Source organism: Micromonospora sp. DT228 (genome assembly GCF_049841595.1).
GTDB lineage: Bacteria > Actinomycetota > Actinomycetes > Mycobacteriales > Micromonosporaceae > Micromonospora.
Genome location: NZ_JBNCKO010000019.1, coordinates 55,728 through 110,160, shown reverse-complemented (window position 1 = coordinate 110,160; position 54,433 = coordinate 55,728). Strand labels below are relative to the sequence as shown.

The following is a 54,433-nucleotide window of genomic DNA, read 5'->3' as shown; positions in this document are numbered from 1 at the left end:
CTCGTCGCCGTGTGTCGCCACGCCGATGAGCAGCAGTGCGGGGACGAGGACGAGCAGGTACCAGCCGGCGAACAGCAGGGCCCTGCGCCGATCCAGCCACCGTGTCAACCGGGCGTGGTCAGGCTCGTCGGGAAAGCGCCGCAACGGGATCGCGCCGGCTGGCCGTGTCAGCTGTCGGCAGAGGTTGTGGAAACGGTCACCGGCCAGCGCGGCCAGGTCCCGTAGGAGTAGATCCTGTCCGTAGTCCACCTCACTCAACTGACACAGCTCCACGGCGGCCTGGCCTCCCAGACCACTCTCCTCAGTGGGCGGAACTCCCACGCTCACCCCGACCGCGGGCACCAGTAGCAGCCGAGGGGCCGCAGTGATACCCCGACGGGCCGTTGCGGGGGCATCGGCGAGCACGACGGCCGCGACCTCGTCCCACCGCAGGTAGCGGTTGACCTTCGGTGTCCGCACCGACCAGCCGCTCGCGTCGACGTCGACGCGGAACGGCAGCACCGCGTGCCGCACCAGCGGGCCACCGATCGCCAGGCCGAACAGCACAACCGCCGCGCAGAAGAGCAGACCGACCCAGCCGAGACCTCCCGTCACCGCCCCGTGAGCGACCGAGGCGGCTCCGCCGAGCAGCAGCATCCCGAACAGGAACGCGACCACGCGGTCGATGAACGGGCGCCGCAGCTTCACCTGATCATCTTCCGACACGGGGTCAACGCCCCTACCGGCCAGCACGCGGCCTCAGACTCGACCGGACCGGCGAGGCCGCCGGGCCAGGGACAACCACCCGAGGAACCGGGCGTGCATCGCCGGCAGGTTCGGACGCAGACCCAGACCGTGTACGTCGTCGATCGCCTCGTGCATCGACGCCGCCAGGTAGAACGCCAGGGCGATCGAATGACCGTAGAACTCGGCCGCGAGGTCGAGCTGCGCCGGGCCACACGGCCAGGGCGCGGCGCAGTTGCGGCACAGCCACGCCGGGCGCATCGGCAGGTGTGGGCGAGGACGGGCGGTCATCCGACCCGCACCGGACCTCTGCGGACGGGCCGGCGCCTGGTGGGCGTGGTCGGCGCGGCGGGCTGGGCCTGGAACCGTACGCCCCCGCGCCGCACGTACAACTCTCTCCGCGCCACCGCGTCGCCGGCGGCGTTCAGCTCGTAGGCCTCGATCCACACCCAGCCGTCGTACGTGTGCCGCTCGGGCAACTCACGGATGACACGCACGAAGATCGGACGCAGGAACTGCACGCTCGCGGCCGTGGTGAGGAGGACCACGTCGCCGGCCTTCATCGTCGCGATCACCACAACCCCCAGGGGTACGCGAAAACGCGGCTCACACCCGAACGCCGGACGTGGAGACCCATCGACTCGGGCGGTCGGGGGCCGTAGGGGGCGGTTGTCGCAGCCAGGTTCGCGGGCTTTGGCATCTCGGGCTTGGGCACCTCGGGCTTGGGCACCTCGGGCAGGTTGTCGGGCACGGTCTCCCCCTGGTGTCTATTGGGAAGGGGCCGCTCCCGTGAGTGCTCGCCCGCCGGCAGCGGCCCCGCTACGAACGCGACCACCGGGCCTCGTGATCCCCCCGGCCGCGCCGCCTGGTGACACTCTGCTGTGGAGACGACTACGCTCGATAGGTACGCCCGGCGTCCGGGCTGACCTGGCCTAACAGAGTTCCGACGTGTGGCACCCCGGGTAGTCGATCTTCGAGTTGAGGAGCGTTGCGTGGCTGACGTACCAGGTCCGTTGTCGGCGTTCATCGTGGGGGAGATCCGCCGCGCCCGAGGATTCTCCGGCATGACGCAAGAGTCGTTCGGCCGCGCGGCGGGCTTCAGTGCCTCACACGTCAGCGCCGTGGAGGGCGGCACGCGTGCGCTGACGATCGACTTCATCAAGGGCGCTGATCGGGCGCTTAACAACGGTGGGCTCTTCGAGCGCCTGGCGACGACGTTCGGCGCACCGTCGTGGTTCCTACCCTGGCTGGACGCCGAACGCGAAGCGGCCCAGCTTCGCTACTTCGAGCCCAACCTGATCCCTGGCCTACTACAGGTCGAGCACTACGCCCGTACCGTCCTGCGGACAGTCGAAAGCCTCACCGATGACGAGGTTGAGCAACGCGTGGAGAGTCGCATGAGCCGGCAGGCGATCCTGACCGGTGAGCGCCGGCCACAGTTCGTCGCCGTGCTGGACGAAGCCACGATCCGGCGCACGGGCGATGGTCTCGGCGGGATCATGGCCCAACAGGTAGCCCACCTGGTCGCGATGGCCGAGCTTCCGCACGTTCACGTCCACGTCATTCCGATCGCCAGCGGCCTGCACATCGGGCTGTCCGGACCATTCGCGCTGGCTCGATCGAGTGGGGGCGTGTGGGTTGGACACCTCGAAAACCAGCTTGGCGGAGACGTCATCGACAAGGACGATCAGGTAGCTACGCTTCAGGCAAGGTGGGAGAGCGTCCGGAACGAGGCGCTACCGCGCCGGCAGTCCATCGACCTGCTGAAGGAAGTTGAGAGCCATCATGGACCTCAGTAACGCCCGGTGGCGCAAGTCCACCCGCAGCGGCGCGAGCGGCGGCAACTGCGTCGAGGTAGCGAGCAACCTGCCCGGTGTGGTGGCCGTCCGCGACTCGAAGGACGCCGCCGGGCCAGCGTTGACCTTCGCCCCGGCAGCCTGGGCCACGTTCGTCGACCAGGTCGCCGAGCGGCGGTAGGGCGCGTCCGACCAACGCAGACGTTCTCGTCGCAACTCGGTGCAAGACTGCCGGGGTGACCGAACGCCTCGCGCCTGTCCTCCGGACCACTGACGCCAACGCTGCGGCGGCCTGGTACTCCCGCCTTGGTTTCGTGCGGCAGTGGGAGCATCGGTTCGCCCCTGACCTGCCGCTGTATGTGAGCATCGCCCGCGGCGATGTGGAGATCCATCTGTCGGAGCACACCGGGGACGCGCGGCCGGACACCCTGCTGTATCTGTACGTCGACGACATCGATGCCGCGGCTGCTGCCTGCGGTGTGGGCGCGGTCGGACAGCAGGACTGGGGACGTGAGTTCGAGGTGGTCGACCCGGACGGCAACCGGCTCCGCGTCGGGGCAACCCACCGGTGAGCCGATACTGCCTTACGTGCGGTTGCCGTTCGGATTGCTGAGGTCAGAGGGGATGCGTTCGTCTAGGTCGGGCTCGACGTGCAGTAGTTGTCCAGCCCATGCCGTTACCGGTTGGCTGTTGTCAGGAGCGACTGCTGGCCTCGGCCATGGCGGCTCGCATGTCGGCTGTGTGTTCGTCGGCGAGGTCGGATCGGCCGTGATATTGCGCCGGCGTGTTGTGGAACAACGCGACACGCCACGTTCCGTTCTGCTGCACCGCGACCAGCGACTGCACTGCGTTCACCGCCGGGTTCACATCTGTCTGGCCCGGTGGGACCATTCCGACCCGCGCTTTCAGCAGCGCGACCGCCGGACCGAGTGGACGCACCTCCTGCACTCTCCACACGTAGGAGGCGGTCGGGTGGTCCGTGAAGATCGGCGCCAGGTGTCCCTCCAACTCCGACGCGTCGACTTGGCTGCCGTCGAAGCCGACAAGCGAGGCGTCGTCAGCGAACAAGGCGGCGTACCGGCGCGCGTCGCGGTCGTTCCAGGCGGTCAGCAACTCCTCGTAGAGCCGCTCTATGGCGGCGGTCTCCTCAGCCATGGCTCTCATCCTGCCACGCAGGGTAACGACGGACCGGTCAGTGCCATACCGTTGATGCCGGTCGCCGTAAACGCCGACCGACGACGTCAACCACGCGCCCGGGATGGAGTGCCGGTGAGTCAGCCGTACCACGCAGTCGCCGCATGGCGTGCCGCCGGCGAGGCAGGTGACGCCGCGGCGGCGGTCGCCGCTTTCAGCCCGGAGGTCACACTGGTTTCGCCGATCACCGAGCAGTTCGCCTTCCACGGTCGCCAACAGGTACGCGATCTGCTTGAGGTGGCCCTGGCCGCGATCGACGGCATCACCTACACCGACCAGGTCGCCGAGGGCCGTACCGTGGCGCTTTTCTACGAGGCCCACATCGGCGACCGGCGTCTGTACGAAGCGCAACGCCTGCGCCTGGCCGCGGACGGCCTGATCACCGAGATCACGCTCTTCATCCGCCCCCTGCCGGCGCTGACCCGGCTGATGACCAGGCTCGGACCCGAACTGGCCCGGCGCAACAAACAACCAGGCCTTGCCCGGCTCATCCCGTTGGCCGCCGGCATGTTGCACTCGATGGCCGACAGCGGGGAACTTCACATCATGCCGCGTGCCGCGCCTCGATAGCGGAGCTACCGCAGAAGCTCCCCCGCCAGGAGCGCGGCCCGGTAAGCCTCACCCGGCGAACGTGAAGATTCTGCCGTTCGACGGCGCCTGCCGCGGTTGTCCGTGGAACCGGTGAACGCCGACCGAGAACAGCACGTCGGACGGCGCGTCGAAGGCCTCCTCGGCGAAGCCTGCGGCGGCGAACCAGCCGCGTACCGCCGGGGTGAGATCCGGATCGCGGCGGGTCCTGGTCCAGACCACTGTGGCGTCGGGTGCGCACAGCCGAGGCATCGCGTCGATTGTTGCCCGCACGTCCTGCTCGCTGATGTTGCCCAACACCCCGGCGAGAACGACCAGATCGGCAGGGACGACCATCCGGTACGCGGCGAAGTCGCCCGCATCGGCGTGGGTGACGGTGAACCCGGTGAGCTTGGCGGCGGCGATGCCCGCCCGGGCGGCGGCCACGTTTCGAGGGTCGTACTCGATCAGTTCCGCTCGTACCCGATCAGCGTCCGGGCGCGGCGCAAGGGCGCCGATGAGGTCCCGCCCCTGTCCCGCGCACACGCTGACCACCCACAGCAAAGGGTCCGACCGTCGGTCCAGCCAGTCGTTGATGTGCTGCTGGACGAGCCGAAGCCTGCGCGACAGCGGCGACGTGTCGTCGTCGTACGGCAGATGCCAGTCGTGCCAGTCGGTAGCCGCGGTCACCCAAGCCATGCTGTCACCTGGTGGGCGGCCACCGGCGCGGCGGCGCGCGGGAGATGACGCGGGGGCGCATTTCCATGCTGGGCAAGGTTCTCTGTCGCGTCCCCCGATGCGTGAAGGAGCCAGTTGACTGACTGGGTGACGATCGGGACGGTTACCAGTGTGGATGCTGCCGTGACACGGAGGATCGAAGGTTGACTGACGTAGATGGGTTCTCGTTGCGTGGCGGCATCCGCGTGCTTCCCACGGTCGGGGGTGGTGTTCGGGCGGACTCGGGCTGGCCGATGGCGAGGCTGCGGGCGGACTCGCACTCCATCACGCTGCGGGAGATCTGGGCCGGCACTCTGGTGATCACCGCCGACAATCTGATGGCGATCCGACGGTGGCGCAGCGCCGGGTTGGAGTTCGAGGTTGCCGATCATGATGAGGTGTGGATGTTCCGGGCGCTCAATGTCGATCGACTGATCAATCGCCTCGCGGCACTCGGATGGACCACCGAACGGTGACTGCCTCTCCTGCCGAGATGGGATCACAACGGGAGGTCTCGGCAGCCCGTGCGTTGACGAGGCACCCGGCCACGGCACAGATCAGCGCATGACCACCGACGACCCTCCGGCGTCTGCCGCGAGTGAGCCGCAACCGCCTCGCGAGATGCCGCTCCGCACGATGTGGCTCTTCGGCGCATTTGGGGCGGTGGCCGCCATCGCCGCCCTGGTGATCGCTCCGACGAACCCCGTCGGCTGGATCATGCTTGCCGCGCTCGGCGGGCTCGCCTGGCTGACACGTGTCGAACTGCGACGGCGCGACGCGACACAACCCTCAGACGACCAGCCGTAGCGGCGGCCCGCCTCGGCGTGCCCGACGCAGCGGTCAAACGGGGCCGACGATCCGGCTCGCCTGAGGTCGCGCCGGCGACAGCCCGCAGTCATCTCACAGCGCACCGACCAGGTCGCCCGCCGAGCGGCCGCAGCCAGCCACCAGCTAGGCGCCGCGAGCCTCGCCGGTGTCAGGCAGATCGAGGTACGCCAGCAGCCGCAAGAGCCCACTCAGGTGGCCGATGTCGTGCCACAGCGATACGACGTCCTCCGGATCTCGCTGGAGGAGACCGGACAACTCCGCGAGATCGTCGCTGCTCTGCCCACAGTCGATCGCCAATTCCGGCTGCGCGGCCATCGTGTATGCCGCGCGAAGATCGACGTTCCAGTAGTAGCCGACGTCGAGCTGTGCCAGCTGGATCTCAGGGCCGTACCGGCTCTCCGCCGCGTCCAACAGCATCGCGCACGCTCGGCGCAAGTCCGCGATCCTCAGCACCTCGTCCGCCTCAGTCACGCCTCATGATCCCCCGGTCGGTGTGACCTGACCAGTCGATTCATGATCGACAGGACAATCCTGGAGTCTCGGCGTAGGGCGCACCTGCACGGACGGCCCGGCCGGGGAGCCCGCCCTCGCGCGGCTGGAGCTAGCCGAGGGGCAGCACGGTGACGTGACGGGGCACCCTCGCGGCGACAGGTGTCTTGGAACCCGACGGGCCGTCCCCAGTGCCGCACTGACCCTGACTGACGTCCCGCTTCGTGTCTGTGTCGAGCGGACCCGCATCATCGCGCGGACCAGCGGCGGATCTGTTGCGCCGGCTTGTTTGGACGGCGATCCGGTCAGCGCCGTCTTGTCGCACCTGCGGAACCAGCTAACCCACCTGTTGTCCCGATTGCCGTCATAGACGACGAGCGCCGCCTCTTCCTCGTCACGATCGACCCCGAGCTGCAGGACGTCCGAGGACTCCTTGCCGTCAAGCCTGCGGTAGTCGAGGTCCAGGAACGGCCAGCCTTCCGTCGTGACCCGGAAACTCCATCTGCCCGATCCGGAGGTCGGCGCGACGCCGTCGAACTCCGTCCGGATGCGGTACCCCTCGACGTAGTTCGGATCACCCATCAACTCGTCCAGGTGAGTCTTCGAGAGCCCGGTTATCTCGAAGGTGTCATCGGCCTTGAGGGTGAGGATCTCCCGCTCGGAGCCGCACCACACGCCAGGCATGTCGTGTTTCTCGGGCAGCGGTGCGGATGGCGAGGCGCAGGCCGCGGTGACCACGGCCACGACCGCCAGCGTTGTCGACCAACGCCGAGCAGGAACCAGGTTCGGCGGCCCACCAAGTCCGGCGGAACCGAGTCCCATGAGTCCTCCTTGCCCAGCGCAACCGAACCACCGTAGCGGGCGTGGTCGCCGCAGGTACCGCCGGCAGGTCGGGGGGCATGCGCCCCGCCGGAACCCGGCGCAACCACTGCCGGCGCGGTCACCCGTGATTATGGAGCGGCTGCCTGCCACGCCGCCGTCACGCACAGCTCGTCGACAGTCCACCGGCCGGCGCGTTCGCCGTCGCGTAGGAGCCGCCGTACCCGGGGCAGATCCACTGTCGGTGGAACATCGAGGACGACAAGCCCGAACATGCCAGCCCCGCTCACCTGCAGCGGGGCGAAGTCAGCCAGGACACCCTCCTCGAAATGTTCGCGATCATTGTCGTCAGGGGCCCAGATGCGGATCGCGCAGTAACCCGATGCCGTGACCTTCTCCTTGACCCACCACTGGCCCTCGTGATCGCGCTCAACCCGGAAGACGTCGTGCATCGCGGCGTCAAACGCTGCCCACGGCGCACTCGGCAGCCGTACCCGATCCGGCGCCACCGGTATCGCGCCCATCCCCATGCTCGTCGCATTGCTGCCGGGCGGCATGAGAAACCACACCTGAACCCACTCGTCCGGCAGTTCGGGCATCACGTTCCTCCTCTCTGGACGATCAGCGTTCTGCCGACGGACACCCTGAGCACGCGGGGGCCAACCGTCGCGAGGACCAGGACGCCGGCCGAGCTTATTAATCATGGACGCTGCGCGCCTGCGACGATCGCAGCGTGAACAGTCATGACGGTGAGCCCTGTCCCGAGTGCGGGCACGCGCCGCAGGCGCACCCGAGGCCGGACTATCGCAACCTTTCTATCTGCGCGGCCTGCATCTGGGAGGAGGACGAGGGGCTACGTGATGTCGAGGCCATGTGCAGCAGGGCCTTCCCAGCGGTGCGGGCGGGTGACTAACCGGGCGACGACACGTGCGGGCAACGGCGGGGCCCGCTCGGCCAGCACAACGTGCGGGTAGCCCCGCAGCGTGACGCAGCGTCGGCGTGACCGAGGTTCAGCTCAAGCGACGACAGCGACCAGCCCGGACAAGGTCATTATCGAGCCGCCACCCTCCGGAGTTCACTCAGCCACTCGTTGCCGAGCCTGTGGCCGTTGGGGAACTGGTCATCGAGATTCCAGCGCCACGTAGTGATCATCGCCAGCATGAGAGTCCGGCAATCTCGAAGTAGATGGTGATCGACTCCCGGGTAGTGGTCTTCGACCTCGTTGGGTGCGTGGGCCAGGTCGAACTCGATCGGCCCTCGGCAGCACGTCTCGAAGTCGATGAAGAGCGGGCCGCCCTGGGTCGAGAGCAGATTGCCCGGATGAGGTTCGCCGTGCAGGTCCTGACATGCCGTTGAGCGGACGGCTCGGCGGAGAAGCACTAGCTCGGTTCGGCTGCGCCGTACCTCACCGGACCGAGCTCGGCGGGCAGGTTGCGCGCGGCCAATGACACGGCCTCCTCCGCTGTAGCGGTCTCGCCGAGTTCCTGTCCCATGTAGCCCATCGTGACGATGTAGTCCCTGCCTCGCCTGGCGTGCAAGCACACCAGGACGCCGCGGGAGAGGCTGGGCCGGGTGCTGGTGGAGAACCGCAAAGACCAATGGCTGGTGAAGGGGTAGAGCTGCCGTAGCGTGGGCTCGGCGTACGCGGCCTCGATGAGCGCGTGGTACTCGGGCCAGTTCACCTCCGCTGCCTCCGTACGCAGGTGCCGCCACTCCGATTCGACCAGCCCTGCCGGATCGCGGTCGGGCACCTCGAACCGTCCAGTCAGTTTCACGAACGACGCAGCCTGGGGGATCTCGGTCAGGGGCGCTCCGTCATGCCACGCCTGCGCGGCTCGCGCCACCTGAGCGAGATCCACCGTGTCTCCTTCGATCAAGGCCAGACCTTGGTCGCGCTCGCAGCCGCGAATAAACCACCGTCGCTCTACGTGGCTGGCGGACACCTCCAACGCCTCACGATGCGGGACGGTGGCCGGAACGACAGCGCCATGCAATGAACTGGACGCCGTAACCGGCACGGGGATGGACAGCCCTTGCCGGACGGCGACGGCTCGCAACGCTGCCGCAAGGCTGCCCTCGGCAGCAACCTCCGGATAGAGAACAACAGGATCGGGGTAGGTCGGCACGGCTCACGATTCTGCCTCACCACCCTGCCAGGACAGCCGCGAGACGGCCGGGATCGAGTCGACTCGAAGCACCCGCTCTTGCCGCGATCAGCGCGCTGGTGTCGCAGATCAACTGGCGGACGAGTGTTGCGCATCAGTCGACGGAGGACATCACGTATCGGTCTCTGCTGCCGAATTTCTCTGTTCTGGATCAAGGCACCGCGCTCCGCGCGGTGCGGGGCGGCAAGCCCGGCCGGCGGCAAGCCGCCCCGGTCGCCTACGGCGCCGGGGCGGTGAGCCACCGACAGCCGCCGGGACACCGCCCCACAGTCGGATCTCAGCTCAGCGCGAGTTCGTCTGGGAAGCGCTCGTGAAGCGCTGTGACCACATGCCGCAGGCAGTAATCGAGGCTGTGGCCGTCGACCCTTATCGCCGCACCATCGAGCCGCTGACCCGAGATCACCACGGTCCAGGGCTTGCGCTCCCGCTCGCCGTCAATCTTGACCAGCCCGACCAGACCCATCTCCCCCAGGTGCTCCAGCAGCTCCGGCACGCACTCATCCCACCTCATCCACGAATGGGACCACCAAGACCGCTACGGAAGCCAGCGGGTCAGCCTGGTCGCGTGCCGGGGCTTCCGTCTGCCGCGCCAGTCCAACCCCGGGACTGGCTTGCCACCGGATCACTGGGTCGCGCCACCAGCTCCACCACCAGGACGTGCCGAACATGCACGGCCGCCGGCCCCAGCCGGAACGGTCGGGCGTGGACCCGGAGACGGCCCAATGCGGCACTGCCAGCCCGACCCGAGAAAAGGTCAACTGAGCCAGCGCTCAGGGCGTCTCCAGGGCGTCAGGGCGTCCTCAGGGCGTCAAACGCCGACCAATGTTGACCATGAACGACCATCGACACCTGAACATAGAGCCAGCTCAGAGCCCCGATCAGGTCTCTGAGCTGGTGGGCGACGGACGAGTCGACCTGTACGCCGGATTCTGTGCGCGGCGCGTACCCCAAAGGGTTTGCGCCGGCGGCGGCCATCCATCTCGGCCTGCCGTTGCCGGCAGGCTCCAGCGGCCTACCCGCAGACATCGGGCGGGCAGCCCTCAAGCGTCTGCGCCGGGTCGTCATCTTGCGGTGACGGCCCTTGCTTGGCCTTGCTCCGGGTGGGGTTTACCGAGCCACCCCGGTCACCCGGGGTGCTGGTGGGCTCTTACCCCACCGTTTCACCCTTACCGTCCCCGTTGGGGGTCGGCGGTCTGTTTTCTGTGGCACTGTCCCGCGGGTCGCCCCGGGTTGCCGTTAACAACCACCCTGCCCTGTGGAGTCCGGACGTTCCTCGGCGGCGGGCCGGAGCCCGCCGACGCGACCGCCCGGTCGACTCGTCCGTCGCGCCCTCATCCTAACGGCGTGGTGGGGACGCCCCGTTCCGCCCCGGCTCGGCTCGGCCGATGACGATGGCGGGGCCGACGGGCCGTGGGGATTACCCGAGGGCGCTCAGGCCCCCAGGCGCGCTGTCCACGACACCACGTCGGCGACCGTGGAGTTGCCGCCGCAGAGCACGAGACCCAACCGGGCATCGTCACCCACCCGCTCCCGTACGAGGCGGGCGGCCGGCAGCAGGCATCCGGCGGCCGGCTCGGCCCAGACCTTCGCATGTTCGGCCAACTCCACCGTCCCCCGCACCGCCTCGGCGTCGGAGACCACGAGCACGTCGCTGACCAGGGCATTCACGTGGTCGTAGGTGAGCCGCGAGACGGTCGGCGCGCTGAGCGTGGTGACGATCGACGACAGCGGCACCTCGACCGGCCCACCCTTGGCCAGGGCCTGCGACATCGCCTGCGCGCCCTCGGTCTCCACGCCCCAGACCCGTACCCCCGGCCGGCGTGCCCGCAGCGCCGCGGCCACCCCGGCGATCAACGCCCCGCCGCCGACGCTGACCAGCACGTCGGTCAACTCACCGGCGTCGTCGGCGAACTCCAATCCGACCGTGCCCTGCCCGGCGAGCACCACCGGGTCGTCGAACGGGTGCAGCAGGGTCAGGCCGTCCTCCCGCAGCCGGGACATGAGCGCGAACGCGGCGGCCATGCCGTCGGTCAGATGGACGTCGGCACCGGTCGCGCGGGCCACCTCGACGGCACGCGCCGGCGCCGTGCGGGGCATCACCACGGTCGCCGCCACGCCCAGGGCACCGGCCATCACCGCGACCGCGATGCCGTGGTTGCCGCCGCTGACCGCCAGCACGCCCGCCGCCCGCTCGGCGTCGTCCAGGACGAGCAGCTTCGCCGCCGCGCCACGCGCCTTGAACGACCCGGTACGTTGCAGCAGCTCCAGCTTGGCGGTGACGGGCACGCCGAGCAGCTCGGACAGGCCGGGGCTGGGCACGGTTGGTGTGTGGACCACATGGCCGGCGATCCGGTCGGCGGCCGCCTCGATGTCCGCGAGCTCGATCATCACCGAAGCGTGCCACAGCAGCGGCACGGGCCAGCCTGCGGATGTGATCCCCATCAGCGATACCGGGTCAGCAGCTCCGCCCGAAGGTCGACGCCGGTGGTGGTGGACACCGAATCGACGTCCCCGAGCCGCAGCGCGGGGAAGTCTTCCAGCTGATATTCGGAGATCAACCCGAACATGACCTTGGCATCCGGTATCCAATAGTGTTCGAGGGAAGCGAAATGCACCCGCCTGACGTGATAGATCTCCACGCCCGCGCTGACGAGCCGGTCGGCCACCTCCTCGAACGGCACCCGGGGCGGGAAGCTCCCGTACCGGCTACCGATCACCTCGGGGACCATGCCATCGAACCGATGCAACCTCCAGGCGTGGACGATGACGCAATCACAGATCCACTCGCCCGACCCGTCGTGGAAGTTGGCGTCGACGAACCCGAACTGCCGCACCAGGTGGCGATCGTTCCCCGACCCCTCGTCGAAGTCGGACCCCAGTACGCCCGGCCAGTGGTCCGGACGGGAACCGAGACCGACGCCAAGGACCATGCCGGTGACCGCGAAGTCAACGAAGAAATCCAGAGGCGAGGACATCCCGGTAGTCCACCCCCAGCTTCCAGCGTTTGCCACCCCGGTCACCCGGGGTGCCCACGGAAACCGGACAACCGATTCCGGTATTGCAGGCCGTATCAGCTCAGTGCGGAAGGGGACAATCCGCCGGAGGGTCCCCGGTACGGGACTGCCGTCCGGATGCGGGTGAACGGTCGGGCAGATGGTGGCCCTGAGGGTGCGAGTGGTTGATACGTGTGCGAACCTCGTCAGAGCATTTGTGCGGTTGTGTACCACCTGTCACGGCCCGGTAACCCCGTGCGCCCAACGGTGCCACCACCCGTCGGATCTGGGAGAAGACGCCTTGACGAACCTCGACATCGCCCTCAAGAGCGCGATGGGCATCGACGGTGCGATCGGTGCCGCGCTCGTCGACCACAGCAGCGGCATGACGCTCGGTGTGGCCGGCGGCACCGGCGAGATCGACCTGACGGTGGCCGCGGCCGGTAACACCGATGTGGTCCGGGCCAAGCTGCGCACCATCGAGATGCTCAAACTCAACGACGAGATCGAGGACATCCTCATCACGCTCGGCACGCAGTACCACCTGATCCGGCCGTTGACCGGTCGGGCGGGCAAGGGTCTCTTCCTCTACCTGATGCTGAGCAAGAGCCGGGCCAACCTGGCGATGGCCCGTCACCAGCTGCGGGTGATCGAGGAGACTCTGGAGCTGTGAGTGGCGCTGACGGGCTACCCCGCCGTACCCGGAGGGGGGCCGACACCCTGGAGCCGCCACGCCCGTTGCCGCCCTCGCTGGCCGGGAACCCGGCGCTGCCGTATCCGGCGATCGGGCAGGAGCTAGCGGAGCTGCGGGTGCAGATCCCCGGGGTGGACGGGTGCGTGCTCGGCGGCGTGGACGGCCTGCTCATCACCCACAACATCCAGACCGACGCCGACCCGCACGACCTCGCCGCGCTTGCCGCCACGTCGTACGGGCTGGGTCGACAGATCGGGTTCCGGCTCGGCCAGGGCGACTTCCAGCAGTCCACGATTCGCAACGCAGGCGGTTACCTGAGCGTGTACGCGGTCAGCGGGCATGCTCTGCTCGCCGTGGTCGGGCAGGACAGCATCAACGTGGCCCGGCTGCACCTGCGGGCACCGGTGACCACCGAGCGCCTGGCCGACCTGCTGGACGGGGTCACGCCGACCACCCCCTGACGGTCGGTGTCGGCGCGCGCGGGCGATGGCCAGCCGATCGTGCGGGGGTCCGGGCGGCCAGGCTAGCCTCGTGGGGCTATGGATCTCTCGCACGCGGCGCTGCTGCTCGCCGCCGGTCTCGCCGCTGGCACGGTCAACGCGGTGGCCGGTGGTGGTTCGCTCATCACTTTCCCGGCGTTGATCGCGATCGGGTTGCCCCCGGTTCCGGCGAACGTCAGTAACTCCATCGCGGTGTTTCCCGGTTACCTGGCCAGCGTGGCGGGCAGCCGGACGGACCTGCCGCGCCCCCGCGCGCTTGCCACATTGGTGCCCACCACGATTGCCGGCACGATCGTCGGGGCGCTGCTGTTGCTGGCCACCCCGGCCCGCGCGTTCGAGCTGGTCGTACCCTTTCTGGTCCTCGGCGCGACAGCGGTCCTGGCGTTCCAGGACCCGCTGCGCCGGCTGGTCGGTCACCCCCGCGACCTGTCGCCACGCCGACGGACGGTCACGGTGCAGACGATGGTCGCGCTCGGCGCGGTGTACGGCGGTTACTTCGGCGCGGCACTCGGGGTGATGCTTGTCGCCGGGCTGGCCCTGGTGCTGGACGCGACGCTGGCGCGGGTGAGCGCGATCAAGAATCTGCTCTCCGCGTTGGTGGGGTTGACCACGCTCGTGGTTTTCGCCCTGTTCGGCCCGGTGAACTGGGCGGCGGTCGCGGTGGTCGCGCCGGCCACCCTTCTTGGGGGGTACGTGGGCGCCCGGCTCGTCCGCCGGCTGCCGCCGGTGGTGCTCAAGACGCTGATCGTGGTGTTCGGTACGACGATCGGCCTCTACCTGCTCTGGCGTGCCCTGAACTGACCGGCGGCAAAGCCAAGATCAGTACGCCTCGCCCACCGGCTCCTCGGCCGCGTGTTCGGCGTCGGCGGCGGCGCGGTTCCAGCGGGACCAGAGCACCCGTTCGCCGTAGCCGGCCGCCATCAGGTGCGCGAACGCCAGGTAGACGAGCACGCCGACGGCGAGGACCCCGAAGCCGACCCAGAACGGCAACGACAGCGAGTGTTCGGCGAGCTTGCCGGAGATGATCGGCGCGGGCGCGGCGGCACCCCAGCGGACCAGGTTGAACGCGCCGGTGGCGACCCGCCGGTCGCTGGAACCCAGGCCGAGCGCCAGATCGGTGAGGTTGGCGTTGGCCAGGCCCATGCAGAGTCCAGCGAGCACCAGCACCACGAGCGCCTCGGCGGTGCTGCCGGAGGTGGCGAAGAGGACCATGCAGACCAGCAGCCCGGCGATGGCCACGCCGACGGTCTGCACGGCGCCGATCCGGTGGGCCAGCCGGTGGCCGATCACCATGATGCCGGCGGCCAGGCCCAGCCCCCAGCCGGTGAAGGCGAGCCCCAGCGGGATGACGTCCAGGCCGAGGAAGAGCGGCGTGTAGCCGAGCACCACGAAGAACACGAAGTTGTACGCGGCGGTCACCGCACAGAGGGCGATGAACGCCGGCCGGCGGTAGGTGGCGAAGATCTGGCCGACGCGTACCGGGGCCTGCCGGTTGGTGGGCTCGCGGAGTTTGCGGGAGGCCACGCCGAGGGCGAGGACCATGAAGACGCCGCAGACGAAGAACGGCAGCCGCCAGCTGACCTCGCCGAGCAGGCCGCCGATCAGTGGGCCGACGGCGAAGCCGAGGCCCAGGGCGGTTTCGAAGAGGCCGACCACCCATTCCCGGTCGACGGCCAGGTTGACGAGCACCACCATGGCGGTGGCGAAGAACATCGCGTTGCCCAGCCCCCAGACACCGCGCAGCACGGAGAGCTGCACGATGTTGTCGCTGAACGAGGCGAGGATCGCGGCGAGGCCGACCACGGAGACGCCGGTGACGAGCACCGGTTTGAAGCCGAACCGGCCGCTGGCCAGCGTCGCCGGGATCATGCCAAGAGCCATGACCGCGATGTACGCGGTGAACAGCAACTCGACCTGCCAGGCGCTGACTCCGATCGCCTCGCCGATGGCCGGCAGGATCGGGTCGACGACGGCGATGCCGGCGATGGCGAGGAAGGCCACAAGCGTGGTGGCGTAGATGGCACTGCGGTTCGGTTCGGTACGCCGATCCACTCCGACTCCTCAACTAGCTGTATCGTACAGGTACTTATCCTGTATCATACAGCCATGAGTGACGACGACGAGAGCACCCTCGGCCAGATCGAGACCGAGGTGGCCCTGCTGATGCGCTTCGGCGAGGCCACCCGGCGGGCCACCGGCACCGCCGAGCACCGGGTGCTGGACCGCGCGGCGTACGTCATCCTGCGTCACCTGGCCGACGCCGGCCCGCAGAACGTCTCCGCGCTCGCCGCCCGACTCAACCTGGACGGCTCGACGGTGACCCGGCAGGTCTCCGCCCTGCAACGCGACGGCCTGATCACGCGGACCCCCGACCCGTGCGACGGCCGGGGCACGGTCATCTCCCCCACCGCCGCCGGCCTGCAACGGATGGCCGCCGTGCAGGCCGCCCGCACTCGGCTCTACGGCGACATGCTGGCCGACTGGACGACCGAGGACCGCTCCACCCTCGCAGTCCTCCTAGGCCGCCTCAACCAGGCCCTGATAGACCGCAACCGCCCCTGACCCCGAGCCCTGACCCCCACCCCACCCCACCCCACCCCGAATTAGCCGATCTTGCACTTTCTGTCGGTACCTATGCCACAAATCCTGACTTTTCTACGACACAAAGTGCAAGATCGGCGCGGGAGGGCGGGAGCGCGGGAGCGCGGGAGGGCGGGAGCGCGGGAGGGCGGGAGCGCGGGAGGGCGGGAGCGCGGGAGGGCGGGAGCGCGGGAGGGCGGGAGGGCGGGAGGGCGGGAGCGCGGGAGGGCGGGAGCGCGGGAGCGCGGGAGGGCGGGAGCGCGGGAGCGCGGGAGCGCGGGAGCGCGGGAGGGGGCGGGAGCGCGGGAGCGCGGGAGCGCGGGAGCGCGGGAGGGGGCGGGAGGGCGGGTCGGCGCCGACGCCCGGGCGCCGACTCGCGTCGGCGCCCGGGCTTACGTACCTGGGATCAGGCGACCGGCTCGCGGGCCGAGTCGGCGTCGCGGTCGGTGCCCGGGGTGACCCGCGGGTCGCCCTCGTCGGCGAAGTAGTCGTCGGGTGTGGTGCCGTCGACTCCTTCCTCGACCTTCGCGGCCCGCAGCGCCAGCGTCACGAGTGCCGCGACGGCCAGGTTGACCAGGACCGCCACGATGCCGACGTAGATCGTCTTGGTGGTGTCGAACCCGAACTCGGACAGCGGGAACGCCGAGCCGCCGAAGTGCTTCCGGGTCGGGCTGGCGACCTGGTAGAGCATCCACATGCCCAACCCCATGCCGACCGCCCAGCCGACGATCAGGCCGGTGCGGTGGAACCAACGGGTGTAGAGACCGAGCGCCACCGCCGGCAGCGTCTGCAGGATGATCACGCCGCCGATGAGCTGGAGGTCGATGGAGAACTGCGGGTCGAGGAAGACGATGCAGCCCACCGCGCCGACCTTCACCACCAGCGAGGTGACCTTCGAGACGTTGGCCTCCTGGGCCGGGGAGGCGTCCCGCTTCAGGTACTCCTTGTAGATGTTGCGGGTGAACAGGTTCGCCGCCGCGATCGACATGATCGCCGCGGGTACCAGCGCGCCGATGCCGATGGCCGCGTACGCCACACCGGCGAACCAGGCCGGGAACTGCTGGTCGAACAGCAGCGGCACGATGGTGTTGTTGTCCACACTGCCGGCCGAAGCGCCGGGCAGCGGCTTCACCCCCGCCGCGATGGCCATGTAACCGAGCAGCGCGATCAGCCCGAGCAGAAGGCTGTACGCGGGCAGCGCCGACATGTTCCGCTTGATCACGTCACGGTTCCGGCTGGCCAGCACACCGGTGATGCTGTGCGGGTAGAGGAAGAGCGCCAACGCCGAACCGAGCGCCAGCGTCACGTACTGAAGCTGGTTGTTGCCGTTGAGCAGGACGCCGTCGTTCGGGTTGGGTGAGGCGTCGAACTTCGCGTCGGCGGCGGCGAAGATGTCCCCCCAGCCGCCCAGCTTGTACGGCAGGTAGATGACCGCCACCAAAATGACGATGTAGATCAGGCTGTCCTTGACGAACGCGATCAGCGCCGGCGCGCGCAGCCCCGACTGGTAGGTGTACGCGGCCAGGATCGCGAACGCGATGATGATCGGCAGGTGCCGGGCCACCGCGTTGTCGCCGGTGACCCCCATCGTCTTGAGCACGGCCTCGATGCCGATCAGCTGCAACGCGATGTACGGCATGGTGGCCACGATGCCGGTGATGGCGATCAGCAGGGCCAGCACCGGCGAGTCGAACCGGTTGCGGACGAAGTCGGCAGGGGTGACGAACCCGTGCCGGTGCGACACCGACCAGAGGCGCACCAGCACCAGGAAGACCAGCGGGTAGATGACGATGGTGTACGGCACGGCGAAGAACCCGGCCGCTCCGGCGCCGAACATCAGTGCCGGCACCGCCACGAAGGTGTACGCGGTGTAGAGGTCACCGCCGACCAGGAACCAGGTGATCCAGCCGCCGAAGCTGCGCCCGCCCAACCCCCACTCGTCCAGGTGCGCCATGTCCTTCGGCGCCCGCCACCGGGCGGCCACGAAGCCCATCACGCTCACCAGCAGGAAGAGGAGCGAGAAGACGATGATCTCGGTGAGATGGTCCCGCCACATCAGGAGCCTCCCCGCTTCTTCGTCATCTGGTACACAAGCGTCGTGGTGGAGACGCCGAGCAGGATGTACGCCAGTTGCAGCCAGTAGAAGCGTGGGAAGCCGAAGACCCGGGGCGAGTCGCCGTTGAAGAAGACCGGGATCAGCGGCACCACGATCGGGATGAACAGCAACCAGTTCCAGGGGCTGTGGTCCTTCGCCCGGGTTGGCGCCGTGGTGGGCGCCTCCGGTTCCGGTGTAGCCATCTGACAGACCTCCGGGGAGTCGAGGCTCTCGATGTAACTGCCGGAGGCTATGACTTTGTGACGGCGGTCACCGGACCCGCACGGAGGGTGCTGCGCCGAACGGCCGAACGGCTGCGCCGAACGGCGCGACCGGCCGGCTGGCCAGATCAGGTTGGGGTGTGCCGGCTCAGAGGGCGGCGAGGTGGGCGGTGTCGTTGACCGTGCGGACGGCGACGCCGCCGTCCGGCCACATGTCGAGCAGCGAAATGCCGGCCGCGTCCAGAAAGAGCCGATGCAGGAAGCCGTCGCCGGCCGCGAGGGCGTCGCGCAGCACCAGCTTGATCGGCGAGACGTGCGAGACGACCACCACGGTCTCCCCGGGGTACGCGGTGAGCAGCCCGGAGATGACGCGGTGGGCGCGTTCGGCGACGTGGGTGAACGACTCCCCGCCCGGCGGGGCGATCCGGGGTGAGGCGAGCCAGGCGTCCATCTCCCCCGGCCACTGCTGGCGCACCTCGGCGAAGGTCCGCCCCTCCCACTGGCCGAAGTCGCACTCGATCAGGTCGTCCTCGGTACGCACCGGCACGTCGCCGTCGAGCGCCTCGGCGATCGCCGCCGCGGTGGCCGTACACCGGGAGAGCGGTGAGCTGAGCACGGCCGCGGCGGACGGGGCCAGCGCGGCCACCCGGGCGCCGGTGGCCAGGGCCTGGGCCCGGCCCTTCGCGGACAGTGGCACGTCGCCGCGGCCGGAGTAGCGCCGCTGCTCGGTGTACTCGGTCTTGCCGTGCCGGACCAGGATCAGCCGGGTGGCGGTGAAGGTCGGGCGCGGCTCCCAGGAGGCCGGCGCGGTCGCCGGGTCGCTGCCCGTCGTGGGCGTCGCCGGAGGTTGGCCCGTCGTCGGGGTCCGCGCCGGTCGACCGGCGGCGGCGTCCATGGCGGCGTTGGCGAGCGCGTCGGCGTGCCGGTTCTGCTCGCGGGGGATCCAGGCGAACCGCACCGCGGTGAACCGGCCCACCAACCCGGCGGCCTCGGCCGCGAGGGGGCGCAGGCCGGGGTGCTTGATCTGCCACCGGCCGCACATCTGCTCGACCACCAGCTTGGAGTCCATCCGGACGTCCACCTCGGCGGCGCCCAGCTCGGCGGCGGCGGTCAGGCCGGCGATCAACCCCTGGTACTCGGCGACGTTGTTCGTCGCCGTGCCGAGCGACTCGGAGCGCTCGGTGAGCACCTCGCCGGTTTCCGCGTCACGCACCACCGCGCCGTAGCCGGCGGGGCCGGGATTGCCCCGGGACCCGCCGTCGGCCTCGACGCTCACCACCCGCGGCGCCACGACCTACAGACCCGACTCGTTGGTGCGGACCATGATCCGCCGGCAGTCCTCGCAGCGGACCACGTCGTCCGGGGCGGCCTTGCGGATCCGGGCCAGGTCGGCACCGGACAGGTCCAGGCGGCAGCCGCCGCAGCGGCCCGCGGTGAGCAGCGCGGCGCCCAACCCGGTGTCGGCCCGGATCTTGTCGTAGAGGGTGACCAGGTCGGCCGGGAGGTCGGCGGCGAGCGGCTGACGGGCTCCCCGCTTGAACTCCTCCTCCTTGGTGATCTCGGCCAGCGCGTCGTCGCGGCGCTGCTCGGTCGCGGCGCGCTTGTCCCGGGTGTCGGCCAGCCGCTGCTCCACGCCGTCCAGGACGCCCTGCGCGGTCTCGCGCTGCTCCATCAGCTCCAGCTCGGCATCCTCCAGGTCGCCCTGGCGCCGGTTCAGCGAGACCAGCTCGTGCTGGAGCGCCTCCAGCTCCCGGGCCGGGCCGGTGCCGGCGGCGAGCCGGTTCTCGTCCTTCTCCTTGCGGGCGCGGACCTGCTCGACGTCCTTTTCCAGCCGGGCGATGTCCCGGTCCAGGTCGTCGACCGCCACCTGTGCGCGGACCCGCTCATCCTCCAACGACGACAACTCCCGGGCCAGCGACTCCAGCTCGGCCCGCTCCGCTAGCGTTCGCCTGCGGTGCGCGAGCTGGGCGAGATTGGTGTCGATCGCCTGGAGGTCGAGCAGGCGGCGCTGCACCTGAGGGTCAGCCTTCACGGTCGGGCTCCTTGTCGTCCACAGCGGGTGCGGCGGCGTGCACGGTCCACGGGTCGGTGTCCAGGTCGGACACCAGCGTCTCGACGCCCAGCGCCTCCCGCAGGAGGGCGGCCAGGTCGTCCAGCCACGGTCGTTCGGTCGCCCAGTGGGCGGCGTCGATCAGGGCGGGACCATCGGCGGCGAGGTGCTCGCCGGCCGGGTGGTGCCGCAGGTCGGCGGTGAGGAACGCGTCCACCCCGGCGGCGGTCGCGGCGCCGAGGAAGCTGTCCCCCGACCCGCCGCTGACGGCGAGGGTACGAACCATACGCCCGGGATCCCCCGCGGCGCGAACTCCCCAGGACGTGACGGGGAGCACGGCGGCCGCGTGCCGGGTCAGCTCGGCGAGAGTCATCGGCCGGGGCAGCTCCCCGATCCGGCCGAAGCCCCGGTCGTCGCCGTGGGCGGGCGAGCCGGGCGCGGATCGCTGAAGCGGGCGCAGCCCGGTCAGCCCGAATCGGGCGGCGAGGGCGTCGGAGACGCCCGGGGCGGCCACGTCGGCGTTCGTGTGCGCCGCGTAGAGCGCCACCCCGGCCCGGATGAGCTGGTGGATGATCCGGCCCTTGAAGGTCGTCGGCGCCACCGACGAGACCCCGCGCAGCAGCAGCGGGTGATGCGCGACGATCATGTCCACGTCGGCGGCAAGCGCTTCGGCGACCGTCTCGGGCACCACGTCGACCACGCAGAGCACCCGGCGGACCGGGGCGGCCGGCTCGCCGAGCACCAGGCCCACCCGGTCCCATTCCTCGGCCCAGGCCGGTGGATAGCGCCGTTCCAGCTCGGCCACCACGTCGGTCACCGTGGGGGCGGATCTGCTAGTGCTCACGGCGGGCCAGCTTACCGGCGCGGAGGCGGTCCAGCGGTGACACCCGGCCCGGCCGCGTCGCGGGCGGGCTGCGCGGGTGAGCGCGCTAGACAGCGCTCACGGCGACGGCGTGCAGGGCTTTGAGCGGCATCGCCCACGGGAAGGCGTGCAGGTGCTGCTCCCCCGTGCCGGGTGGATGCAGGGTGATCACGTGGTCACCGAAGAGCACGGTGACGCCCCACTCGGCCAGCCGGGCCACCCCGGCACGGAACGCGGGGTGGACGGCCATCGCGGCGTTCGTGAACGGCACCGCGACGATGGGGACGCCCTTGCCCTGCGCCTCGACCAGCAGCCCAAGCGCCAGGGTGTCGGTGATCCCGGCCGCCCACTTGTTGACCGTGTTGACGGTGGCCGGGCAGACGATCATGGCGTCGGCGGGCGGCAGGACGTCCGGGTCCCCGGGATTCTTGTAGTGCGTCCGCACCGGGTGGCCGGTCTGCCGGGCCAGCGCGGCCTGGTCGACGAACTTCGCCCCGTCGGGCGTCGTGATCACGCAGACGTCCCAACCATCCTGCTGGGCAAGGTCGACCAGACGGCCGACGTGCCGGGCCAGCGGCGAACCGCAGGCGATGACGTAGAGCACCTGACGGTGCCCGCGGTGACGTGGTGAACCGGCCATCACACCGGCTCCGCGCTCATACCCCTACTCCCATGTGCTCAGCCAACTCCGCTACCGGAGAAGGCGGCGCACCACGTGTGCGACGAAGGATGTCCGACATCACCTCGTGGGCGATCGGGCGGCAGCGGACCTCCGACGGGGCGAGCCGGTCACCGAGCAACAGCATCTCGCCGGCGTTCGCCACGTCGCCCAGTTGGGCGTACCCGCGGGCGATGTCGAGCAGGTGATGGGCGCGGCGTTCGGGCAGCAGCGCGTTGAAGTCGGGCTCCGAGATGCGTAGTTGGTGCACCTCCACGGCCCGACCCCCGTCGCCCAGCTCCACCGCGGCGGCGGCCCGGTGCAGCTCGACGTTTGTCGGGCCGAACGACGTCCAGTAGTGGTTGTGGTCGCCGCCGAGCAGCGTGGCGGCCTCCTGCGCGCAGTTGATCAGGTCGTCGACGCTTGCCGTGTCACCGATGCGCGACGCGGCCATCGCACCCTGGAGCAGGAGCATCCCGTAGACGGAGAGGCGGGCCGGGGTGACCTCGTTGCTCCCGCCCGGGGCCAGCCGGTTGGCGATCTGGACGTTCAGCTCCAGCGCGGGGCGGGCCCGGCCCATCGCGACGAGCGCGTTGCAGACCCGGGTGGTGGCGATGCCGGCCAGCAGAGGGTCGTCGGCCCGCTGGGCCACCGCCATCGACCGGTCGGCGGCCAACCAGGCGAGGTCGCACTCGCCGAGCTTGCGCAGCACCGAGGAGGCGATCTGGTAGACCTGCCCGAGCAGGTGGGCCGCCTCGGGGGCCCGGTCACCGCCGTAGGCGGCGTCGGCGGCCTGAGCGTCGCGCAGCAGCTTGGGCAGCGCCCGGATGAGCATGCCGTAGCGGCCGTACTGGTAGGTCAGCCAGGCGTGATTGACGGCCTTGCGCAGGTCCTCCAGCGGCGGCGGACACGGCACCGCGTCGAAGTACGCGCTCATCGAGTCGTAGCGTTCCAGTGCCGCCCGGATCTCCTGCACCTCGACCTGGTCGATGCAGTTCAGCGCGTCGGTGCGGCGCTCTGGGTCCTTGCCCAGGAGGAGTTGCACGTCGACCTGGAGGATGTCGGCGATCTCGTAGAGGACGGAGAACTTGTCCAGTCGGCGGACGCCGCGTTCGACCTTGTCCACCCAACTCTTTGACTTTCCCAGCCGGTCGGCGAAGACCTGCTGCGACATCTTGCGGCGCCCCCGCCAGTAAGCCACTCGCCGTCCTATGGGTAGCTCGTCCATCTGCCCATCCTCCCCTGCCGCCGCCGACCGATCGAGCCGGGGCGATGTCCGCGGGTGCGGTGACTGTGGTTCATTTTCAGGTTTTCGCTGGTCGCACACGATGTACGTCAGCCATACAGCCAGTCCTCGTACTTTTCGTGCAAGTTGCACGAGCCGTTCGTCAACCTCAACGATCGTGGGTTACGGCAGTGACGGTGCTCGACATGAGACCTGGCGAACGCCGGGCCCGACGAGGGGAGATGGCACACATGTGGGGGAACGTCGGACCGCGCGTCGCCGAACTGTCGCCGCTGGAACGAGTCCGGCTGCGCCGGGTCGCCATGCGCTACGCCACACACGGGTGGGAGGTCACGCCGGGGGCCTGCCTGGCCCGCAGTCGCTTCGTCTGCGGCCGGGCCGGCTGTCCCACGGTGGGTTGTCACCCCGCCCTGGAGAACTGGGAGTTGGCCGCCAGCGCCGACCCGGCCCGGGTGGCCACCTGGTGGCGCAACCGTCCACACGGGGTGCTGCTGCCCACCGGCCGGGCCTTCGACGTGTTGGAGGTGCCCGCCCACCTGGGCCGGCACGTGCTCGACGCGGTGCGGATCCACCCGGCCGGCACCGGCGTACGCGGGCCGGTGCTGGTCACCCCCACCGGGCGGTGGATGTTCCTGGTCCGCCCCGGCGACCCGCTCCGGCCGGAGTTGGAACACTGTTTCCACGTGGTCCGGCACGGGCCGGGCTCGTGGGTGCCCGCGCCGCCCACCAGGCTGCCGGAGGGCACGGTCCGCTGGGCGGTCGCCCCCGAGCAGGCCCGCTGGCAACTTCCGGATTCGTACCTCGTGCAGAACACGTTGATCGGAGCGTTGCGCGCCGCCGGGGTGACCCTCGCCCCGGACCTGCTCCCCGGTCACCTGCCACTGCCCCGACGAGGCAGATGAGACGGGCCCGGCCGACGATTCGATCAGGTGCCCGACAGCGTCGCCGGGGCGCCGGTCCTCGTTGACAGGGAGACGGCGCGAACGCGCGCCACGAACGGGGGAACGATGTCCACGAACGACAGGGCGCCTCATCCCGACGGCACCGAACCGCCGCGCCGCAGCCACCCACGCCACAGGTGGGCCGGCACCCGACCGTCCGGCTCGCGCCCCGGCCGCCCACGCCCCACCGGCTCCCGCCCGGCCGGCACCCACCGCCCGGTCCGCTAAGGCCCCGGCCGAGCCGGCCCAGCCGGCCCAGCCGCCCGACCTCGGCGATCTTGCACTTTCTGCCCCGGCAATCTCCGCAAAACAGAACGAATGACAGACAGAAACTGCAAGATCGCGGGGGCGAGGGGCGAGGGGCGGCGCGGGGTAACGGGGTTAGTCGGTCAACGGGAGGCCCGCGGAGTGGTACTGGCGGGCGTCGTCGGTCACCACCGCGTGGGTGTGGCCGTCGAGGCCGTTCAGCCAGCCGAGACCGGTGGCCCCCATGGCGAGGGCCGCGGTGGCGTACGCGTCGGCCACCCCGAGGTCCGTGCCGACAACCGTCACCGAGCGCAACCCACTGGCCGGGGCGCCCCGGCGCGGGTCGAGCACGTGCCGGCCGCGCTCGTAGACGCCGGACGTGGCCACCGCCAGGTCGGTGCCGGCGAGCACCAGGCAGGTCGCCATGGCGTCCCACGGGTGTCGGATGCCGATCCGCCACGGTTCTCCGGTCGGGGACAATCCGCGCACCCGCAGGTCACCACCGGCGTTCACGCAGTGGTTCGGGGCGCCGGCGGCGAGCAGGCGATCGGAGGCGACCTGGGCGGCCCAGCCCTTGACGAAGCCGGACGGGTCGAGCCGCCCGGTGGCGTACGCGTCGAAGAACCCGTCGGTGGCGCCCCACAGGTCGGCGCAGGTCTCCAGCACGAACCGCAGCTCCGCGGACGCCGCGGAGAGCAGCACCTCACCCCGGTCGAAGCGGCACACCTCGCTGTCCGGCTGGTACGTGCTGAACCGGGCGTCCACCTCGCGCATCCAGGCGAAGACGTCGTCGGCCAACTCGTGCAGGGCCGCCGGCGGCAGGTCGTCGGCCAGATCCAGGGTGATCGCCGTACCCATGATCTGCTCGACCCGGCACAGCCCGGGTCGGATCATCGCGGCCGGCACGTCAGAACGCCTCCTCGATCGCGCCCCGCAACGACTGCTTGTAGGAGTTGCTGGTCTCGGTGGCGCCGGACACGGTGTTGACGTTGGCGCTCTGCTTCTGCACCACCTCGCCGCCGGTGCCGTCGTACCTGTCGCTGACGTCGTCGCTGTGGATGTCGGACTCGCCGCCGCTGGGCAGCGACAGCGAGACGGCCTCGACGATCCGGTTGCCGGAGACGACGATCTGCACCTGCACGAAGCCGTACTCGTTGTCCACGCCCGGCCCGGTCACCCGCCGGGTGGTCGGCTGCGGCGCCTTTGTGGTGGTCCGCGGCGCGGAAGGAGCCTTCGTGGTGGGGCGGGCGGTGCCGGGCGGCCGGGCGGTGCTCTTGCTGGGTTTGGGCGACGACGGCGCGCTGGGCGCCACCGACGGCTTCGGCGCGCCGGCCACCGGTGCGGCGGCCGGGTCGACGCCCGGGTCGACATCCTGCGGGGTGGGGTTTACCGGCTGGGCGGTCGGCAGGTTCTGGGCGACCTGGGTGGCGGCCGGCGAGCCTTTGAACACCACGAGCGCGGTGGTGCTGGCGGCCAGGCCGGTGATCGCGAGCAGCGCGCGACGCATGGGGATGCCTTCCTACAACTCGAACGTGGCCAGGTGGATCTGCCGTCGGGGCACGCCGGCGCGGCGCAGCGCGCGCACCGACTGCTCCACCAGGCCGGGTGGCCCACACAGGTAGACGTCGCGCCGGGCCACGTCGGGCACCAGTTGCCGTAACCCGTCCGGGCTCATCAGCTGGCGGGGGCCGGGGTCGTCGCGGGAGCCGATGACGTACCAGACCGAGGTGTCGCGCTCCTGCGCCAGCCAGTCCAGCTCACGGCTGAGCAGCACGTCGGCGGGCGTACGGGCCCGGTAGATCAGGGCCGCGCCCGGCGGCAGCTCCTCCAGCATCGCCCGGATCGGCGTGATGCCGCTGCCGCCCGCGATCAGCAGGGCCCGCTCGCGGACCCGGTGCGCGGCCGTGAAGGTGCCCGAGGGGCCCTCCGCCCAGACCCGGGTGCCCGGGGTCAGGTCGCGCAGGTCCGCGGTGTGCGCGCCGACGACCTTGACGGTGAGCCGCAACCAGCGACCGTTCGCGGCGGCGGAGACGGAGAACGGGTGCGACTGCCACCAGCAGCCCCGGGTGAGGAAGCGCCAGCGGAAGTACTGGCCGCCGAGCATCGTCAGCCGGCCGAGCCGCTCGCCGGTGAGATAGATGGAGATGGTGTCGGGGTTCTCGGCGACCACGTCGGCGACCCGCAGCCGGTAGCGCAGGTTGAACGCCAACGGCGCGAGTACCCGACCCCAGAGCAGGGCGGCGACGACCAGCACGTAGAGCGCGATCCAGCCGGTGCGGACCGGACCGGGCTTGTACAGCTGCGCGCCGTGGGTGAACTGGTGGCCGAAGCCGAGCAGCAGGATCACGTAGGTGGACAGGTGCAGCAGGTGCCACAGCTCGTAGGGCAGCGCCCGGCGGATCGCCCGGATGCTGCTGAGCCCGACAAGCATCATGATGCCGGTGGCGACGAACGCCGAGACCATGTCCTCGTAGTCGCCGAGCAGCGTGCCGACCTCGGCGAGGATCGACTGGTTCCGCAGGTCCGCGTAGCCGACGAGGATCAGCGACAGGTGCGCCAGCACGGCGACCAGCAGGGTCGCGCCGACGTCGCGGTGCCAGCGGGCGATCTGCTCGCCGCCGATCCACCGCTCCAGCACCGGCAGCCGGCTCATCATCAGCACCTGCACCAGCAGCAGGTAACCGGAGATCAGACCGGCGATCCGGCCGGCCGCGGTGATGGTGGCCGCGGTGCTGCGCAGCGAACCGGCGGGGGTGCCCAGCCACCACGGCAGCACGCTGGCGAGCAGGCCGACCAGGAGCAGCAGGGCCAGCAGTCGCCGGCCGCCGGGTCCGCGCCGGTCCGGGACCTGCGGGGGTACGGGCGCAGCCGACCGGCCGCCGTGCCGGGACGAGGTCCCGGTACGACGGCCGGCGGCGTGGGTGTGCGGGTACGTCACGCGTACAGCTTCATCGGGGCGTACTTCTGGCGGGGGAAGACCTTCTCGACCTCCGCGTTGGTGAGCCCGAACCGGCCCTGGGCCACCGCGCCGTACACGTTGAACATGTTGTTGTTCTCCGGCACGTCACCGGAGTCCAGCTTGTCCAGGCCGTTCCAGGTGCCGAGCAGCGAACCGGCCAGCTTCTTGCCGGAGAGGATCGTGACCACCCCACCGTGCCCGTGGTCGGTGCCGCCGGTGTTGGAGCCGACCCGGCGACCGAACTCGCTGGACACCATGATCGTCACGTCGGCGGACTGCGGGCCGAGGTCGGTGAAGAAGGCCGCCATCGCGCTGGCCAGCTCGTTCAACCGGCGGTGCAGTTGGCCGCCCGGGGCGGTGCCCTGGTTCTCGTGGGTGTCGTAACCGCCCATTCCGACGGTGGCGACCCGGACGTTCGCGCCGCCCTTGATGAGCTGAGCGAGCTGCTTGAAGGCGTTGCCGACGCCCTCGTACTTGACGCCCTCGACGGGCTCGTACGGCTTGGCGGCCAACTGCTGGGCGGTGGCCAGCGCGCCCATGCCCTCCTGCACGGCCTCCTCCACCGGGTGGTTGATCCCGGTGAAGAGCCCCTTGATGGCCGCCTCGGTGGCGGCCCGGTACTTCTGGTCGCCGTTGAGCCGCAGCGACCCCACGTTGTTCAGCGACAGCGCGCCGTTGGTGCCCACAAGCGAGCGGGGCAGCGTGCTGCCGATGCCGACGCTGCGGAACGCGGTGCCCTTGCCCAGGTGGTCGACGAGACCGTCGAGCCAGCCCCGGCCGCCGGTCTCGTTGGGCAGGCCACCCAGGTTGCAGGCGTCCGCGGCCTGGAAGTGGCTGCGCGACAGCCGCGGGTCCGAGGTGCCCGGTACGAAGCCCAGTTGACCGGCCGTGAGCCACTTCTCCAACGGCTTGAACGCGCTGGTCAGCTTGAAGCCGCGGTCCAGGGCCAGCGAGTCGTTGCCGAGCAGCAGGTCGGGGCGGGCCTTGGCGAGCACGGCGTCGTTGTCCGGCGCGACGAGGCTCAGCCCGTCCAGGCCGCCGTAGAGGAAGACGTGGATCAGGGTGCCGGTCGGGGTCGCCGCGAACGACGCCGACGTGGTGACGAACTGGGCGGTGGCCAGGGCGGTGGCGGTGGCCGCGGCACCCACGACGAAGGTCCGGCGGGTGACGCCACGACCGTCCTGCTGCGCCTCCTCCAGGTTCTCCAGGGTGCGGTAGCGGTCCCGCTCGGCGGCGCTCTCGGCGGCGACGATGTCGGCCTCCGCGCGCAGCAACGCCTCGGCCGGGTTGTCGGCCAGCCGTCGCACGTCGGGGCATTCGGGGTGCAGGGGGAAAGAGTTGTACACAGTCTTCTCCATCGGGTGCCTCACCGGAGGTGGTGCTGGGGGGAAGCGAGGATCGCCCGCGCGACGGCGGTGATGGCCCCGTTGAACGTGGCGTCGACCTTGGCAGTCGCCGGCACACCGGCCACACCGAGGATCAAATTCTTCTCCCGCGCGCTCAGCTTCTGACCCACCAGCCGCTGGGAGAGCGCGTCCACGTACGCCCCGGCGGTGGCCGGCGGCGCGGCGATGAGCTTTTCCGGGGCCGTGTACGTGAAGGCGGTGCGGTAGCCGGCGATGACCTCGCCCGCCTCGTTCCAGCCGTTGACCATGGTGCCGGCCGACGTCCAGGCGACGTAGACATCCGGGTAGCCGTCCGGGGTGGGCTGACCCATCGGATAGTGGCCCAGCTCGCGCAGCTTGTCGTGGATCTGCCGCAGACCCCGGGCGTACGGGGTGCGCTTGTTGTCGCCGTTGTTGTGCTTCGGCGAGGCGTCCGGCGCGACACCCAGGGTGCGGTACGTGGCGACCAGGTACTCCATCGGCCGGCGCACCTTCTGGCCCACGCCGGCCCAGAACTCGGAGGAGCTGAACAGCGCTATCAGCACCGGCTTGATCAGGCCGTTGTTCGTCGTGTACGTCTTGGCCAGCCGGTCCACCAGGGACTTCGGCGGGGTGTCCGAGACGAACCGGGTCGCCAGGCTCTGCGCGACGTACTTCGCCGTCGACGGGTGCAGCGCGATGTAGGCGATGTACGCGTCGATCGCCGCGTCGGCCTTCTTCGCGTCGGCGGAGTCGTTGGCGTGGGTGAAGCCGAGGATCTTCACCTTGCCGACGTAGTGCTGCTCGGGCTTGAAGACGTACTTGCCGTCCCTGTCGATCCCGCGGCCGGTCTGCAGCATCGCCGCCTGCCGGACGTCCTGCTCCCCGTAACCACCGTCGACGCCGACCGAGTAGAGCTCGAGGTTCTCCCGGGCGAGGTTCTCGTTGATCGCGTCCTTGCGGGAGTCCTTCTGGTTCAGGTAGATCAGCAGCGCGGGGTGCTTGTTCGCGGCGACAAGCATCTCCGGGTAGCTGCTCAGCGCGTACTTGCGCACGACGTCCTGGTCGAACGAGTTGCGGTAGGGCTCGCCGCCGTCGAAGTCGGCGGCGACGTGCAGGAAGTCGTTCCAGAAGTCGACCATCACCTCGAACAGCTGGCGCTTGGACCAGATCTGCCGGGCGATCGTGGCGTCGACCATTTCGCGCTCCGGCTGGGCGCCCTGGTCGTTGAGCTGGTCCCGCTGGGCGCGCAACTGCTGGGGGTCGAGCTTCAGGGTGGGCAGCTCGGCGAGCTTCATCTCGGCTTTGCTCGGCTCGAGCTTGTCCGGCTCCAACTGGGCGCGGATCCAGGCGTCGATGCCCTGGCTCTTGATGTCGGCGATCACCGCGGGCGTCGGCCCGAAGGTGGCGCGCCGGGCCAGGTGCAGGATCGGGTCCTTGGCCAGCACCGTCTTGACTGTCACCTTCGTCGCCGAAGCGGCGGCGGCGGGACCGGACAGGGTCCGTCCGGTGGTCGGCGCGTTCTTCTTCAGCGCCTCGCCGGCCCGGGAGCCCATGTAGCTCTCGTTCTGCTCGGTGTACGTACGCACCGTGCTGGGCTGCTGGCCGCTGGGCCGCGCCGCGGTGCCGTCGGTCACCGTGCTGCCGGTCGCGTCGCCGGCAGCCGCCGCCGTCTCGTCGGCGAAGAGGCCACGGATCTGCGGGGTCATGGCGAGCGCCGCGCCACCGGCGACGACGGCGGCGGTGCCACCGAGGGCGACCATGGCCTTGCGCCGGCCGACCTTGCCACCCGAGTTGTCGTCATCGTCCAGGGCGGGCAGTCCGGCACCGGCCGGTCGCGCCGGCGCCGGCCGACCGAGACCCTCCGGGCCGACCCACTGTGGGCCGCGCGGGCCGGGGGCGGGCTGTCCGGCGTGGGCGTAACCGTCGCCGTACTGCCCGCGCGGGTCGGCCTGCGCGGGGTAGCCGCCCTGGTAGGGGTGGGGCGAGTCGTACCCGTAGGGCGCGGACGCGCTGGGGTCGCCGTAGCCGTCCGCGGTGTGGTGCTGGCGTCCGTCCCAACCGCGGTCGTCCCGCGGTCGACGTGGTGGCACATTCTGGTCGGCCATGTACCAATCCCGATTTCTGATGAGCGCCGGAAGCTGCGACCGGGCAGGTGCGGCAGGTGCGGCGACTGTTGCCTGAGGGGGTTGCTACGGCAAGGTAACCAAGCGCTCAGGTGCCTTCAAGGTGGGCCGGACACCCTTGCGAGGGCACTTAAGACAGCGCTCAGTGCGATACCGCGGGCGGGCGTCGGGCTGCGGGCGCGCGCGGACCTTCCCAGCAGGGCGTACGCGCGGCAGCCGGGCACAGACCGGACCGCGCCGCCACACGCGGCACGTTCCACTCCGTTCACCACCACAGGCAAACTTAAGGTTTGGGTAAGCCGGACATGAGGTGACCTCACGTGGCGGAAAAGTAGCAGCAGCGGGCGAGCGTGAGCCGCCGCAGCAGCGGGTATGCCGCCGAACCGCTGAACGCGTGAGGGGAAGGCAGCGCCATGCTCAGCAAAGAGGATCAGCGCAGGTTCGACCAGATCACCCGTCAGCTCCGGGAGAGTGACCCGGCCTTCTTCGCCCGGTTGGACCACCGGGCTCGGGCCCGCAGGGGCCGTTACCTGATGTTGTTGACGATCGTGCTGTGGGCGTCGCTGCCGGCGATAGCCGTGTTCGCCGGTCGGTTGACCGGCGCGATCTGCGCGGTGGTGCTGGTGGCCAACGCCGCGATCATGTGGCGGTTCCGCCGCCGGTGGACGTGACGGCTCACCGGTCGGCCGGGCCGAACGCCCGGTACGCGCGGCGCAACCGTTCGAGCAGTCCCGGCCCGCCGATGGCCGGCGCTGGCGCGCCGAGCTGGCGCAGCAGGAGGTCGGGACCGGTCGCCAGTCGCGGTGGCCGGTCGGGCAGCGGCACCGGTGGCATCCAGAACCGGTCCGCGGTTTCGGCGAGCGGGGTCGCCGACAACCCGGCCAACGCACGGGCCGCGCCGACGGGCGCCGGGAGGTCCACTGTCGACTCCGGACCGTCCGGTTCGGATGGTGGACCGGTCGGCGCCGGTGGCAGGGCGGCTCCGGTGGCCTCGACCCGCCGGGCGCGCAGTTCGTCGAGCAACTCCGCACGGGACCGGCCGCGCCAGTGCAGCAGCTCGAACGGGTCCGCGTCGAACGCCTCGGCCAGCAGGTAGAACGCTGCCGCGAGGTGCTTGCACGGCACCGCGAAGTCGGGGCAGTTGCACCGCTGGGTCAGCTCGTCCACGCCGGCCGGGAAGAGCGGCGCGCCAGCGGCGACGAACAGCTCCTCCAGCTCGTCGGGGAGGTCCCCGGCGAGCAGCCGGGCGCTGAAGAACGCCTGGCCGGCCAGCTCCGCCTCGATGCGGGACCAGAGCGCGGCCGGGAACGGCCTCAGCCCGATCGACACCTGGTACGGCTGGGGCCGGGAGCCCTGCACCACCGCGCTGACCCGTCCGGGCGCGATGTCGAGGCTGAGCACCTGACCGGCCCGCGCGTACGACCGGCCACGGGTCAGCCGGGTGCCGAGCGCGAACGACTCCAGCACCTCCAGGAAACGCCGCGACCACCAGGAGCGGCCGATCGCGCCCCGGGCGCTGCGCGCCCGCAGGCCCCCGTCGACCCGGCGGGGGCGCCCGTAGTCGGCGAAGTCGCTCACGCCGGCGCTCCGCTCGCTCACTCCACCACCGCCCCGGCCTCCAGGGCGAACAGGTCCCGCAACTGGCCGGTGGACAGCTCGGTGATCCACTGCTCGCCGGTGCCGACCACCCGCTCGGCGAGGTTGCGCTTGTCCGCGATCATCGCGGCCACCTTCTCCTCCACGGTGCCGGCGCAGACGAACTTGCGGACCTGCACCCGTCGACGCTGCCCGATCCGGAACGCCCGGTCGGTGGCCTGGTCCTCCACCGCCGGGTTCCACCACCGGTCCACGTGCACCACGTGGTTGGCGGCGGTCAGGGTGAGCCCGGTGCCGCCGGCCTTGAGGGAGAGGACGAACAGCGGCGGGCCGTCCGCGGACTGGAAGCGCTGCACCATGGCGTCCCGTTCGGCCTTGCCGAGCCCCCCGTGCAGGAACAGCACCTCGCGGCCGAACCGCGCCGACAGGTGACCGCGCAGCATCGCGCCGAACTCGGCGTACTGGGTGAACAGCAGCGCCCGCTCCCCCGCCGCCAACACCTCCTCCATGATCTCGGTCAGCCGGGCCAGCTTGCCGGAGCGGCCCTCCAGCGGCGAGCCGTCGCGCAGCAGTTGGGCCGGGTGGTTGCAGACCTGCTTGAGCCGGGTCATGGTGGCCAGCACCAGGCCGCGTCGCTCGATGCCGTCGCTCGTCTCGATGCGGGCCAGCATGTCGTCGACCACCACCCGGTACAGGGCGGCCTGCTCGGCGGTCAGGTTGCAGACCACCTCCATCTCGAGCTTCTCCGGCAGATCCGAGATGATCGACGAGTCGGTCTTGAGTCGGCGCAACACGAACGGCCCGGTGATCCGGCGCAGCCGCTCGGCGGCCTCGGCGTCGCCGTGCCGTTCGATCGGCTCGGCGAACCGCTTGCGGAACGTCGCCGCCGGCCCGAGCAGCCCCGGGTTGGCGAACTGCATGATCGACCACAGGTCGGCGAGGCGGTTCTCCACAGGCGTACCGGTCACCGCCACCCGCTGCCGGGCGGGCAACGCGCGGACCGCCTCGGCCTGCCGGGTCGACGCGTTCTTGATCGCCTGCGCCTCGTCCACCACCACCCGGTGCCAGTCGATGCCGGCCAGGTCGACGGCATCGCGGGCCGCCACCGAGTAGGTGGTCAGGACCAGGTCCGCGCCGTGCGCGGCCGCGGTGAACTCCGCCCCCCGCGCCCGCTCCGCCCCATGGTGTACGTGCACCCGCAGCCCCGGGGTGAACCGTGCCGCCTCCCGCTGCCAGTTGCCGACCAGCGACATCGGACAGACCAGCAGCGTCGGCCCGGCCTCCGGCGGATCCCCGGCGAGCAGTGCGAGCAACTGCACGGTCTTGCCCAGCCCCATGTCGTCGGCGAGCACGCCACCCAGGCCGAGCGAGCGCAGGAACGCCAGCCAGGCCAGGCCGCGCTGTTGGTACGGCCGCAGCGTTCCCTGGAAACCCGGCGGCGGGTCCAGCGGGGTGAGCCGGCGCTCGACCGCCCCGGCGAGCAGGTCGCCAAGCGCCCCGTCGGCGCTCACCTCCAGCACCGGCAGCTCCCCGGTGGCCTCGCCGTCGGCCAGCCCGAGGCGAAGCAGGTCGGCGACGCTCAGCTCGCCCGTCGAGCGGAGCAGACGCAGACCGGCGGCGAGCCGCCCCGGGTCCAACTCGACCCACCGGCCGCGCAGCCGCACCAGCGGGGTCTTCATCTCGGCCAACGCGGCCAACTCCTCGGCGGACAGCGGATGCTCACCGAGGGCGACCTCCCAGCGGTAGTCGACCAGGGCGTCCAGACCGACACCCGCCTCGGTGCCACCGACCGTGCCGGGCGCGGTGCGGCTGCGCGCCCGCAGCCGGGCGCCGAGCCGCGCCGACGGGCGCTGCCACCAGGACGGCAACAGCACCCCGAACCCGGCCGCGTGCAGCACCGGGGCACCCTCGCTGAGGAACCGGTGCGCCCCCTCCACGTCGAGGTCCATCGCCTCGGGGGCGGCGGTGCGCAGCGCGGCGTCCAGGTCCGGCCAGAGCCGGCTGGCCCGGCCCAGCTCCGCGAGCAGTGTCTCCTGCGGGCTTGTCGTCCGGCCGGCCAGGCCGCCGAGGGTCTGCGGCGCCCGCCAGACCTCCCCGGCGTCGACGTGCAGGCCGGGTTCGTCCGCCGCCTGCAACCCGAACTCCAGCCGCCAACGCCCGCCACCGACCGACTCGACCGGCACGATGTCGGCCGGTGCCGGTCGGGTGGCCAGGATCGGTTCGGTGACCTCGTCCGGAGCGGGCTCCACCAGCCGGAAACTGGCCCGCACCGGGCCGCCGGCGGCGTCCCGCTGCCAGGCGTCCAACTCGTCGCGCAGCGTGGTCAACGCCGAGGGATCGACCGTGAAGTCCCGCTGCGGGCCGGCGAGCGCCGCCAACCAGGCCGGTGCCGGGCCGCCCGGCCGCAGTCCCCGGGCCAGGGTGGTGGTCGCCAGAGCGGCGCGCGCGGCGGCGTCGGTGAGCGCGTCGAGCGCATCCGCGACCACCTCGGCCGCGGTCAGCTCACTCCCGCCCGAATCGGTGGCCACGGCCCCGACGCCGGCCGGGTTGGACAGGGCGGGGTCCAGGGCGGCTCGGGCTGCCGGCGGCAGGGCCAACGCCAGCGATCGTGCCCAGGCGGCGTCGGTACCGGTCAACAGCGGTCGCCAGACCGCACGCGCCGACACCTGCGCGGAACCGCCCGACGAAGCCCCGACGGCAGTGCCATTGACCGCCGCCGCGCTCACCGCCGGCGTCCTGCCCATCGGCGCGGTGCTCGCCGGCGTCCCCACCCGCGCGGTGCCGCCCGGCGTCCTGTTTGCCGCCGCTCGGCTTGCCGGCGGGACGGCCCCCGCGGTGGCGCTCGCCAGCTTGGCGCTCGCCGCCGTCGGGGCGACGCCGGGGAGCACCCGGCCCCGGGTGACCAGGTCGGCCGCGAAGTCGGCAAGTTCGGCGAGGTGGCGCAGGGTTGACCCGGGCGCCGCCGGGAGGTCGTCCAGGGCGCGGAGTAGTGCGAGCGCGTCGTCTGGGGCGTACACCAGCACGGGGACCCGCCACCCGGCCAGGGTGAGCCGGCCGCGGGCCGGGGGTGCGACGGCGGTCCGGATCAGCTCGGGCGAGTCGGTCGGCGCGCCAGCCCGGGTGGGCAGGGTGAGCAGCGCGGTGCCGGGCTGGGTCGGCTCGGCGGCGTCGCCGAGGACGGCGGCCAGGTCGGCGTGCCCGGCGGCGAAGGGGTGCGGGCGTTCCCGGGGCGGCCGGCCGGATCGGGTCGGCGCCTGTGGCGCGGCGCTGTCCTCGGCCCAGACGGCGAGACCGCCGGTCGAGCCGTCGCCGGGCTTCCACAGCCCGTGGATGACCAGCACCTGCTCCCCCTCGTCGCCGCCCGGGCCCAGGATAGGCGGCCCCGGCGCGGCCCCGGCGCACCCGTCGTGCGATCTTGCACTTTCTGTCGAGGATATGTGCTGTGTGCCCCTTATGCCGCGACAGAAAGTGCAAGATCGCGGGGCGGTGGCTCAGATCGCGCCGGACTCGCCGTCGGTCAGTTCGCGCAGGATGTCGGCGTGACCGACGTGGCGGGCCGTCTCCTCGATCAGGTGCACCAGGATCCAGCGCAGCGACACCTCACCGAGCTGCGGGTGCGGCACCACGTGGTCGAGGTCGAAGCGGGCGGCGATCGCCCGCGACCGTGCGCAGGCCCGCTCGTACGCCTCGGTGAGCCCGGCGACGGTGTCCTGGTCACCGAGAGTGAAGCTCGCCACCGCGTCCTCCTCGGAGGTGCGGTAGACGTCGCCGGGCTCGGGGGCCAGCAGGGTCGGGAACCAGTTCCGCTCGACAAGGGTCAGGTGCTTGACCAACCCGGCGAGCGTGGTCGCCGAGGGCACCAGCCGTCGGCCCGCGTCGGCATCGGAGAGACCGCGCAGTTTGCGCAGCAACACGCCCCGGTGGAAGTCGAGAAACGAGTCCAGTACGGCGCGCTCGTCGCCGGTACGCGCGAGCACCGGGCCGAGCGTCGGATCGATCGTCTGCTCCATCCGCCGACCCTAGTCACGGGTCGGGTCGCCCCGCTGCCCCGCTATCCCCTGCGCGCGGGCGGCACGACGGGCAGGATGGGCGCATGGCTTCATCCGTGCGAATCCTTCTCGTCGGCGGCGCGGCGGACGGGCAGACCATCACCGTCGAACTGGACAGCAACGGCCGTCCGCCGCTGACCCACCACCACCTCGGCTCGGGTGGGCTGGCGCAGGCACAGATCTACGAGCTGGAGACCGCCCACGACGAGGCCGACGAGTGGCGCTACCGGTGGACCGGCCCCGCGGTGTGAGCGCCCACTCAGACCCGGGTGAGAGCCTGGCTGCGGAGGCCCTCCAACACGCCGCGGGTCACCTCCGAGGTGCCCCGCGCCTGCTCGCACACCTCCGCCACCCGTCGCGCGGTGGCCTCCGCGCGTTGCTCCCGCTCGTCCCACAGCCGGTCGACCTCGGCCAGCAGCGGCCCCTCGACCTCCCGTTCCACGCCCCGGAGCGCCGGCACACCGAGCCGCTGGGCCAGGTCGAAGACCTTGCCGGCGTACGGCAGGGGCAGGAACGGTGTGCCGACCATCGCCGCGAAGATCAGGAAGTGCAGTCGCATGCCGACGGCCAGGTCGAAGTGGCGCATCAGCCCGAGCACCTGCTGCGGCGTGTAGGTGCCGTGCAGGATCCGTCCGTGATCGGCGGCGACCATGTGGGAGAGCACCCCGTGGGCGTGCCGGATGTCGTCGCGTTCCATCGGCACGAACAGCACGTACGCGTCGATCCGGTGCACCAGGAAGTCGCCGATCTGGGCCAGCAGCCGGTGGTAGCCGTCCACGTCGAGCCGCTCGGCGGCCCGCCCCGGCTCCCGCACGCTGATCCCGACCAGCCGCTTACCGACCGGCACGCCCTCCTCGGCGAGCAGGTGGGCCGGGAAGTCCTCGGGTTGCAGGAGGAACGCCGGGTCGGCGGTGACCGTGATCGGATTGAGCAGACCCGCCTCCTCCAGCACCATCCGGGACTCCTGGTCGCGGACGGTCACCTGGGTCGCGCCGGAGAGCGTCTCCCGGACCATGCCGGTGTCCACCCCGTCGCTGAGCGGCCCGACCCCCACGGCGTACGTGATCAGGGGCAGGCCGCGCTCCTGGGCGACCCGGACCACCCGCAGGTAGCGGCGGGCCTCCCGGTCGTAGAGGATCCCGCCGCCGCCCAGGATGAGCAGGTCGAGCTGGGCCAGCACCAGGGCGGAGTCGGTGCGGCTGACGCCCTCCCAGGGCACCGCCTCGACGTCCGGGTGGGCGGCCCGCGTGTGCTCGGGGTTACGGGAGAACACGATGATCCGGGCGTTTGGTTCCTGCGTGCGCAGATCGGTGAGCAGGCCGGTGAGGATCGCCTCGTCGCCGAGGTTTCGCCCACCGTACGAGCCCAGCACACCGATTGTCAGTCCGGCGCCGTGCGTCATCCGTCGCTCCTCCCCAGGTGCGGTCCGCGCCGTTTCCCCGCTGGGCAGGTGAACAGTCCTGCCGGGGGGACCGTCCTGGGCCGGCGACGTCCGCTTCAGCCCGCCGGGGCGATCCGCTCAGCCCGCCGGGGCGATCCGCTTCGCCATCTGCTGCGAGGTCACCTCGAAGCCCAGACTCCGGTAGAGCCCGATCGCGGCGGCGTTCGTACCGAAGACGTTCAGGCCCAGCTCCGGCACCTTGAGCTGGGCGAGTTCGACCTCGATGAGCTGGATCATCCGACGTGCGTAGCCGCGTCCCCGGTGCGCGGGCTGCACCTCGATGTTCTGGATCCAGGCGTGCCTCGGGGCGTCCGGCGTCGGCAGGGTCACCCAGATCCAACCGATCTCGGCGTCGTCGACCCGGCCCAGCCGCAGCAGCGTCCGCTCGGTCGTCGCGCCCGCCGGCAGCGACCCCTGGATCTGGCTGACCGACCGTTCGAGGGCCGCCTCCGGGGTCAACCCCCGGTGCACGACCAGGTCCTCGGCGTACTCCTCCTCGAGCGGCACCAGTAGCCGGGTCAGGTCCTGCTCCGTCATCGGTGTCAGCGTCAACTCCACCGAATCCTCCCCTCCGTCGTCGACGGTGCAGAGTGCAGCAGATCCGACCCGGTTACGCCACCGGGTTCACCGGTGGGCGAGCACGCGCGGGTTTCGGACCTGGAGGTGGGAACGAGGGGTCCGATTGCCGCCAGACCGGGAGGTCGGCACGGCCACATGATCGTTGGCATGACGACACTCAACGACAAGGTCGCCCTGGTGACCGGCGGCTCCCGCGGCATCGGGGCCGGCATCGCCCTGCGCCTGGCGCAGGACGGGGCCGACGTGGCGCTCACCTACCGACAGGACGCGGAGCGGGCCGCCACAGTGGTGCGGCAGATCGAGGCGCTGGGCCGGCGGGCGCTGGCCGTCCAGGCCGACGGCGCCGACCCGGGCGCCGTGCGGGGCGCGGTCGACCGGGCGGCCGCCGACCTGGGTCGGCTGGACATCCTGGTGAACAACGCGGCGGTCTTCCTGGTCGGCGCCGTGGACGAACTGGGCACGGCCGAGGTGGAGCAGACGATCGCGGTGAACATCCGGGCACCGTACGTCGCCGTGCAGGCCGCGCTGCGGCACCTGGGCGAGGGCGGACGGATCATCAGCATCGGCAGCAACGTCGGTGAACGGGCCGTCTTCCCCGGGTTGGCCCTCTACTCGATGAGCAAGACCGCCCTGGTCGGGTTGACCCGGGGCCTGGCCCGCGAGCTGGGCCCCCGGGGCATCACCGTCAACCTGGTGAACCCCGGCCCGACGGACACGGACGCCAACCCGGCGGACGGACCGAACGCGGCGGCCATCAGCGGCTTCACCGCCCTCGGCCGCTACGCTCGCCCCGCCGACATCGCCGCCACCGTCGCGCACCTGGCCAGCCCCGAGGCCGGGTACGTGACCGGTGCGGTGATCAATGTGGACGGCGGCTTCACGAGCTGAGGATGCCGGGCGGCGCCCCCGGGCACTCGGGCGCCGCCCGGCCTCAACCATTCTTCGGATGGGAGGCGTTTCTCCTGGGCGAGGGGGCCCGGACCTACCGGCACTGGCGGCCCCTGCCATGTCGTACGCGGGCCGCCAACGGATCGCGCTGTGGCTCGATGATCGGCGGGTCAGGCGGGCGCGCCGATCCGGCGGGTGAGGCGCTTGACCGGACCGCCTACGGTGCCGACCATGCCCCTTCACGCGGCGCGCCTGCTGGTCTGGCCCTTCGCCGTGGCAGCGTTCGCCCTGCGGGTCTGCGCCGAGTTGTGGTTCAAGCCCCTGACCTGGCGGATCGATCCGAATGGCGTCGCCTTCCTGACCTGGGTGGTCGTCCTGTCCGGCACGCTCCTGGTGCCGTGGGTCGGCTACCGCCTGTTGACCAGGAGCAACCGGGGGCCCGCGACCTGGCAGGTGGACGCGGAACGAAACCGCTTCGTCGCGCCGGCGAGCCCGCGGTGGATGGGCACCTCGTCGATGCTCCTTGGCTGGTTCGCGGCGGCCTTCGTGCAGACCGAACGGATTGCCGGCGAGGATCGCGCACAACTCGTCCAGACAACGGGGATGCTGGCGCTGGCCATCGCTGTCCCGGCCGTCGTCCTAGGCGGCATCGCGCTCACCCTGCTGCTGAACCGGCCACTCCTCACCCTGGACCGCGACGGCATCACCGCACAGGGCTTTCTCCGGCGAACCTTCCTACCCTGGGATCGCCTGGCCCCGGGGGGTCCGCCTCGTCCGCCCCGGAAGGCCGCGAGCATCCCCCTGCTGCGGTTGCCCACGGTGCCGGGCACGCCGCCCTACCCGTATCCGCTGGCGGCCGGACGGCTGCACGTGGACCCGGGGCTCCTCGCCAACACGATTCGGCGGTACGTGGAGCACCCCGAGCACCGCACGGCCATCGGCACCCCAGGAGAACTAGGGCGTGTGTCAAAGTCCTCGGTCGAGCCGAGGCGGAGTCCAGGCGGCGGTCCGGCAAGGCGGAGATTGGTCCGGATACCGGTGTTGTATCCGGACCAATCTCCAACGCGGCCGGTCGTCGTCTGGGCCCGCCGCAGGCCGGCCAGGGGCTTTGACACACGCCCTAGATCGGCTGCACGCCACCCTGAGGTGACACCGTCCGCACCCTCAGCGGGGCGGATCCTCGCCGGTGAGCCCGTCCACCGACTCCCGGATCAGGTCGGCGTGACCGACGTGCCGGGCGTACTCCTCGATGAGGTCGACGAGGACCCGGCGCAGGCTCGGCACGCGGCCGTCCGGCCACTCGCCGCGAGCCAACTGCTCCGGCCCGGCGTCGGTCAGCAGGTCGGCGACGGTGGCGCGGGAACGGGCCACCGCCTCCCGCCAGAGTGTGTAGAGCTGCTCCGGGGTGTCCTCGGCGGCGGAGTGCCATTCCCAGCCGGGTTCGCGGCCCAGTCGACAGTCTCCCAGGGTGGTCCGGGTGAGCGCCCGGCCAGCTTCAGCGAGAAGTAGAGGTCCTCGACGAGGGCCAGGTGCTTGAGCAGCCCACCCAGGGTGATCGACGACGGGCCGAGCGTCGCCCGGAGACCGTCGGCGTCGAGCCCACCTGTCTTCCAGGCGAGAGTCGCGCGCTGGCGGTCCAGGGAGCCCAACAGGGTGGCGGTCTCGTCGCCCGCGATCGGCGGCTCGGGGTGACCGTGCTCGTCCGCGTTGGTCATGGTGGTCGAGGCTAACGAGCCGAGCGAGGCCGGTCCATCCCACGTGGATGCCTCTAGGATTCCCGGTGTGAGGCCACGGGCGACGCCGGACGAGATCCTCGTCGGGCTGTGGGACAGCGGCCCGTATGACTACGGGGCGTTGGAGTCGAGCTGGGTGTGCCTCCGCAGTGACGGCACCGGCTGGAGCGCGTGGGCCAACGCCGCTGGTGGCGCTTCGGTGAGCCAGTTGAGCTGGAATTGCACAGGGGACGACGAGTTGGAGTTGCGGTACCGCTGGACCGCCTCGGGCAGCGGTCGACCAGGCACGCCGCCCGAGTTGGTGGACATCGACGAGGCGGGCCCGGACGACACGCTGGTGCGGACCCGCTTCGCGGTTCACCGTGACACCCCACCGCTGGCGGAATCGCCCGTCACCAGCCTCCATCTGGACGCAGCCGTCGAGTCCGCGCATCACTTCGCGCTCGTCGCCCGGGACGAGACCCCGGGCGGACGTCAGGGCAGTTCGTAACCGGCTTCCTCGACTGCGGCCCGCACTTCGGCGATGTCGAGAGGTCGGACGCTCGTCACCGTGGCGGTGTCGGATTCGACGTCCACCGACACGGCGGTGACACCGGGAATCCGTTCGATCTGCTCGGTGACGAAGCCCGCACAGTGCCCGCAGGCCATACCGATCACGCGATAGCTGCTGACGGTCATGCCGGCAACTGCCCCGGGTCGCTGGTCCGGACGGGGATGGGACGGGTGAGCATGTGCGCCCGGCGCATCCGCCCGTCGGCAGCGAACTGCCCGAAGAAGTAGACGTCCACACTGCCCTCCCGCTTGGAGGTCTGGAAGTGCAGGGTGTAGCGGGCGGCGATCCGGTCCCCGTCCGCGATCGCCTCGTGCACCTCCCACCGGGCGCCGGTCTGGTGCTTGCGGGCCGGGCGGGTGTGCGCGATGAGCTTGGCGCGGTCCATCAGGTGCCCGTCGGCGACCTGCACAATGTCGGGCGTGTGATAGCGGTCCACGACCGTCGCCGGGTCCTCGTCGCCGCGAACCAGCTCGCTCATGAAAGAGGTGAAGAAGTTCGCGATGAACTCCTTCGGGCTGATGCCATCGAGACCGCCCATGTCGCCACCGTCAGCTCGTGAACCGGCGAACCTTTACGGCTTGTAAAATATCGATCTCCGAAAACTTTGGCAAGGTGTAAAAGATGAGTGGTTCACCGGACCACAAGCGACGCGCCGATGCCCGGCGCAACAGCAGTGCGATCCTCGACGCGGCGATCCGCATGCTCGACGCGCAGCCGGACGCCAGCCTCGACGCCATCGCCGGCGCGGCCGGCGTCACCCGACAGACCGTCTACGCCCACTTTTCTTCTCGCGAGCACCTGATGGCGGCCGTCGTCGGGCGGATCACCGACGAGGCCGTCGCCGCGATGGACGCCGCCGAGCCGGACAACGGATCCGCCACGGACGCGCTGTTCCGCGTCCTCGAAGCCGGCGCACAGACCGCCGGACGCTATCCGGTCCTGATCCAGCAGATCGCGTCACTGCCGGCAAGTCCGCAGGTCGACGAGGAACGCCACGCGCCGGTCGCCGATCGGATCAACCGAGTGATCCGGCGCGGACAGGCGAGCGGAGAGTTCGACAGTGGACTCCCGGCCGGGTGGCTCACCGCGATCGCCATCAGGATCGGCCACACCGTGGGCGAGGAGGTCGACGCCGGCCGGATGTCCCGGGCCGAGGCCCCCAACGCGCTACGTACCGTCCTGATCAAGCTATTGCGACCCAGCGGATGATCGTGGGCGGGCGCTAGTGTGACGCGCAACGGCCTACCTGGGGAGGCACCGTGACGCAGCACCAGCGGGGCCGGTGCCCCGTCTGTAAGCGCCTCGTCGCCCTCACCGCTGAGGGAGAAGTCGCGCGGCACAACGGCACCATCCGCGCCTACGCCCCGCCCGAGGAGTGCCCCGGGGGTGGACAGCGAACGGAATCCACGGGGTCACGAGACGACGAGGGCAACCGGTGATCCGCCGGCTCGTATGGTCACGGGCATGATCGGCAAGGTTTCAGATGCCATGGTGCGTCACCGGCACGTCGTCTTGATGCTTGGTCTACTGGTGGCGGGCGTGAACGTCGCCGCCGTCGGGTTCGTGCCTACCTTGGGGCAGCGCCTGTTCTTCCCGCTGCTCTTCCTTACCTTGGCGGTCCTGGTCCTGGCGCTCATCGCCATGGGGATCCGTCCGGTCTACTTCGTGGTGCAGCCGCAGATTCCCGCCTTCGTCACACCCGCTCCGGCGTGGAAGATGTTCATTGCCCTGGGCTTCCTCGCGCCCGCATCGGCCAGCATCGGCGCAGTGGTGCGTTCGACCAGGGCAGGCATTGCGTCGACGTTCGACGTGGTTGTCACTATCCCCTGGTTTGTGCTGGTAGCGCTGTTGCTGGTTGAGGCGTGGCGGGGCTACGGGGTACAGCTCCATCCTCACGGGATACGGCAGCGTTGGGCTCTCGGCTCGCTCACTGTGCCGTGGGAGGCCCTACCGGCCGCTCAGGTCCCGCCAGGTGTCGACCGCCCCTCGCGGCTCCGGATGGCGATCGCGGAACCCCAGCTGGTGCGGCGACGCGGTCTTCCGTGGAGCCGGACGTCCCTGCACACCGACAACATCGACGCCGGGTTTCTCGCCGCTGCGATCCGGCACTACGTCTGTCACCCGGAACACCGGGTCGCGATCGGCAGCCAGGACGAGTACCAACGGCTTCTCGCCGAGTTGCCCGACCGGGACGGTCGGAAGGACGCAGGCGGCTGTCCTCCGTCGACTGATGCGCGACACCCGTCCGCCAACTGATCTGCGACAACCCGCGCGGACAGCGGGGGAAGACGATGTCCGCACCGATCAGTAGAGCCACCTGTCGAGGACTCCGGGCCAGAAGTGAGTTGTATGGTCGCCGTCCCCGAACGCGGGCGGGTCAAGGTCCCTGACGCGTTCCAGCAGGTCGGCGATCTCCGCGAGCGCCTGCTCTTCGGCCTGTTCGTCTTCGTCCCAGCGGTCGATGACGGTTGAGCTGGTCAGCCAGCTACCCACCAGGTGCAGCGAACACAGCCAGTGGATGATCGTGGAGTTGACGAACCCGGCGCTGCCGTCCGGCGACCACATCTGCACCTCACCGGTCCCCGGCGCGGCACCGTACACCCAGCGCGGGTCGTCGGAGTTCGCCAACCGGTACATCGTCGGCTCCGGGTGGAATGACACCGCACCGACGAGGTCATCGATCAGCGGTACACCACAGGAGATCAGCGCGGCCTTCTGCGGCTCGGGAAGCCGCCACATCGCCACGTCCCGCTCGGCAGCACGCACCACTCGCCCGGTGCCGGCCCAGGCCGTGACCGCTTCGAAGGCGGGAGGCAACGGATGATCATCAACGGGCACGCCGATGAGGGTAGTTCAGGCCAGCTTCCAAGCGCCCCATGCCAACCTTGACGCGATGCGACAGGCAATCGGCACGCTCGACAGACGGCTCTCGTAGACCTCGTTGCCGTCACCGCCCGGCTCCGCAAGCAGCGGCGCAATCACCGCCCACGCCTCGTCAGTCAGTTCACCAAGACGCACCACCGGCACATCGTCAACGACCAACCACTACAAGATCGAAAGGGCACGCCCAGCCCGGCTGGACAGGTTCAGCCGCCATGACACGGGTTGCTGCCGCAGACATCTTCCGCAGGCTCGACCCCACCCGGGGGGACGCCGAGCCATTCGGTCACAGCGGTGACGGGTCGTCGCGCAGCCGGCTGTAGAGCCACCCGTCGCGCCAGGCGCCGGCCCGGAACTCGCAGGCCCGCACGACCCCCTCCAGTTGGAAGCCGGCCTTCTCCAGCGACCGCTGCTCGGCGGCGTTCTCGGCATGGGTGCTGGCCTGAATGCGCTGCGCCGGGGTGTGGCTGAACAGGTAGTCGCAGAGCAGCGCCTGGGCCCGCCAGCCGATGCCCTGGCCGCGCCACTCGGGCAGCAGCACGATGCCGATCTCCCAGTAGGGCGCCCGCCCACCGTACTGGCCCTGGAGATAGCTGAGGTAGCCCGCCCCGGCATCCGCCGCCGACTCGACCTGCACGACCAGGCCGCCAGTCCGCTCGCCGAGATAGCCGTCCTCGGCGAAGCGGCGGGCCGGCGCGGCCGCGTCCCGGAAGCCGGCCCAGTCGAGCCCGATCAGCCCGGGTTCGACCGCGAACCGGCGCAACATCGCCAGATCGTCCTCGGCCACCGGGCGCAACCGTACGGTCGAGCCGGGTGCCTGGTGCACAATGCCGGCCACCAGCGGATGGGAACTGTCCATCCTCCGCACCGTAGTGGCGGGCCGGGCCGCCCGCTGCCCAGGGCCGGCGGCCGTCAGGTGGTAGCGCAGCATTCCCGCAGGGCGAACACGCCAGTGCCGGTGAGGTCGTCGCAGTACAGGGCGCAGCCGGCCATCGCCATGGTCAGCGCCGGCATGCTGCCGCTGACCACCGTGCCGGTCCCGGCGGCGAAGGGCCCGTCCGTCGCCGCCACCCGCAACCCCTTGATGACGCTCTACCCGGCCACGTCGTCGGCGAGGGCGGCTCGCTCGGTGTGCGTGAGCGCCTACAGGGCTTCGCGGGACGGAACAGCGTCCTCGATCATGACGAACACCCCACCCATATCGCCCTGCCCACCGGTCAGGATCGGCAGGACAGGCCCTGGCCCCGCAACTCATCAAGGGCATTGCTGGTCAGGTCGCCGGATTGCTCTGGAAGGCCGACTGAGACGACAACTGAGACGAAGAGGGCCACCGGAGATCCGGTGGCCCTCTTCGTTTACTGGTCGGAGTGTGGGCGCGGCAGGTTTCGAACCTGCGACCCCTCGCTTGTAAGGCGAGTGCTCTCCCACTGAGCTACGCGCCCGGATCGCCCGTGCGGCGGGCCGGTGGCTGGCAAGCTTACCTTGCTCGCCGCCGGGCCCGGCGCACGGCGTACTCCGGTCAGCCGGTGACCTCGGCGATGGCCTTGCGCCAGCCCTGCTGGTCGCGGGCCTCACCCGGCCCGTTCATCTCGGCGAAGCGGACCACGCCGGCCTTGTCGATGACGAAGGTGCCCCGGTTGGCGATGCCGGCGACGTCGTTGAAGACCCCGTACGCCTGGGCGACGCCACCGTGCGGCCAGAAGTCGGCGAGCATGGGGAACTGGTAGCCCTCTCGGTCGGCCCAGATCTTGTGGCTGTAGACCGAGTCGACGCTGACCGTCAACACCTGGACGTCGTCGTTCACGTACGCGTCGAGGTTGTCCCGCACCTCGCACAGCTCACCCTGGCAGGTGCCGGTGAAGGCGAGCGGGTAGAAGACCAGCAGGACGGAGCGCCTGCCCCGGAAGTCCGAGAGTCGGACCTCCTGGTTGTTCTGGTCCTTCAGGACGAAGTCCGGTGCCTCGGCACCAACCTCGATGGGCATGCGTGATCTCCTCGGGGGTCGAGTCGGGGAAACGGCGCCAGCCTGCCACCCGACGGTGCGGACCGCCGGGCCGGCGAAGCGGCGCGGGCTACTTCTTGGCCTTGGCCCCTCGGCGCAGCACCAGACGTGCGCCGCTCCAGTCCCGGCCGGCGTTGACGGTCGAGGTCTGCTGAAGGCCGGCGGTGGGCGCGGACTCCGCGACCTCGCTCGGCTCGACGTGCCCGTCACGCCCCGCCTTCGGGGTGAGTAGCCACACGACCCCGTTGTCGGCCAGCGGGCCGAGGGCATCGACGAGAAGTTCGAAAAGGTCACCGTCGCCGTCGCGGTACCAAACCAGCACCGCGTCGACCACCTCGTCGGTGTCCTCGTCGACCAGCTCTCCACAGCGGTCGGTCAGGGCGTCCCGGAGATCCTGGTCGACGTCGTCGTCGTACCCCATCTCCATGACGACCATCCCCGGTTCGATCCCGAACCGGTCCGCCAGGCTGCGTACCCCGTCGGCGGCCTGACCAGCGGTCGCGCTCACTGTCGCGTGCCTCCTCATCTCGTCCCTGCTCGCGGCGTCGGTGCGACGCCGTCAGGCAAAGTCCACACACTTGTGCGTCCGCGCGCAAGTGGCGCACCGGGTGGAACGGAATTTACCGTGCCAGCAGCGTACGGGCACCGTCGGTAATGGCTTCCGCGGAGACCAGAACGTGACGTGCTGCCGGACCTAATGGTACAAACGAGTCAACTCCCGCCACGCGCCGCGCGGCTCCGACGTATCCGGCGTCGACCAGGGCGGCGATGACCCCCTCACCCACCCCGCCGGAGCGGCGCGTCTCGTCCACCACGAGCACCCGGCCGGTCGCCGAGGACTCCCGGATGATGTCGGCCACCGGCAGCGGCGCCAGCCAGCGCAGGTCCACCACGCGGGTGCCGACCCCCTCGTCGGCGAGGACCGCCGCGGCCCGCAGTGACATCCGCACCCCGTTACCGAAGGTGATGATGGTCAGGTCGTCGGCCGAGCCGACCCGGTAGACCCGGGCCCGGCCGATCGGCACGTGCCCGGAAACCCACGCGCCCGGCTCCGGGTAGCCGGCCAGCCACTCCCCGTCGCCATCGGCGTACAGATCGCGGGTGTGGTAGAGCGCGATCGGCTCCACGAACACGCAGACGCTGCCGTCCACCGCCGCGCTGGCCAGGCAGGTCCGCAGCATGGGCGCCGCGTCGTCCGGCCGCGCCGGCACCGCGACCACCAGACCAGGCACATCCCGGAGTACGGCCACCGAGTTGTCGTTGTGGAAGTGCCCGCCGAACCCCTCCTGGTACGCCAGCCCGGCCACCCGGACCACCATCGGGTTGCGGAACGCCCCGCGCGAGAAGAACTGCATGGTGGCCGCCTCGCCGCGCAGTTGGTCCTCCGCGTTGTGCAGGTACGCCAGGTACTGGATCTCCGGCACCGGCAGCATCCCGGCCAACCCGGCGCCGAGACCCAGCCCGAGGACCGACGTCTCGTCGAGCAACGTGTCGAAGACCCGGGACCCCCCGAAACGGTCCCGCAGGCCCTTCGTCACCCCGTACACGCCGCCCTTGGCGGCCACGTCCTCGCCGAAGATCGCCATCTGCGGGTGGTCGAGCATCCCGTCGGCGAGCGCCGCGTTGATGCTCTGCGCCAGGGTCATCGGTCCGGCCAGCTCCGGTGGCTTGCCCCCGAACGCCTCCGCCCGAGCGCCGGCGCCCGGCCCACTGGCCCGCGCCGCGGCGTCGGCCACGGCTCGCGCCACCCGCACCGGACGGCGGGGCGCCAGCGCCGACACCACGTCGGCCGCGGAGGCCAGCTTCGGCTCGCCCAGCACCTCCTCGGCCAGCCGGCGGACCTGCCAGCCGGTCTCGTCGTACCGGGCCAGCAGCTCCTCGCCGGTAGCCACGCCGGCGTCGACGAGCAGCCGCGCGGTGGCGGCCACCGGGTCCCGGTCCAGGTCCTCGGCCAGCTCGGCCGCGCCACGGTACGCCGACTCCGCGTCCGCCCCGGCGTGCCCCATCAGCCGTACCGTGCGTAGGTGCAGCACCGCCGGCCGCCGGTTACGGCGCACCCAGGCCGCGGCCTCCGCCGCCACCGCGTACGTCCGCACCGGGTCGGCCCCGTCCGCGCTGAAGTAGCGGATGCCCGGTCTGGACCCCAGGGTCGCCTCGACCCAGCCCTCCGGTGAGCGGACGCTGATGCCCAGCCCGTTGTCCTCGCACACGAAGAGCACCGGAATGCGCAGCCCGGTGTGGTCGTACCAGCCGGCGGTGTTGAACGCGGCGGTGGCGCTGGCGTGGTTGACCGAGGCGTCGCCGAAGGAGCACACCACGATCGCGTCCGGCGGCCACGGGGCGGCCGCGGCGCCCGCGCCACTGCCAACCCGCACCCCGACCCCGGTACGCCGCCCGACGCTGTCCAGCCGGCGCAGCCGCTCCACGGCAAGTCCCATCCCGACCGCGCGGGGCAGGTGCGAGGCGATGGTGGAGGTGGTCGGCACGATGGCCAGATCGGCCCGGCCGAACACCTTGTGCCGGCCACCGGCGATCGGTTCCTGGCTGGAGGCGACCATCCCGCGCAGCACGTCCCGGGCCGCGTCCACGTACGGCGCGAACCCGCCGGTGGGCGGCTCGGACCCGGTGGGCTGGAGGTCGGTCGGCTCGGCGTCGGTCAGCTGCTCGGGATCGATCGGCCGGTCCAGGTCGGTCAACCGCTCGGTCGGTCGCTCGCTCTGCCACTCGGTCGGTCGCTCGGGGTCGGACGGCACGGACCCCGGCGGCACGGACCCCGGCGGCACGGACCCCGGCGGCACGGACCCCGGCGGCACGGATCCCGGCGGCACGGACCCCGGCGGCTGCGGGTCGGCGGTCGATGCGGGGTCGGCGGCGGCCTGCGCGGCGCGGACGCAGTAGAAGGCGCCGGAGCGGTAGTGCAGCAGCGCCGGATCGGTGGGGCGCAGCGCGGCGGCGACCGCGGCGTTGCCCTCGTGCCCGGCCGAGCCGATCGTGTAGAAGCCCTCCCCGAAGCCGCGCAGCCAACGGCCGGCCAGGTCGAGCTGCCGGCTGGTCACCTGCGCGTCGAACAGGTCCAGCACCTGCGCGCCGGTCAGTGGGGCATCGTCGCTGACCGGGTCGGCGGGGTCACGCCGCCGCCCCGCGGCGGGCAGCGCCGCCAGCGTCTCCCGGAACCGGTCGTCGAGATCTTGCGGGGTCGTCACGTGGGACAGCATTACCGACGAGAGCCTTTGTCGCCCAGTGGGACACGGTTGGTGCCTGTCGACTCATTCCGGCACGCAGGGCTCCGAACGGTCACCGTCGGACATCTTCCGGACCAGGTCACGAAGGGTGCTCAGCTCCCGGTCGGTCAGCCCGGACAGGAGTCGGGAGTCGGACATCACCTCGGTCACCCGGTCCCGCACGCCGCAGCCCTCCCCGGTCACCACGAGCGTCTTCTGCCGACGGTCCGTCGGGTCGGTGTGACGCTGGACCAGCCCGGCCTGCTCCAGCCTGTCGACAAGCATCGTCACGTTCGACCGGTCGCACCCCAACCGCTCGGCGAGAGCGCGGGCCGGCAGCGGCAGGTCGGGGTCCAGCTCGTGCAACGCCCGGGCCATGGCGGGGGTGAGCCCCAACTGGGCGAACGCGACGCCCTGTCGGTGCCGCAGCGCGGTGGTCACCTGCGCCATCCGGCGTACCACGTCGTCGACGAGACCAGCCCGATCCACCGGTCCACCCGTCGCGGAACCCACCTCCTGCGTCACCGCCACATCGTAGGCAGCGCGCCCAGTCGCGGAGGGCAGCGGTCAGGTTCGAGCACGCCCGTCCAGGGGGCGACACGGTTCGCTCCGGTGAGTCGAGGATGCCGGCAGAAGCGGACTAACCTGGCCGGCCGCAGAGGCGAGCCCTTCGCCGACAACCCGACCGGAGCCTCAAGATCCGAGCAACATCAGGGGAAGTGCTGCCTCGGCGAGCATCGAGGCAGCACTTCCGGGGAAGTTGCGCGGATCTTCAGGGCACGAGGCGGCGGTCGGCCGCCCGACACCACGAAATCCAGGATCGAGCACGATCTTGGCCAGCGGCCCGAAGCCCGACGCCCGGTCAGCCGGGGAGGAATGAGAAGCGGACCTGGCGGGTGGGGTTGTCGCCGTTGGTGTCGACCAGGCAGATGGACTGCCAGGTGCCGAGCGCCAGCCGTCCGCCGAGCACCGGCAGCGTGGCGTACGGCGGGACGAACGCCGGCAGCACGTGGTCGCGGCCGTGGCCGGGTGAGCCGTGCCGGTGTCGCCAGCGATCAGTCGTGGGCAGCAGGTCGTTCAGCGCGCTGAGCAGATCGTCGTCGGAGCCCGAGCCGGTTTCGATGATCGCCAGGCCGGCGGTGGCGTGCGGCACGAAGACGTGCAGCAGGCCGTCGCCCTCGCTGGAGACGAACTGTTGGGCCTCTGCGGTGATGTCCCGGACGGTCGGGCGGGAGCCGGTCTGGACGGTGATCACGTCGCTGCGCATACGTCGCATTCTGCCGCAGGGCACGGTCAGGAGCCGCCGCCCCCGCCGCCGGAGTCACCGCCGCCGGACCAGCCCCCACCGGAGTCATCGCCACCGACCGGTTCCGCACCGTCGGAGTCGTGCTCGCCGTTCCGCTGGCGGTCGACGTGCCCCCCGCTATCGGCGTCCCCGGCGGGGCCCGGGTGGACGTGTTAGCCGCCCGCCAACCGAGTCCGGGCGGCGTCGACGGCCGGACTCGCCGGCCATCCGATCCGCGCGGCTCCTGCCCCAGAGGCGGAGCGGGCCAAGCACGCCCACCATGACGCCGAAAGCCCCCACACCCTTAAACGCCCTGTCATCGAGGACGATCCCGAACACTCCGGTCACCAATCCCGCGACACCGAAGAACATCATGGTTCCAGCAGCCGCGACAAGGTTCCTGTCCATGGGGACGACGGTAGGGAGAGGGGGCAAATCGTTCTGGATCCGCAGGGGCCGTCGCGCCAAGTTACCGACGGGTACCTGTGTTCAGCATCGCGTCCGGGGGACCTAGACGTGACGAGGGGTGGCACCAGGGGGCAGGATGGCGCTAGAGACCTATCCCACACACAACCGAGGGAACGCCTGTGGCTACGGAACGCAAGCGCCCGGTGATCAGCGACGGCCTACCGAGCCAGCTTCCGGACATCGACCCTGAAGAGACAAGCGAATGGGTCGAGTCGCTTGACGGTGTCATCGACGAACGCGGCGCCAAACGCGCCCGCTACGTCATGCTGCGCCTGCTGGAGCGGGCCCGTGAGCGCCAGGTCGGGGTTCCGCCCCTGACCACCACCGACTACATCAACACCATCCCGTCGGAACGCGAACCGTGGTTCCCGGGCGACGAGCACGTCGAGCGGCGGATCCGGGCGTACGTCCGGTGGAACGCCGCCATGCTGGTGCACCGGGCGCAGCGCCCGGAGATCGGCGTCGGCGGGCACATCTCGACCTTCGCCAGCTCGGCGTCGCTCTACGAGGTGGGCTTCAACCACTTCTTCCGGGGCAAGAACCACCCGGGCGGCGGCGACCACATCTTCTACCAGGGCCATGCCTCCCCCGGCATGTACGCGCGGGCGTTCCTGGAGGGGCGGCTCAGCGAGCACCAGCTCGACGGGTTCCGCCAGGAGTTGTCGCACCCCGGCGGTGGGTTGCCGTCGTACCCGCACCCGCGGCTGATGCCGGACTTCTGGGAGTTCCCCACCGTCTCGATGGGTCTCGGCGGTCTGAACGCGATCTACCAGGCCCGGTTCAACAGGTACCTGCAGCACCGCGGCATCAAGGACACCTCGCAGCAGCACGTCTGGGCGTTCCTCGGCGACGGCGAGATGGACGAGCCGGAGACGCTTGGCGCGATCGGCGTGGCCGCCCGCGAGGAGCTCGACAACCTCACCTTCGTGATCAACTGCAACCTCCAGCGGCTGGACGGCCCGGTCCGGGGCAACGGCAAGGTCATGCAGGAGTTGGAGGCGTTCTTCCGGGGGGCCGGCTGGAACGTCATCAAGGTGGTCTGGGGCCGTGAGTGGGACCCGCTGCTCGCCGCGGACACCGACGGCGCGCTCGTCAACCTCATGAACACCACGACCGACGGTGACTACCAGACCTACAAGGCCGAGTCGGGCGCGTACGTGCGGGAGCACTTCTTCGGCCGCGACGCGCGGACCCGCAAGATGGTCGACCCGCTGAGCGACGACGAGATCTGGAACCTCAAGCGGGGTGGGCACGACTACCGCAAGCTCTACGCGGCCTACAAGGCGGCCACCGAGCACACCGGTCAGCCCACGGTCATCCTGGCGAAGACGATCAAGGGCTGGACGCTCGGCTCGCACTTCGAGGGCCGCAACGCGACCCACCAGATGAAGAAGCTGACGCTGGAAGATCTGAAGACCTTCCGCGATCGCCTCTACCTGGACATCCCGGACAAGGCGCTGGAGGACAACCCCTACCTGCCGCCGTACTACAACCCGGGTGAGAAGTCCGACGAGATCCAGTACCTGAAGGAGCGGCGCGAGCAACTCGGCGGCTACCTGCCGTCCCGGCGGACCAGCACCAAGCGGCTGGCCATCCCGGGCCCGGAGCGGTTCGCCGACATCAAGCGCGGCTCGGGCAAGCAGAAGGTGGCCACCACGCAGGCCTTCGTCCGTCTGCTCAAGGACGTGATGAAGGACAAGGAGTTCGGCAAGCGCTGGGTGCCGATCATCCCGGACGAGGCCCGCACCTTCGGTCTCGACTCGATCTTCCCCACCGCGAAGATCTACTCGCCGCACGGCCAGCGCTACACCTCTGTCGACCGGGAGTTGTTCCTGTCGTACAAGGAGTCGACCACCGGGCAGATCCTGCACGAGGGGATCAACGAGGCCGGTTCGGTGGCCTCGTTCACCGCGGCCGGTTCGGCGTACGCCACGCACGACGAGCCGATGATCCCGATGTACATCTTCTACTCGATGTTCGGGTTCCAGCGGACCGCCGACGGGCTGTGGGCGGCAGCCGACCAGATGGCCCGGGGCTTCCTGCTCGGCGCCACCGCCGGTCGGACCACGCTCAACGGTGAGGGCCTCCAGCACGAGGACGGGCACTCGCTGCTGATCGCGGCCACCAACCCGGCCGTGGTCGCGTACGACCCGGCGTTCTCCTACGAGATCGCGCACATCATGGAGCAGGGTCTGCACCGGATGTACGGGGACGCGCAGGAGAACGTCTTCTACTACCTGACGGTCTACAACGAGCCGACCCTGCAGCCGGCCGAGCCGGCCGACGTGGACGTGGAGGGCCTGCTCAAGGGCATCTACCGCTACTCCCCGGCACCGCAGGTCGACGGCCCGAAGGCAAACGTGCTCGCCTCCGGCACCGGCATGCAGTGGGCGCTCAAGGCCCAGCAGTTGCTCGCCCAGGACTGGGGGGTGGCCGCCGACGTCTGGTCGGTGACCTCCTGGACCGAGCTGCGCCGCGACGCGGTGGAGACCGAGGAATACAACCTCCTCAACCCGGGCGCCGAGGCGAAGGTGCCGTACATCCAGCAGAAGCTGGCCGACGCGGACGGGCCGAAGGTCGCGGTCAGCGACTGGATGCGGGCGGTGCCGGACCTGATCGCCCGCTGGGTGCCCGGCGACTACACGTCGCTCGGCACCGACGGCTTCGGCATGTCGGACACCCGGCACGCGCTGCGCCGGCACTTCCACGTCGACGCGGAGTCGATCGTGGTGGCCACGCTGCGACAGCTCGCGCGCAGCGGTGCGGTGGCGGCCAGCGTGCCGGCCGAGGCCGCGAAGAAGTACGCGATCGACGACGTCAACGCCGCCCCGGTAGGCGAGACCGGCGGCGACAGCTAGTTCCAGCGCGAACAAGGAGGGCCCGGCGCGCAAGCGCCGGGCCCTCC

At 70.8% G+C, this 54,433-nt stretch carries 61 protein-coding genes, 1 tRNA gene and 1 other RNA gene (1 of these 63 running past the window's edge); 18 read left to right on the top strand and 45 right to left on the bottom strand.

Annotated features, from left to right (window positions below; translation table 11 throughout):
- The 3 genes in view from ACLQ29_RS29635 to ACLQ29_RS29625 are tightly spaced (at most 51 nt apart) and all read right to left on the bottom strand, a layout consistent with a single transcriptional unit that may run on beyond the window.
- Positions 1 to 687: the 5' end (the start) of a hypothetical protein gene (locus tag ACLQ29_RS29635; protein WP_425774698.1), read on the bottom strand. Its footprint begins 705 nt before the window's first position; 687 of the gene's 1,392 nt are visible here — the first part of the coding sequence; its start codon is at positions 685 to 687; its stop codon lies beyond the left edge, outside the window.
- Between the two features lie 51 nt (positions 688 to 738).
- Positions 739 to 1,014: a hypothetical protein gene (locus tag ACLQ29_RS29630; RefSeq protein WP_425774697.1), complete on the bottom strand. Its 276-nt coding sequence runs from the start codon at positions 1,012 to 1,014 to the stop codon at positions 739 to 741.
- On the bottom strand, positions 1,011 to 1,298 hold the full coding sequence (locus tag ACLQ29_RS29625) for a hypothetical protein (RefSeq protein WP_425774696.1): 288 nt from the start codon (positions 1,296 to 1,298) through the stop codon (positions 1,011 to 1,013). The genes ACLQ29_RS29630 and ACLQ29_RS29625 overlap by 4 nt, the downstream gene beginning before the upstream one ends.
- Before the next feature lie 417 nt (positions 1,299 to 1,715).
- Between ACLQ29_RS29625 and ACLQ29_RS29620 the strand changes: the two genes are divergently transcribed.
- Genes ACLQ29_RS29620 through ACLQ29_RS29610 form a run of 3 tightly spaced genes read left to right on the top strand, consistent with a single transcriptional unit; the run spans position 1,716 to position 3,091 of the window.
- A complete protein-coding gene (locus ACLQ29_RS29620; RefSeq protein WP_425774695.1) occupies positions 1,716 to 2,522 on the top strand; it encodes a helix-turn-helix domain-containing protein in 807 nt (268 codons plus the stop codon).
- Positions 2,509 to 2,700, top strand: coding sequence for a DUF397 domain-containing protein (locus tag ACLQ29_RS29615; RefSeq protein ID WP_425774694.1), 192 nt, complete (start codon positions 2,509 to 2,511; stop codon positions 2,698 to 2,700). Before ACLQ29_RS29620 ends, ACLQ29_RS29615 begins: the two co-directional genes overlap by 14 nt.
- Positions 2,701 to 2,755: 55 nt before the next feature.
- Positions 2,756 to 3,091 carry a glyoxalase superfamily protein gene (locus ACLQ29_RS29610; protein ID WP_425759711.1) on the top strand — a complete coding sequence of 112 codons (336 nt, stop codon included), beginning with the start codon at positions 2,756 to 2,758 and terminating at the stop codon, positions 3,089 to 3,091.
- A 121-nt stretch (positions 3,092 to 3,212) separates the two neighbouring features.
- Here ACLQ29_RS29610 and ACLQ29_RS29605 read toward each other — a convergent pair whose 3' ends face one another.
- Positions 3,213 to 3,674, bottom strand: a complete 462-nt coding sequence (locus ACLQ29_RS29605) for an SgcJ/EcaC family oxidoreductase (RefSeq protein ID WP_425774693.1) — start codon at positions 3,672 to 3,674, stop codon at positions 3,213 to 3,215.
- A gap of 114 nt (positions 3,675 to 3,788) precedes the next feature.
- On the opposite strand from ACLQ29_RS29605, the gene ACLQ29_RS29600 reads away from it, so the two are divergent.
- Positions 3,789 to 4,283, top strand: a complete 495-nt coding sequence (locus ACLQ29_RS29600) for a nuclear transport factor 2 family protein (RefSeq protein ID WP_425774692.1) — start codon at positions 3,789 to 3,791, stop codon at positions 4,281 to 4,283.
- Between the two features lie 48 nt (positions 4,284 to 4,331).
- On the opposite strand, the gene ACLQ29_RS29595 is transcribed toward ACLQ29_RS29600, so the two are convergent.
- The gene (locus ACLQ29_RS29595; protein ID WP_425774691.1) at positions 4,332 to 4,979 is read right to left on the bottom strand and encodes a class I SAM-dependent methyltransferase family protein; all 648 of its coding nucleotides are present in this window, start codon (positions 4,977 to 4,979) and stop codon (positions 4,332 to 4,334) included.
- A gap of 182 nt (positions 4,980 to 5,161) precedes the next feature.
- On the opposite strand from ACLQ29_RS29595, the gene ACLQ29_RS29590 reads away from it, so the two are divergent.
- Both ACLQ29_RS29590 and ACLQ29_RS29585 read left to right on the top strand, forming a co-directional pair.
- On the top strand, positions 5,162 to 5,473 hold the full coding sequence (locus tag ACLQ29_RS29590) for a hypothetical protein (protein WP_425774690.1): 312 nt from the start codon (positions 5,162 to 5,164) through the stop codon (positions 5,471 to 5,473).
- 88 nt (positions 5,474 to 5,561) lie between these two features.
- Positions 5,562 to 5,804, top strand: a complete 243-nt coding sequence (locus ACLQ29_RS29585; protein ID WP_425774689.1) for a hypothetical protein — start codon at positions 5,562 to 5,564, stop codon at positions 5,802 to 5,804.
- A gap of 144 nt (positions 5,805 to 5,948) precedes the next feature.
- Here ACLQ29_RS29585 and ACLQ29_RS29580 read toward each other — a convergent pair whose 3' ends face one another.
- From ACLQ29_RS29580 to ACLQ29_RS29545, 8 genes are all read right to left on the bottom strand, one after another.
- Positions 5,949 to 6,296, bottom strand: a complete 348-nt coding sequence (locus ACLQ29_RS29580) for a hypothetical protein (RefSeq protein WP_425774688.1) — start codon at positions 6,294 to 6,296, stop codon at positions 5,949 to 5,951.
- 3 nt (positions 6,297 to 6,299) lie between these two features.
- Positions 6,300 to 7,058: a hypothetical protein gene (locus ACLQ29_RS29575; protein WP_425774687.1), complete on the bottom strand. Its 759-nt coding sequence runs from the start codon at positions 7,056 to 7,058 to the stop codon at positions 6,300 to 6,302.
- A 206-nt stretch (positions 7,059 to 7,264) separates the two neighbouring features.
- Positions 7,265 to 7,732 carry a DUF4265 domain-containing protein gene (locus tag ACLQ29_RS29570; protein WP_425774686.1) on the bottom strand — a complete coding sequence of 156 codons (468 nt, stop codon included), beginning with the start codon at positions 7,730 to 7,732 and terminating at the stop codon, positions 7,265 to 7,267.
- A gap of 780 nt (positions 7,733 to 8,512) precedes the next feature.
- Positions 8,513 to 9,259 (bottom strand): DUF6193 family natural product biosynthesis protein, encoded by a 747-nt coding sequence (locus ACLQ29_RS29565; protein ID WP_425774685.1) that lies wholly within the window; start codon positions 9,257 to 9,259, stop codon positions 8,513 to 8,515.
- 316 nt (positions 9,260 to 9,575) lie between these two features.
- The gene (locus tag ACLQ29_RS29560) at positions 9,576 to 9,791 is read right to left on the bottom strand and encodes a hypothetical protein (RefSeq protein ID WP_425774684.1); all 216 of its coding nucleotides are present in this window, start codon (positions 9,789 to 9,791) and stop codon (positions 9,576 to 9,578) included.
- A gap of 409 nt (positions 9,792 to 10,200) precedes the next feature.
- An RNA gene (gene rnpB / locus ACLQ29_RS29555) (RNase P RNA component class A) lies at positions 10,201 to 10,617 on the bottom strand.
- 112 nt (positions 10,618 to 10,729) lie between these two features.
- The gene (locus ACLQ29_RS29550) at positions 10,730 to 11,686 is read right to left on the bottom strand and encodes a threonine/serine dehydratase (RefSeq protein ID WP_425774683.1); all 957 of its coding nucleotides are present in this window, start codon (positions 11,684 to 11,686) and stop codon (positions 10,730 to 10,732) included.
- Between the two features lie 53 nt (positions 11,687 to 11,739).
- A complete protein-coding gene (locus ACLQ29_RS29545; protein ID WP_425774682.1) occupies positions 11,740 to 12,309 on the bottom strand; it encodes a hypothetical protein in 570 nt (189 codons plus the stop codon).
- A gap of 283 nt (positions 12,310 to 12,592) precedes the next feature.
- On the opposite strand from ACLQ29_RS29545, the gene ACLQ29_RS29540 reads away from it, so the two are divergent.
- The 3 genes from ACLQ29_RS29540 to ACLQ29_RS29530 all read left to right on the top strand — a co-directional run bounded on the left by ACLQ29_RS29540 (position 12,593) and on the right by ACLQ29_RS29530 (position 14,286).
- Complete coding sequence (locus ACLQ29_RS29540) at positions 12,593 to 12,964, top strand: hypothetical protein (protein ID WP_425774681.1); 372 nt, start codon at positions 12,593 to 12,595, stop codon at positions 12,962 to 12,964.
- Positions 12,961 to 13,446, top strand: coding sequence for a roadblock/LC7 domain-containing protein (locus ACLQ29_RS29535; protein WP_425774680.1), 486 nt, complete (start codon positions 12,961 to 12,963; stop codon positions 13,444 to 13,446). Before ACLQ29_RS29540 ends, ACLQ29_RS29535 begins: the two co-directional genes overlap by 4 nt.
- A 78-nt stretch (positions 13,447 to 13,524) precedes the next feature.
- A complete protein-coding gene (locus ACLQ29_RS29530) occupies positions 13,525 to 14,286 on the top strand; it encodes a sulfite exporter TauE/SafE family protein (protein ID WP_425774679.1) in 762 nt (253 codons plus the stop codon).
- 18 nt (positions 14,287 to 14,304) lie between these two features.
- Here ACLQ29_RS29530 and ACLQ29_RS29525 read toward each other — a convergent pair whose 3' ends face one another.
- Positions 14,305 to 15,537 (bottom strand): MFS transporter, encoded by a 1,233-nt coding sequence (locus ACLQ29_RS29525; protein ID WP_425774678.1) that lies wholly within the window; start codon positions 15,535 to 15,537, stop codon positions 14,305 to 14,307.
- Between the two features lie 54 nt (positions 15,538 to 15,591).
- Here ACLQ29_RS29525 and ACLQ29_RS29520 point away from each other — a divergent pair, with 54 nt between their 5' ends.
- Complete coding sequence (locus ACLQ29_RS29520) at positions 15,592 to 16,047, top strand: MarR family winged helix-turn-helix transcriptional regulator (protein ID WP_425774677.1); 456 nt, start codon at positions 15,592 to 15,594, stop codon at positions 16,045 to 16,047.
- 424 nt (positions 16,048 to 16,471) lie between these two features.
- Here the strand turns inward: ACLQ29_RS29520 and mctP are convergent, their stop codons facing one another.
- The 7 genes from mctP to ACLQ29_RS29485 all read right to left on the bottom strand — a co-directional run bounded on the left by mctP (position 16,472) and on the right by ACLQ29_RS29485 (position 23,179).
- Positions 16,472 to 18,121: a monocarboxylate uptake permease MctP gene (mctP, locus tag ACLQ29_RS29515; protein ID WP_425774676.1), complete on the bottom strand. Its 1,650-nt coding sequence runs from the start codon at positions 18,119 to 18,121 to the stop codon at positions 16,472 to 16,474.
- Complete coding sequence (locus ACLQ29_RS29510; protein WP_425774675.1) at positions 18,121 to 18,363, bottom strand: DUF3311 domain-containing protein; 243 nt, start codon at positions 18,361 to 18,363, stop codon at positions 18,121 to 18,123. The genes mctP and ACLQ29_RS29510 overlap by 1 nt, the downstream gene beginning before the upstream one ends.
- Before the next feature lie 166 nt (positions 18,364 to 18,529).
- On the bottom strand, positions 18,530 to 19,672 hold the full coding sequence (locus ACLQ29_RS29505; protein ID WP_425774674.1) for a bifunctional RNase H/acid phosphatase: 1,143 nt from the start codon (positions 19,670 to 19,672) through the stop codon (positions 18,530 to 18,532).
- A 3-nt stretch (positions 19,673 to 19,675) separates the two neighbouring features.
- Positions 19,676 to 20,413, bottom strand: coding sequence for a zinc ribbon domain-containing protein (locus ACLQ29_RS29500; protein ID WP_393363920.1), 738 nt, complete (start codon positions 20,411 to 20,413; stop codon positions 19,676 to 19,678).
- On the bottom strand, positions 20,403 to 21,239 hold the full coding sequence (locus tag ACLQ29_RS29495; RefSeq protein ID WP_425774736.1) for a Nif3-like dinuclear metal center hexameric protein: 837 nt from the start codon (positions 21,237 to 21,239) through the stop codon (positions 20,403 to 20,405). The genes ACLQ29_RS29500 and ACLQ29_RS29495 overlap by 11 nt, the downstream gene beginning before the upstream one ends.
- Before the next feature lie 121 nt (positions 21,240 to 21,360).
- Positions 21,361 to 21,933 (bottom strand): flavoprotein, encoded by a 573-nt coding sequence (locus tag ACLQ29_RS29490; protein ID WP_425774673.1) that lies wholly within the window; start codon positions 21,931 to 21,933, stop codon positions 21,361 to 21,363.
- Positions 21,934 to 21,949: 16 nt separating this feature from the next.
- Positions 21,950 to 23,179, bottom strand: coding sequence for a helix-turn-helix domain-containing protein (locus tag ACLQ29_RS29485; protein ID WP_393363926.1), 1,230 nt, complete (start codon positions 23,177 to 23,179; stop codon positions 21,950 to 21,952).
- 248 nt (positions 23,180 to 23,427) lie between these two features.
- Between ACLQ29_RS29485 and ACLQ29_RS29480 the strand changes: the two genes are divergently transcribed.
- On the top strand, positions 23,428 to 24,099 hold the full coding sequence (locus ACLQ29_RS29480) for a bifunctional DNA primase/polymerase (protein ID WP_393363929.1): 672 nt from the start codon (positions 23,428 to 23,430) through the stop codon (positions 24,097 to 24,099).
- 420 nt (positions 24,100 to 24,519) lie between these two features.
- Here ACLQ29_RS29480 and ACLQ29_RS29475 read toward each other — a convergent pair whose 3' ends face one another.
- The 5 genes from ACLQ29_RS29475 to ACLQ29_RS29455 are packed head-to-tail and all read right to left on the bottom strand — an operon-like array spanning position 24,520 to position 30,815.
- Complete coding sequence (locus tag ACLQ29_RS29475) at positions 24,520 to 25,242, bottom strand: FAD:protein FMN transferase (protein ID WP_425774735.1); 723 nt, start codon at positions 25,240 to 25,242, stop codon at positions 24,520 to 24,522.
- Positions 25,243 to 25,291: 49 nt separating this feature from the next.
- A complete protein-coding gene (locus tag ACLQ29_RS29470; RefSeq protein WP_425774672.1) occupies positions 25,292 to 25,891 on the bottom strand; it encodes an FMN-binding protein in 600 nt (199 codons plus the stop codon).
- 12 nt (positions 25,892 to 25,903) lie between these two features.
- On the bottom strand, positions 25,904 to 27,322 hold the full coding sequence (locus tag ACLQ29_RS29465) for a ferredoxin reductase family protein (protein ID WP_425774671.1): 1,419 nt from the start codon (positions 27,320 to 27,322) through the stop codon (positions 25,904 to 25,906).
- Entirely contained in the window at positions 27,319 to 28,701 is a 1,383-nt protein-coding gene (locus ACLQ29_RS29460) for a DUF1501 domain-containing protein (protein WP_425774670.1), read from the bottom strand. The genes ACLQ29_RS29465 and ACLQ29_RS29460 overlap by 4 nt, the downstream gene beginning before the upstream one ends.
- Before the next feature lie 8 nt (positions 28,702 to 28,709).
- Entirely contained in the window at positions 28,710 to 30,815 is a 2,106-nt protein-coding gene (locus tag ACLQ29_RS29455) for a DUF1800 domain-containing protein (RefSeq protein WP_425774669.1), read from the bottom strand.
- Positions 30,816 to 31,246: 431 nt separating this feature from the next.
- Here ACLQ29_RS29455 and ACLQ29_RS29450 point away from each other — a divergent pair, with 431 nt between their 5' ends.
- The gene (locus ACLQ29_RS29450; RefSeq protein ID WP_355028062.1) at positions 31,247 to 31,504 is read left to right on the top strand and encodes a DUF3040 domain-containing protein; all 258 of its coding nucleotides are present in this window, start codon (positions 31,247 to 31,249) and stop codon (positions 31,502 to 31,504) included.
- Between the two features lie 4 nt (positions 31,505 to 31,508).
- Here the strand turns inward: ACLQ29_RS29450 and ACLQ29_RS29445 are convergent, their stop codons facing one another.
- The 3 genes from ACLQ29_RS29445 to ACLQ29_RS29435 all read right to left on the bottom strand — a co-directional run bounded on the left by ACLQ29_RS29445 (position 31,509) and on the right by ACLQ29_RS29435 (position 36,439).
- Positions 31,509 to 32,432 (bottom strand): SWIM zinc finger family protein, encoded by a 924-nt coding sequence (locus ACLQ29_RS29445; protein ID WP_425774668.1) that lies wholly within the window; start codon positions 32,430 to 32,432, stop codon positions 31,509 to 31,511.
- On the bottom strand, positions 32,429 to 35,770 hold the full coding sequence (locus tag ACLQ29_RS29440) for an SNF2-related protein (protein ID WP_425774667.1): 3,342 nt from the start codon (positions 35,768 to 35,770) through the stop codon (positions 32,429 to 32,431). Before ACLQ29_RS29440 ends, ACLQ29_RS29445 begins: the two co-directional genes overlap by 4 nt.
- A 150-nt stretch (positions 35,771 to 35,920) precedes the next feature.
- The gene (locus ACLQ29_RS29435; RefSeq protein WP_425774666.1) at positions 35,921 to 36,439 is read right to left on the bottom strand and encodes a DinB family protein; all 519 of its coding nucleotides are present in this window, start codon (positions 36,437 to 36,439) and stop codon (positions 35,921 to 35,923) included.
- A gap of 83 nt (positions 36,440 to 36,522) precedes the next feature.
- On the opposite strand from ACLQ29_RS29435, the gene ACLQ29_RS29430 reads away from it, so the two are divergent.
- A complete protein-coding gene (locus ACLQ29_RS29430) occupies positions 36,523 to 36,729 on the top strand; it encodes a hypothetical protein (RefSeq protein ID WP_393363954.1) in 207 nt (68 codons plus the stop codon).
- Positions 36,730 to 36,737: 8 nt separating this feature from the next.
- On the opposite strand, the gene ACLQ29_RS29425 is transcribed toward ACLQ29_RS29430, so the two are convergent.
- Positions 36,738 to 37,880, bottom strand: coding sequence for a polysaccharide pyruvyl transferase family protein (locus ACLQ29_RS29425; protein ID WP_425774665.1), 1,143 nt, complete (start codon positions 37,878 to 37,880; stop codon positions 36,738 to 36,740).
- Between the two features lie 117 nt (positions 37,881 to 37,997).
- Positions 37,998 to 38,456, bottom strand: coding sequence for a GNAT family N-acetyltransferase (locus ACLQ29_RS29420; protein ID WP_425774664.1), 459 nt, complete (start codon positions 38,454 to 38,456; stop codon positions 37,998 to 38,000).
- 189 nt (positions 38,457 to 38,645) lie between these two features.
- Between ACLQ29_RS29420 and ACLQ29_RS29415 the strand changes: the two genes are divergently transcribed.
- Positions 38,646 to 39,386 carry an SDR family NAD(P)-dependent oxidoreductase gene (locus tag ACLQ29_RS29415; RefSeq protein WP_425774663.1) on the top strand — a complete coding sequence of 247 codons (741 nt, stop codon included), beginning with the start codon at positions 38,646 to 38,648 and terminating at the stop codon, positions 39,384 to 39,386.
- Positions 39,387 to 40,550: 1,164 nt separating this feature from the next.
- On the opposite strand, the gene ACLQ29_RS29410 is transcribed toward ACLQ29_RS29415, so the two are convergent.
- A complete protein-coding gene (locus ACLQ29_RS29410; protein WP_425774734.1) occupies positions 40,551 to 40,838 on the bottom strand; it encodes a DUF664 domain-containing protein in 288 nt (95 codons plus the stop codon).
- Entirely contained in the window at positions 40,721 to 41,101 is a 381-nt protein-coding gene (locus ACLQ29_RS29405) for a DUF664 domain-containing protein (protein ID WP_425774662.1), read from the bottom strand. Before ACLQ29_RS29405 ends, ACLQ29_RS29410 begins: the two co-directional genes overlap by 118 nt.
- Before the next feature lie 67 nt (positions 41,102 to 41,168).
- Between ACLQ29_RS29405 and ACLQ29_RS29400 the strand changes: the two genes are divergently transcribed.
- On the top strand, positions 41,169 to 41,609 hold the full coding sequence (locus ACLQ29_RS29400; protein ID WP_425774661.1) for a hypothetical protein: 441 nt from the start codon (positions 41,169 to 41,171) through the stop codon (positions 41,607 to 41,609).
- Here ACLQ29_RS29400 and ACLQ29_RS29395 read toward each other — a convergent pair.
- The gene (locus ACLQ29_RS29395) at positions 41,594 to 41,797 is read right to left on the bottom strand and encodes a heavy-metal-associated domain-containing protein (RefSeq protein ID WP_425760964.1); all 204 of its coding nucleotides are present in this window, start codon (positions 41,795 to 41,797) and stop codon (positions 41,594 to 41,596) included. The genes ACLQ29_RS29400 and ACLQ29_RS29395 overlap by 16 nt on opposite strands.
- Positions 41,794 to 42,210: a nuclear transport factor 2 family protein gene (locus ACLQ29_RS29390; RefSeq protein ID WP_425774660.1), complete on the bottom strand. Its 417-nt coding sequence runs from the start codon at positions 42,208 to 42,210 to the stop codon at positions 41,794 to 41,796. The genes ACLQ29_RS29395 and ACLQ29_RS29390 overlap by 4 nt, the downstream gene beginning before the upstream one ends.
- An 83-nt stretch (positions 42,211 to 42,293) precedes the next feature.
- On the opposite strand from ACLQ29_RS29390, the gene ACLQ29_RS29385 reads away from it, so the two are divergent.
- A complete protein-coding gene (locus ACLQ29_RS29385) occupies positions 42,294 to 42,881 on the top strand; it encodes a TetR/AcrR family transcriptional regulator (RefSeq protein WP_425774659.1) in 588 nt (195 codons plus the stop codon).
- Between the two features lie 255 nt (positions 42,882 to 43,136).
- Complete coding sequence (locus tag ACLQ29_RS29380; RefSeq protein ID WP_425774658.1) at positions 43,137 to 43,928, top strand: hypothetical protein; 792 nt, start codon at positions 43,137 to 43,139, stop codon at positions 43,926 to 43,928.
- A 48-nt stretch (positions 43,929 to 43,976) separates the two neighbouring features.
- On the opposite strand, the gene ACLQ29_RS29375 is transcribed toward ACLQ29_RS29380, so the two are convergent.
- The 10 genes from ACLQ29_RS29375 to ACLQ29_RS29330 all read right to left on the bottom strand — a co-directional run bounded on the left by ACLQ29_RS29375 (position 43,977) and on the right by ACLQ29_RS29330 (position 51,042).
- Positions 43,977 to 44,510, bottom strand: a complete 534-nt coding sequence (locus ACLQ29_RS29375) for an SUKH-4 family immunity protein (protein ID WP_425774657.1) — start codon at positions 44,508 to 44,510, stop codon at positions 43,977 to 43,979.
- A gap of 15 nt (positions 44,511 to 44,525) precedes the next feature.
- Positions 44,526 to 44,714 carry a hypothetical protein gene (locus tag ACLQ29_RS29370; protein ID WP_425774739.1) on the bottom strand — a complete coding sequence of 63 codons (189 nt, stop codon included), beginning with the start codon at positions 44,712 to 44,714 and terminating at the stop codon, positions 44,526 to 44,528.
- 124 nt (positions 44,715 to 44,838) lie between these two features.
- Positions 44,839 to 45,411: a GNAT family N-acetyltransferase gene (locus ACLQ29_RS29365; protein ID WP_425774656.1), complete on the bottom strand. Its 573-nt coding sequence runs from the start codon at positions 45,409 to 45,411 to the stop codon at positions 44,839 to 44,841.
- A 53-nt stretch (positions 45,412 to 45,464) separates the two neighbouring features.
- Positions 45,465 to 45,623, bottom strand: a complete 159-nt coding sequence (locus tag ACLQ29_RS29360; protein WP_425774655.1) for a hypothetical protein — start codon at positions 45,621 to 45,623, stop codon at positions 45,465 to 45,467.
- Positions 45,624 to 45,922: 299 nt separating this feature from the next.
- Positions 45,923 to 45,994, bottom strand: a tRNA-Val gene (locus tag ACLQ29_RS29355).
- Between the two features lie 77 nt (positions 45,995 to 46,071).
- A complete protein-coding gene (locus tag ACLQ29_RS29350; protein ID WP_425774654.1) occupies positions 46,072 to 46,536 on the bottom strand; it encodes a peroxiredoxin in 465 nt (154 codons plus the stop codon).
- Between the two features lie 88 nt (positions 46,537 to 46,624).
- The gene (locus tag ACLQ29_RS29345; protein ID WP_110565654.1) at positions 46,625 to 47,062 is read right to left on the bottom strand and encodes a DUF3052 domain-containing protein; all 438 of its coding nucleotides are present in this window, start codon (positions 47,060 to 47,062) and stop codon (positions 46,625 to 46,627) included.
- A 112-nt stretch (positions 47,063 to 47,174) separates the two neighbouring features.
- Positions 47,175 to 49,769, bottom strand: coding sequence for a thiamine pyrophosphate-dependent enzyme (locus ACLQ29_RS29340; RefSeq protein WP_425774653.1), 2,595 nt, complete (start codon positions 49,767 to 49,769; stop codon positions 47,175 to 47,177).
- 51 nt (positions 49,770 to 49,820) lie between these two features.
- Complete coding sequence (locus ACLQ29_RS29335) at positions 49,821 to 50,225, bottom strand: MarR family winged helix-turn-helix transcriptional regulator (protein WP_425774733.1); 405 nt, start codon at positions 50,223 to 50,225, stop codon at positions 49,821 to 49,823.
- A 412-nt stretch (positions 50,226 to 50,637) separates the two neighbouring features.
- Entirely contained in the window at positions 50,638 to 51,042 is a 405-nt protein-coding gene (locus ACLQ29_RS29330; RefSeq protein ID WP_355028077.1) for a YjbQ family protein, read from the bottom strand.
- Positions 51,043 to 51,647: 605 nt separating this feature from the next.
- On the opposite strand from ACLQ29_RS29330, the gene aceE reads away from it, so the two are divergent.
- Positions 51,648 to 54,386: a pyruvate dehydrogenase (acetyl-transferring), homodimeric type gene (gene aceE / locus ACLQ29_RS29325; protein WP_425774652.1), complete on the top strand. Its 2,739-nt coding sequence runs from the start codon at positions 51,648 to 51,650 to the stop codon at positions 54,384 to 54,386.
- The last annotated feature ends 47 nt before the right edge of the window (positions 54,387 to 54,433 follow it).

Excerpts from the sequence above, each read along its gene's own strand:
- ACLQ29_RS29630 (WP_425774697.1), bottom strand. The coding sequence starts at position 1,014 with ATGACCGCCCGTCCTCGCCCACACCTGCCGATGCGCCCGGCGTGGCTG.
- ACLQ29_RS29615 (WP_425774694.1), top strand. The coding sequence starts at position 2,509 with ATGGACCTCAGTAACGCCCGGTGGCGCAAGTCCACCCGCAGCGGCGCG.
- ACLQ29_RS29605 (WP_425774693.1), bottom strand. The coding sequence starts at position 3,674 with ATGGCTGAGGAGACCGCCGCCATAGAGCGGCTCTACGAGGAGTTGCTG.
- ACLQ29_RS29595 (WP_425774691.1), bottom strand. The coding sequence starts at position 4,979 with ATGGCTTGGGTGACCGCGGCTACCGACTGGCACGACTGGCATCTGCCG.
- ACLQ29_RS29585 (WP_425774689.1), top strand. The coding sequence starts at position 5,562 with ATGACCACCGACGACCCTCCGGCGTCTGCCGCGAGTGAGCCGCAACCG.
- ACLQ29_RS29570 (WP_425774686.1), bottom strand. The coding sequence starts at position 7,732 with ATGCCCGAACTGCCGGACGAGTGGGTTCAGGTGTGGTTTCTCATGCCG.
- ACLQ29_RS29550 (WP_425774683.1), bottom strand. The coding sequence starts at position 11,686 with ATGATCGAGCTCGCGGACATCGAGGCGGCCGCCGACCGGATCGCCGGC.
- ACLQ29_RS29530 (WP_425774679.1), top strand. The coding sequence starts at position 13,525 with ATGGATCTCTCGCACGCGGCGCTGCTGCTCGCCGCCGGTCTCGCCGCT.
- ACLQ29_RS29520 (WP_425774677.1), top strand. The coding sequence starts at position 15,592 with ATGAGTGACGACGACGAGAGCACCCTCGGCCAGATCGAGACCGAGGTG.
- mctP (WP_425774676.1), bottom strand. The coding sequence starts at position 18,121 with ATGTGGCGGGACCATCTCACCGAGATCATCGTCTTCTCGCTCCTCTTC.
- ACLQ29_RS29510 (WP_425774675.1), bottom strand. The coding sequence starts at position 18,363 with ATGGCTACACCGGAACCGGAGGCGCCCACCACGGCGCCAACCCGGGCG.
- ACLQ29_RS29490 (WP_425774673.1), bottom strand. The coding sequence starts at position 21,933 with ATGGCCGGTTCACCACGTCACCGCGGGCACCGTCAGGTGCTCTACGTC.
- ACLQ29_RS29485 (WP_393363926.1), bottom strand. The coding sequence starts at position 23,179 with ATGGACGAGCTACCCATAGGACGGCGAGTGGCTTACTGGCGGGGGCGC.
- ACLQ29_RS29480 (WP_393363929.1), top strand. The coding sequence starts at position 23,428 with ATGTGGGGGAACGTCGGACCGCGCGTCGCCGAACTGTCGCCGCTGGAA.
- ACLQ29_RS29475 (WP_425774735.1), bottom strand. The coding sequence starts at position 25,242 with ATGGGTACGGCGATCACCCTGGATCTGGCCGACGACCTGCCGCCGGCG.
- ACLQ29_RS29470 (WP_425774672.1), bottom strand. The coding sequence starts at position 25,891 with ATGCGTCGCGCGCTGCTCGCGATCACCGGCCTGGCCGCCAGCACCACC.
- ACLQ29_RS29460 (WP_425774670.1), bottom strand. The coding sequence starts at position 28,701 with ATGGAGAAGACTGTGTACAACTCTTTCCCCCTGCACCCCGAATGCCCC.
- ACLQ29_RS29455 (WP_425774669.1), bottom strand. The coding sequence starts at position 30,815 with ATGGCCGACCAGAATGTGCCACCACGTCGACCGCGGGACGACCGCGGT.
- ACLQ29_RS29450 (WP_355028062.1), top strand. The coding sequence starts at position 31,247 with ATGCTCAGCAAAGAGGATCAGCGCAGGTTCGACCAGATCACCCGTCAG.
- ACLQ29_RS29435 (WP_425774666.1), bottom strand. The coding sequence starts at position 36,439 with ATGGAGCAGACGATCGATCCGACGCTCGGCCCGGTGCTCGCGCGTACC.
- ACLQ29_RS29430 (WP_393363954.1), top strand. The coding sequence starts at position 36,523 with ATGGCTTCATCCGTGCGAATCCTTCTCGTCGGCGGCGCGGCGGACGGG.
- ACLQ29_RS29425 (WP_425774665.1), bottom strand. The coding sequence starts at position 37,880 with ATGACGCACGGCGCCGGACTGACAATCGGTGTGCTGGGCTCGTACGGT.
- ACLQ29_RS29420 (WP_425774664.1), bottom strand. The coding sequence starts at position 38,456 with ATGACGGAGCAGGACCTGACCCGGCTACTGGTGCCGCTCGAGGAGGAG.
- ACLQ29_RS29415 (WP_425774663.1), top strand. The coding sequence starts at position 38,646 with ATGACGACACTCAACGACAAGGTCGCCCTGGTGACCGGCGGCTCCCGC.
- ACLQ29_RS29405 (WP_425774662.1), bottom strand. The coding sequence starts at position 41,101 with ATGACCAACGCGGACGAGCACGGTCACCCCGAGCCGCCGATCGCGGGC.
- ACLQ29_RS29395 (WP_425760964.1), bottom strand. The coding sequence starts at position 41,797 with ATGACCGTCAGCAGCTATCGCGTGATCGGTATGGCCTGCGGGCACTGT.
- ACLQ29_RS29390 (WP_425774660.1), bottom strand. The coding sequence starts at position 42,210 with ATGGGCGGTCTCGATGGCATCAGCCCGAAGGAGTTCATCGCGAACTTC.
- ACLQ29_RS29385 (WP_425774659.1), top strand. The coding sequence starts at position 42,294 with ATGAGTGGTTCACCGGACCACAAGCGACGCGCCGATGCCCGGCGCAAC.
- ACLQ29_RS29380 (WP_425774658.1), top strand. The coding sequence starts at position 43,137 with ATGATCGGCAAGGTTTCAGATGCCATGGTGCGTCACCGGCACGTCGTC.
- ACLQ29_RS29365 (WP_425774656.1), bottom strand. The coding sequence starts at position 45,411 with ATGGACAGTTCCCATCCGCTGGTGGCCGGCATTGTGCACCAGGCACCC.
- ACLQ29_RS29350 (WP_425774654.1), bottom strand. The coding sequence starts at position 46,536 with ATGCCCATCGAGGTTGGTGCCGAGGCACCGGACTTCGTCCTGAAGGAC.
- ACLQ29_RS29340 (WP_425774653.1), bottom strand. The coding sequence starts at position 49,769 with ATGCTGTCCCACGTGACGACCCCGCAAGATCTCGACGACCGGTTCCGG.
- ACLQ29_RS29335 (WP_425774733.1), bottom strand. The coding sequence starts at position 50,225 with ATGGCGCAGGTGACCACCGCGCTGCGGCACCGACAGGGCGTCGCGTTC.
- ACLQ29_RS29330 (WP_355028077.1), bottom strand. The coding sequence starts at position 51,042 with ATGCGCAGCGACGTGATCACCGTCCAGACCGGCTCCCGCCCGACCGTC.